Source organism: Syntrophomonas sp. UBA1041 (assembly GCF_002316705.1).
Taxonomy (GTDB): Bacteria; Bacillota; Syntrophomonadia; order Syntrophomonadales; family Syntrophomonadaceae; genus DTU019.
Map to the genome: position 1 here is coordinate 1 of NZ_DCEA01000107.1, position 57,671 is coordinate 57,671.

Below are 57,671 nucleotides of genomic sequence, written 5' to 3' on the forward strand. Positions count from 1 at the left end.
CATTATTTTACACCAAATGAGATTATACTAACGATTATTTACAATATATTCCTTTGCGTTATTTTATAACTCCAGCAGCTCGTTTGGCCGCGCCAAGCTGGTAAATCCGATGCCCAAAAGCTATTTTGAACCTATTCGGGTGGGAAAGGTGGGATCAGCCCTGTCCCTGTGGGAGCGGGAAGAAATGAAAAAGTGCTGCGGTAAAGATGCCGGATGATGAAGATAAAACCGCAAGTGGCAAAGGATAATATAAGATTATTCATAATACTAAGTCCCTGGATTAATGAAGGAGCGAATGAGATGCGCAATTGGGCCAGGCCGGTGGGGCTCGGGGTAAGCTGGTATGACCACGCCCGCACTAAGGCTTACGGGCCTCGTTTAATGTCGGGCGTCTTTTCCACCCCAACTCCAATCGTCACACAGCTTTGCTGCACTTGCTGACGTGCGACTGATAATATCATCCGTATTGCTTCGCCCGGTACCGATGGCAGTGTCGTATCCACCGGTAGTAATGGCTTTAGGCGATCAATTAGACACTTACAAATATTTAGCCAAACTGATAAGGCTTTCTGTTACCGACGTTATTTCTTGAAGCGATGCCGAGAGTTCTTGGGTGGAAGCTGCTTGAGCGGCAGTAGAGTCTAATTGTCAAGCAGACTCATGATAACATCCGACATGTTTATTGCCTCCAAGTTGTCAAAAATAATTTCTCTATCTAGGCCGCAGCAGCCCGGTTGTATTTTGACCTGCGCCGCAAGGGCGTGACACCCCGCAGCACCATAGATGTTTTGATTGCCTTGACCGCCATGGAGAATAAGCTATTGCTGCTGCATGATAACCGCGATTTTGATCTTATGGCAGCTTGTAATAAGGGGTTAAGTATTCTTGACAAGCCTTATGTCTAATGGCAACCCGGCAAGCCGGATGGGTCTTTGCGTGTTAGGGCTTCCATACTAGCCTCGAGATTAACGCCAATCTGATAATTCATTCATCAAATCATCCAGCAGACGATTAACTTTGTCACCCCGAGGATAACCATAGTGAGCCCGATTTTGGCTTTTACTGTAACAGATTATCACTAAATATAGCAGCATGTCATATGCTATCAGGAGGTGATAACTTTGAAAAAGGCCATAAGCTTTAATACCATAGTAATTACTGAGGAAATGAAATATGACGGCGTTACTATTTTAAACTACCGAATAGAGTATCCTCAATTCGAGTCAGCTAACTACAAAAAGACCATAAAAGCCATAAACCAGTTTTACAAAGATGAAGCCCTGGCGCTTCAAAAAAATTTCCGTACCAAGCTTTATCAAATGGCAGTTGATCAGTATCTGGATGATATTAAAAACGGATTTCCGATACATGTATTTGAAGCCTTGCAGACCTTTGAAGTAACTTATAACAGAGCCTGCATAATCAGTGCATATTTTGACAATTACCAGTATACCGGCGGAGCCCATGGCTTAACTGTCCGGACTTCTCAGACATGGAACCTGAAGACCGGGCGTAGGATTAAACTCAGAGCATTGTATAAGTGTTCCGGTGATTATAAAACATATATTAAAAAGAAAATTATTGAACAGATAAGGGAAAACCCTGATATTTATTTCGATAATTATGAGGAACTGGTAGAACAGACTTTTAATATAAACAGTTTTTACTGCACCTCGCAAGGAGTGGTAGTCTATTTCCAGCAATACGATATTGCCCCATATGCAAGCGGTATAAGAGAGTTTTTACTGCCATACAATAAATGCATAATCGATCCCGTCAGAAAATGTTAGTTTGTGAAGACTTATGAAAAAGCGCAATTAGGCCCAAAGGCACAAACCACCCCCATAAATCAAGAGGTCGCTCCGGCAAAACGCAGGAACGGCCTTTTTGAATATGAGGGGCGATGGAGCGCGGACTATACATCATATATCAGGTAATAGCATACGGGTAAGCATGGGGAAGTTGCTTTACTGTGCCATCACCAGAGCTGTAGAAAAGCTCTATTTAACTTCCCTGGCCTTGAGGCATCTTTGTTTCTTTGATAGCATTTAACTACGAACTGGCCTACACCGTTATTGAAGAAGATGAAGAAAACGTTGTCGTCATACTGGCGGGTACCCGCGAAAACTTTTATAAAGAGCTGAAACGATACATGAAGTAATGATGACCTCCCCTGAACCTTTGGCGCCATGGCTTGGTGATATATCTTTTTACCCCCAAAATCAGTCCCGGCATAAAACACATAAGTATTTGCGGCTCCTAATCTAAGCCACATGGCCAACAATATAAACTAAATAGTTCGGACTTTGGGAAGTTACTGGACTGTCCCCGGTCACGAGAAGAATATGAGGAGATGCTTATCAATGCTGGTTAAATATCAGGAGCCAGCAACAGAAGGATGCCCCCAAGTTATGGCTGAAAAGGAGGATGAGCCGCAATGAAGGTTGTTTATCATGAGGATTATAACCAGGTTTACGCGTCCGATCCCGCCGCCTCCCCGGGCAGGATCCAGGCGGTGGTGGACGCCCTGCAGGGGAGGGTCACCTGGGCCAAACCGGAACCGGCCACAGAACTGGATATCCTCCAGGTCCATACCCGGAAACATGTGGAATCGGTAGAGCGGGAAGGCGTTTACGACATCGCCGCTCTGGCAGCCGGCGGGGCCATCATGGCCGCCCGGATCGGTTTGACCGAACCTTGTTTCGCCCTGATCCGACCGCCCGGGCACCATGCCTCGGCTGACAGCTCCTGGGGGTTCTGCTATTTCAACAATATGGCCATCGCCATCGATAAATTGGTACGCCAGGGCCAAATAAAGAAGGCTTTCATCCTGGACTTCGACCTCCACTTTGGCGACGGCAACGTCGATATCCTGGGCAATCGGGCCTACGTCACCATCCGCAACCCTTCCCGGCAAAGCCGCAGCGACTACCTGAAAGAGGTGGAGAAAGCGCTGGCAGATACCGATGCCGACATGATCGCTGCTTCGGCCGGATTCGACAATGCCGAAAAAGACTGGGGCGGGCTCTTGAAGACCGAGGATTACACCACCATGGGCCGGCTGATGCGGGAAGCGGCCCGGCGCAACCGGGGCGGCTGTTTCGGCATCTTGGAAGGCGGCTACAACCACGCCGTCCTCGGCCAAAACGTGCTGGCCTTTATCGAAGGGCTGGGCGGCGAATAAGTTGGCTAGGGGATGTTTTCGAGGATGATTGATATTGGAACTTTACCCCATGCGTGGGAAACCGTTGATCGGCTAATCGCAGCACGGTATGAGCTGACCTTTCAGGTATTTGCAGCAACTGATGGGAAGGGCAAACCGGACACTTACAAATATTTAGCTAAACTAATAAGGTTTTCTGTTACCGATGTTATTTCCTGAAGCGATGCAGCAAGTTCTTGGGTGGAAGCTGCTTGAGAGGTAGTAGAGTCTAATGATTTTTGGATGGCTGCTACCACTAGATCCATTTTTTCTTCTACTTCTTTGAGGATCTTATCTACTCCAATAGTAACTTCTTTTGACACATCGGCCAATTTCCTGATTTCTTCAGCTACAACGTAAAAGCCTTTGCCGGCTGCTGCGGCGTGGGCTGCTTCAATCATTGCATTTATACCCAATAATTTGGTCTGCTGAGCAATATTTCTGACCTGTTGCATAGCCTCTTTGACTTCGCCTGTGGTTGCCACTACCGTTTGTGTCAGGCTGGATATATGATTTGATTGAACCGATATCTGCTCGGCCCCTATGGCAATCTCGTTTGAAGCCTGCCCCAACTGCTCCATTGAGGTTAGCAATTTTTCGGAAATATCCAGTACTCCAGCCTGATATTTTCTGCTCTTTGATAAGCCCAAAACCCCCACCGGGATGTCCCGATTATCTGAGTCATATATTGGCACCGCGATCACATTGGCTTCAACCCCATAGATTTCCGGAGGGAGGTATCTGTTAATTACTTTCTTGGTCTTAAGCGCCTCTCTTGCAGTGCCGCCTTGCTGTATGGGCTCTCCAACCGCAAAAAAGTCTCCCGGAGAATCCCTCCCTTTGACCAAACCCACAAATTGTTCTGTATCAGTAACCCACATACAGATACCTTCTGTGCAAAAGTGTTGTAAATATTTTAGATTGTCACACAGACTCATAATAACATCTGACATGTTCATTGCCTCCAAGTTGTTAATAATAATTCCTCCATCTGGCCGCAGCCAATAGATGTTTACCGGTCTACTGCGGGTGCATATAAGCCCGAAGCATTATACAATTTACGCAGTATGATTCCAATGTTTTCCATTGGTGATTCCCCTTTATTTCACATTACTTGCCGAGGCCGTTAATTAATAGGCTGCAAAATTAGCTTTCAGAAAACAGCTTTCGGCAAGCGTTTCTGGAAAGGCAACGCAGCCAGGGTCAATCCAGCTTTATCTTTTTTTAGATAATTGCCTTTTCGCATTGATATAAATGACATACTGCAGAAACAGGTTCACCAAAATGCAGGCCAACCAGTACATAGCCTGGTCGAATGAGTTAGCGCCCCGATAATTTAAACAAAACTCATAAACATAATAGGCAGTTACCCCTGCGAACACGAATATAGAAGAAATAAGAAATTCTGACGACATGATCACTTTTTTAAAGTTTTCTGGCATGGGTCTTCTCCCTGTCGTTGTCTTACGTCTCAAAGCCCAAATACAATTATTCTCATCGCTAACGTTTGTTTACCGGCCATGAAGTCTGATTTGTAATAAACGCAAAATCCGTGCCATACGCCTTTTTTGATCTAATGTTTTGAAGTTGATTTACGAAGTCCGTAAATCCGTCACTTTGTACAACCCATTTCCCTTTTAATTATATTAAGATTGAGTTATGGCCCATTCAGTCGGCATTTGCTAAAAAAGATGACCGTATTTGAGACATGCCCAAGCAAGCTGATGTGTATCGAATTCATACACCCGTGCTCCCCATGTATATTTGCCGTTTTTTTCCTTGTGAACGTATGGAATCATTTTTAATGATTTAACCGGTAAACAACCCGGGCTCATTGCTGAAAGGAGATGCCCACTATGCCACTGACCATTATCCACAACGACATCACCAAAATGCACGTCGATGTCATCGTCAACGCGGCCAATGTGAACCTGAAAAGGCGGCCGATACTGAAGCCTTGCTGGAGAAGTACCAAGAGCAAAGCCGGTTGAGCAGCTCATCTAGGTGGGCCAAGCCGGTTGATCCGGTGCCTAAACGCTATTCTGAACCAATTCGAGTGGAAAAGGTAGGCCGCAATCAACCCTGCCCCTGCCCCTGTGGCAGCGGGAAGAAATACAAAAAATGCTGCGGTAAGGATGTTTGATAGCGGTCATAAATCGCAGCGGGGAGCGTCAACGATAACAGAAACAAGGAACTGCGATTTACCGGTGTATGGTTTATAGGGAAAACCTCCGTTTGCAAAAATCTCACAGCTTCTCCGCCGCTCAAAACTATTATACAATCACGTACTAAATTCCCGTTGAAAGTTACATTATTATTTTAGGAAAATTTTAGAATTGTACTGTAAAATAAAGTTAATTATGTATTTAGGAAGGGAAATGCCTGATGAAAAAGATTAGCGTACTTGTAGTGCTGATTCTGGCTCTGGTTCTGGTGTTTAGCTGCAGCCTGACCGCGTTTGCCGCTGCCGAACCTTACATCTCTGCCCACCCTCAAAGCGGGGAATACACGCTGGGGCAGGAGATCCCGCCTTTGAGCGCAACGGTTGACCCCGCAGGGTACACCATTTTGTCTTGGAAATGGTACACCGGTAACGGCGGTTATTTAGGCCAGGTTAACTCGACGCCTACTTGCACTTACAATCCTTTTATAAACCCACAGCCAGGCACCTATACTTATTACGCCGAAGTGACATTGCGCCAAGAATCTCTACAATTGGTATTAAGGCCTGTTGTATTAAGGACCGACACGGCTACTATCAAGATCAAGCCCGCTGAGTCCGGTGAGCAGACCACACCCGCACCCAATGAGTTTAGGATCCAGAAGGTAGATGAGAATGACAATCCTCTGGCTGGAGCCAGCTTTCAGCTGATGGGGGAGCAGCATGCTTACACGTTCAGCAGCGGGTCCGACGGTCATGCCACCCTTACCGGTGTGGCTGACGGCGATTATGTCCTGAGCGAACAATCCGCCCCGGAGGGCTATATCAAATCCGACGACACCTATGAGGTTTCGGTGAAAAACGGCAGTATCTGGGTCTATATCGATGGAGCAGAGCGGCCTTACTCCCGGGTAGAGGAATTAGTTTTTGTAAACACCGAAAAAACTGATATACCTAAGCCCGACTCGGACCAAGAGATCAAGGTGCGGAAAGTGGACGGCAACAATCAGCCCTTGGCCGGGGCAGTGTTTGAACTAAGAGGGGCTGATCCCGGGGACGAGGATTATCAGGCCACCAGCCAGGCTGACGGCTATGCCACTTTCCCCGCGATAGCCAATGGTACCTATGAGTTGAGTGAAAAGGCCGCCCCATCCGGTTATAACGGCTCCAGCGAGACCCATACAATCATAGTCAGCGAGAGTGGGGTATTCCTGGCCGATAGCGCCGCCGCCCTGCCGCCCTATACCACCCTGATCTATGTCAACCGCCCAATACCTCAGCTCAACAAAGACGATCATTTTGCCTATATGCAGGGCTACCCCGACGGATCTTTCGGCCCGGCCCGCAATATGACCCGGGCGGAAGCGGTGGTGATGTTCTCCCGGCTGCTGTCTGAGTCCATAGACCTAAATACGGATTATCGGAACAACTACTATCCCGATATCGACCAGAGTGCCTGGTATGCCAACCAGGTCTGCTATATGCAACAACTCGGGGTTTTGGAGGATTACTCCAGAGATGTGCGCTTCCGCCCCAATGACCCGGTCACCCGGGCGGAGTTCGCCACTTTAGCCGCCCATTTTGACAACCTGACCCTGACTAACACCAACATCTTCTCCGACGTGTCCGACAACCACTGGGCGGTGAAATACATCAACTCCTCGGCGGCAAAAGGATGGATCGTAGGTTATCCCGACGGCACTTTCAAACCGGAAGCCTATATCACCCGGGCAGAGGTGGTCACTCTAGTAGACAAAATCTTAAACCGTAGCGCCGACCAGTCCTATATAACCTCCAACTGGGATTCCCTGCCCCGGCACTACAATGACCTTACCCAGAGCCACTGGGCTTTCTGGAACATCATGGAAGCCTCCATAGGCCACGACTTCATCCCCGTCAGCGATGAAGAGCAGTGGACGCAGGTGTATGAGTAAAGTGTAGAGGTCATTGCTGACCGTTCAGATATACTTTCGCCTATCTTTGGATTATATGAAGGAATTTGCAGAAATTTACTAGAAATTTATGACATGCAGTAATCCTACTGGAAGGGCGGGTATGACCATGCATGCTGATAAAGAGAAGATCGCAAATGCTATCAAAATCCTGAACAAAATGGCTAATGGGTTAAATCCGGTTTCAGGCGAGAAATTGGATGAGAATTGTTTTCTTCACGATCCCCGCATGATAAGATGCCTATTCTTCGTGCAGAATGTTCTAAATCAAGTTGTCAAAGGAGAGGCTGCCGGCAGAGGCAAAATGGAATTCAGCATAACAGCCGAAGAAAAAGATCGTATTGAGTTTCCGGATGGCTTGATCGGAGTAAACGCTTTTGCCAGATGCGTCAATAATGTCATCGACCTGAGCAGAAGCCGTAAGATAACCGGAATGGAAATCAACAAGCAATTAAAGCAGATGGGGATTCTGAGCGAGGAACTCCTCGAAGACGGCAAGAAACGAACCAAGATCAATGAGAATTCCCACCAATACGGAATCGAGACGATGAGAAAAAACTATAACGGCGTTGAATATGATATGGTCTGTTTCAATGATGCCGGGAAGCAGTTTTTGTTAGACCATCTTGAAGAAATAGCCGCAGCGAAAGCTAAAGAAACCTGATGAAATACAATATATGCAAAGTATTGAGGTTGGATTAACGAATTGCCGAAATGAATACGAAGAAATAATTAAACCCAATTGTAATCAAATTTGGCAATAGATGCCGGGCGGAATGAGTGTGAGCCTATCGCTCTCATAGATACCGAGATTGAACTGAATAGCGGCAAGATACTGGACATCGGCACCCAAGCTATTTAAGAGCCTGGGTGCCCTATTCTTACCCAAGAAGTACCATAGAATATGATATCTGCAAGTGTTATTTCCTTGAAATCGATACAATATTTTTCTTATCCATCGTGATGCCGGTAATTTAATGGTCCGTATTACGGATATATGCGGTATTTTTACCGGCACCCGTCTTAATTATATAACCCTCTTTCACCAATGCCGCCAAAGTTATCTCGACAGTCGAGGTGCTTATATCCGGGCATTTTTCCAGAATCATACGCTTCGACAGCTTTTGCAGGGTATTGTCAAATAGCTTACGGATCCTTTCCGGTTTGGAAAGATTGCGGTTTTGCATCAATTCTACCCTGGCCGAAAACTCTTTGTAGGCGCTCAAAATGACCTCCAGGTAATACCTGACAAACGGCAGGTAGGAGTTCTTTCCCTCGTGCCACTCAATTGAGCTGTCCTGCAATACCTCGTAGTAGGTTTCCTTGGTTTTTTCGATTATCATCTCGAGACTAATGTACTTGCCCACAATATATCCTGAACGGTAAAGGAGCAGAAGAGTCAACAGGCGGCTCATGCGTCCGTTGCCATCGTTAAAGGGATGAATGCAAAGAAAATCCAAGACGAACATGGGGATCAGCAGCAATGGATCGTATTTTTCAGCATTGACTGCATCTATAAAAGTATTGGTCAGGCGGTCAACAGCATCTGGAGTTTCAAATGCCGTCAGGGGTTTAAAGCGTATGTTGCGTTGGCCGAATGCATCTGTTTCAGTGATAAGATTATCCGAATTTTTGAATTTACCACCGATAGATGACGGACTGAACTGGTACAGGTCTCTATGCAACTGTAGTATTACATTGGTACGAGGCGCCATATAATCATAGCTTTCATGGATCAGTCTCAGTACCTCCCGATAACCAGCGATTTCACGCTCCGAGCGGTTGCGCGGCTCCGCCTTGAGCTTTACCAAAGCATCCAAGCGCTCATCTGAGGTATAGATTCCTTCGATTCTATTGGAGGACCCGGTGCTTTGGATTATAGCAATTTCAAGCATTGCTTCTAATACATCGGCCTTCGCTTCAATAAACAGTTCTTGTTTTCCTTTATATTCATGAATTGCTGAGATCAAATTCATTAATTCATGGTTCATTAATTCATTCGGAACGGATGTATAATCAAATTCCCTCACCGCGAACATCCTTTCTGCACAAGGAAAATGGTTATGCACAATATTAACCCCAAAATATGCAGAAGTCAATCGATACAGGGTAGAATAAAAGTTTTTCTTTCTGCACAATTATAGAATTCTAGAGTATAGATACCTTCGTTTTATGAAATGAGGGTATCAGCATTGGCCAGTGCAAGCGAAATTGATTTTATAAAAAACTATCTTCACAACTCTGGACATGAAAGTATTTTTTCTTGTGTAATCGGATCAATCAAGTACGCTCTGAAGAGAGACAAAAGACGATCGATTATGCAATTAAAGTGCTAGAAGAGAAAACCACTTTGGGAAAAGACGGCATATTTTTTTTCTCGGCTCTCGATGCTCTGGAGGGTCGTCTGGATAATGATGAGGAAAGAATCATTTGACGTTCGGCGCATCCGCATTATCCTTTTTGAGCGCCGCTCCCACGGCTTTTGGACAGGTATTTAATAAATTCCGCCGGACTATAAACGAGAATTTTACCACAGGCTGGAGGAGGAAAATGCTTTTTGTTGCCGGTTATTATTAGGGTTCCAGGCGCAGCCAGGGCCGCTTCCAGAAATGGTTCGTCGTCCGGGTCGGGGAGGTGTATCGTTAGAGGAAAGGCCGTAACCATTATTCCCGAATCTTTTATATCTTCTGGAAATTAAAATCAATTTCATTTTACTTGTAGGGCACGCAGAACCGTACCCTAGTGCCCCACAGGATCGTTTCAGCACTGGGCTTTCTCCCAGGCCGCAAAAACATAGGATATAATAACATATACAGCGGATAGAACGCAGCCGCGTTGCTCTGTAATTTAATGGCGGTTTGATAAATTTTGCCTGCTGGGGATTATACGGACTCAGTTGCGGGCATGAGGTGGTTATGTCATGGCCAAACCATTATACATCACGGAAAAACCTTCGGTGGCGGGCAGCTTTGCCAGCGTGTTGGGTATAGAAATAAACAAGTCTGACCGGGGCCGGGGCTATGCCGAAAATGGCCAGGCCATAATAAGCTGGTGCTATGGCCATCTGGTAACAATGGCTTACCCGGAGGAATACGATCCCGCCTATAAATCGTGGCGGGTAGAGCATTTGCCGATCATACCCCGGGAATTTAAATATAAGATCATTGATAATGTTGGAATCGAAAAACAGTTTGAGGTTATCAGACAACTGATGCACCGTCAGGATGTGAGCATGATCTACTCCTGTACCGACAGCGGACGCGAAGGTGAGTATATTTTTCGCCTGGTCTATCAGCTGAGCGGCGCCGATAAACCCGCCAAACGGGTGTGGATTTCCTCGCAGACCGAAGATGCGGTGAAAAAGGGCATTGAAGCCGCCAAGGACCTCAGCGAGTACGATTCCCTGTCCCAGGCGGCTTATTGCCGGGCCAAAGAGGACTGGTTGTTTGGCATGAATTTCAGCAGGATCTATACCTGCCAGTATGGCCAGCAATTGTCGGCCCGATTGAAAGAGAAGAAACGATCGGTCATCGCCATCGGGCGGGTTATGACCTGTGTTCTGGGATTAGTGGTCAACCGGGAACTGGAAATCAGAAACTTCGTGCCCAAAATCCATTATGGGGTGGCGGCCAATTTTTTGTCTCAGGACAGCGGTGTTGCCTACAAAGGTAAATGGCAACCCCAAACAGCCAAAGGGGCAAAGCCTGCCGATACACTTGAGGACGATGAAAAATACCTCGGTCAAGAGGAAGCTCAGAATATTATCGACAAGTTGCAGGGGCATGAAGCCACCGTGAACAAGGTGGAGATCAAAGTCAAGAAGGAGCCGCCGCCGCTGCTTTTCAATCTGGCCGAGCTGCAATCCGAAGCCAACAAAAAATACAAACTGCCGGTCGATAAGACCCTGGCCATCGCGCAGAGCCTGTATGAGAAAAAACTCATCTCTTATCCCAGAACCGACAGCCGGGTATTGTCCAGCGATATCGTTGCCGAACTGCCCCGGGTCCTAAATGGTTTGTATAAGAATGCCGCCTTCAAGGATGCGGTTATAAGAATCAAGGAGTTTGGGAAACTCACTATCGATAAATCCAGCAAGAGGTTTGTGGATGACAGCAAGGTGACTGACCATTACGCCATCATCCCCACCTATGTAAGCGCCGATCTGTCCAGGCTGGATCCTGACAGCCGCAATGTATATAACTTGATCGTGAAAAGGTTTCTGGCCATATTCTATCCGCCTGCGATATACAACACGGTGAAGATAGAAACCGAAATCAAAGGGGAGATCTTTGTCGCCAGCTCCAAAACCCTCAATGATGCCGGCTGGAAAGAGATCTACGAAATATCCCCGGCAAAAAATGAAGAGGATATCTCCACTTCCCCACTTCATTTGCTCAGCAAAAAAGAAAAGTGCGCCACCACCGCTTTGGATTTAGAGCAAAAAGAAACCAAACCACCTTCCCGGTTTTCCGACGCGGCATTGATTCTGACTATGGAAAAAGCGGGGAAGTATATAGAAAACGAGGAGCTCAGAGAGCAGATAAAGACCTGTGGCATTGGCACCTCTGCCACCCGTGCCGGCATCATCAAGAAGCTTCAGGATATCGGCTACATCAAAATCAATGCCAAGACCCGGATTGTTACGCCCGAGCCCAAAGGGGAGGTGATCGTTGAACTGATCCGCCGATCCGCCCAAGAGTTGTTGAACCCTGTCCTTACCGCCAGTTGGGAAAAGGGCTTATCCATGATACAGAATAAGGAGATCACCGCCGAGGTGTTTGAGGCCAAGTTGGAGAGCTATATAACCCGGACCATTGCCAAGGTCAAGAAAATTGGGATATAAAGGGCTTTTTCTGGTAATGCCAATTTCCTGGAGCATCCAGAATGATTGAAAAAACAAAAGAAATGCATTATATGAGTGAGGCATTTTGAAATCTAAAATCAAACATAATTTCTGATAAGCCAAAGGGGAAACTTTAACCAGAATATTATGCTTTGACCAGAGCTTCGATATAACCTTAACCCAATACCCAACGATAGAATAAAGCAATACTTATCGCCAATAAAGCGCTGAGTAAAGTGCCAATAAAATAGTATTCCGCAAAATCTTTGTTATTGAATTCATAGAATCTCATGGCCGTTTTGGTTCCGTATATTCCTATCAGGACCTCGTAGGCACCGGAAATAACAGCCAAAAAAGTCAGGCTTCTTTCAAGATTACCGATATAGCGTCCCGTTTTCTTGTAATTTTCTTTATTATTTATTGGATTTGAGAGCTCCGGAGCTGTCTCGGCGCCGTCGTCGTTATATTTGTTGATTGCGACTTCTTCATTGACAGGCCCTTTAATAGTTTCCAGAAACAATCTTATAAAGATGTTCGAGAAATCCGTGATTAATATGATGCCAATGATAACGAAAATGACGGTTTCAAAAAAATTGCTAAGCTCAAAAGATTGTAAGACTGTCAATATGGACGATTTACTCAGCCAGTTTATTATCAGGATGATAATCGATATATGAAGGGCCTGGTCCAGCATAAAAATCAAAGCCCTATTATTGATACCGATACATTCCCAGCAGGGTTTCTTCCAGTCAATAATTAGATGACTGACGGCCAGTAATGTGGCGATCAAAAACAACCATTTGATGTCTGAGTAATGAAGACCAAAAACTAAGATAACTATGACGCCCAGGTAAAGCAGGAAATGAATGGATGCGTGAAACAGCAGCGACTGTACCTCTTGCGATGTTTTGCCGCCGCCGTTTTTCTTCTGGGCCATATCTTCGTCTTGGAAGACGAAATCCCCGGCAAAATGAGCCAACAATAAAAGCAGGAATAACTCCAACATCCGGCGTACCTCTCCTGGCATATATAAGTTAACAGCTTAAATATAGGCATTATAAGATAAAAACTTATGCTTTTACTATAAGTTTGACGACCGCAAGGTTGACAGCTGTCTGAAAATATAAGCAATAGACTGATATTTAGCGGTTATTAGCGGAAGAATGATAACCGAACAGAGTGTTTAGGAGCTGTTTGACATTTCCTTCTGCTTCCCTGATTTCAGCTATCCTGCTTTTATACATCATTTGGCTTACGGCGGATTGTGAAATCCCTAATTGGGAAGCGATTTGCACTTGATTCATATTGGCCCTAATGCAGGCATGAATCAGTTTATTTTTATCGGACCACAAATTCCGAACCTGCGACAGCAATAACAGCGATGTATTCACAGCTAATCTGGAATTGTCCGCTGGCGGACTATGAAATATTATTACATGTCCTTTATATTTGTGAGCTTTGTCCATAGCCTCCCGGGCCTCGTAAAAGGCAGGCCCGTCCATACCGAGAGCCACATCGTTGATTTTAGTGCTGATGCTCCCATAACCGACTCCAAATCTTATTTGAACAGGCTCTATTGCTTCTACAATATCAGTAATAATATCAAATAGCAGATTGGTGGGCCTTAATAGACCCTGGAATTCGTCGCCTAGAGTAATCAAAAATTTCGATATGACGACTTGTGAGTATCGTTCATTAATATTGTGCAGCGTTGACTCCAGTTTGTCTTGAATAGCTTCGCGGTCGGTGATTGATTTTGACTTTACAAGGTCGCCAATGATAGCAAGATAAGTATTGTCAGGTTCCATTGTGATGTTTTCCCCCAGAATCCAAGCCTTACACAAAGGCTTAAAAGCCTATGCTATTTAAAACGCACTTTGTTACATATTATATCCATAAAGTGGAACCGTGGCGAGGACTGGGCCGCTGTTTCTGATTCATCGTAAATATCGGCCGGCAAAACAATCTCCTGCAACTGCAAACTGATTTCATATGGGTAACGGAAATGCGCTGCCCCCCAAAGCCCTCATTCAAATAAAATCGGCTGGCCGCCGGTTGGGTTTTCTGTGCCGCTTTTCTGCTGATGAGGGGACTCTTCCTGATCCGGCTTCAATCTGAACGGATAAAGAGGACACTTATTCATCGGGCATAACGCCACTTCTTTCTTGCTATGATTAGAACACTGCAGGCAATAAGCCCTGATCGCCTGTCCCATCGTCCGTTTGATCATTGTCTTCCTCCTATTGATACCAGATTATTTGATAAAAAATGGGGTGACAAATGGGCCTGACGCCCTTTTTGCCACCTTTTTCCGCTCCCGCAAACAGAGCCAACAGTCTGACGGTTCTCTGTTTGTCTGTCACCCCTCTGCCGCCAGGTTGGCTTTAAAGCTGATTTTACGCAGAGTTGCCAGGTCATCGAACTTGATCACGTAGGCAGCCTGGTCGCGGTCGATATCCAGCACTTCCCCGGGGCCCATGATGCTGTGGACGATACGGCTGCCGGGCCTGAAGGAGATCCCGTCCGGAGCCGGTTGCAGCATTTTCTCGCTGTTGCGGATGCTCCACTTGCTTTCAGATATAAGGCTGTCGTCCAATGGGTTGGTGTAAGTCAGGAAGGTCTGGTCCACATTGAAAATGAAGCGTGAAGGAAAGCGGTAGGAACCATCCAGATTCCGCCCCTCCGCATCGGTTAAAAACAAACCCTTTTCCGCCCGGGTGAAGGCCACGAAGGCCAGGCGCCGTTCCTCTTCCATGCCCTCCAGGGTCGCGGTCTTCTTGGAGGGAAACACGCCTTCCTCCAGGCCGCACAGGAAAACATAGGGGAACTCCAATCCCTTGGCGGCATGCACGGTCATCAGCTTGACCGCGTTCTTGCCGGAAGCTGCGTCACTGTTGCTCAAAAAGGCTACGTGGGCCAGGTAGTTTTCCAGGGTGCTTTCCTCACCGCAGGAAGTTTCGTATTCATAGACCGACTGCTTCAGCTCCGCCAAATTGTCCAGCCGCTCCTGACTGCCCTCCGTCCTGAGCATGGTCTCATAACCGCTCTGATCCAGGACGGCGCTCAAAAGCTCGGAGATGGGGACGCCATGATAGCCGGCGGCAAAACCCTCGATAAGGGCCAGGAACCGTTTGGCCCGGGTATGGTTGAAAATCTCATTATCCATGCTCCTGGCCAGAGCCTCATACAGAGAACAATGATTCTGCTCGGCGTAGTTACGCAAAAACTTAATACGCCGCTCGCCGATACTTCGTTTGGGCACGTTGACTATCCGCAGGAAAGAGAGATCGTCTTTATAAACGATCAGCCGCAGATAGGACAGGGCATCCTTGATCTCCATGCGCCCTAAAAACTGCACACCGCTGTATATGCGGTAGGGCAATTCTTCCTTGAGGAAGACTTCTTCCAAGGTGCGGGAGACATAGTGGGCGCGGTACAGGATGGCGATGTCGCTGAGTTCCACCCCCTGACCGGCCAGCTCTTTGATCTGCGCTGCCACCCACCACGCGCCTTCCCGGCCGGTGCGGGCATGGTGGTAAAGCACCGGGGCGCCGTCCGGCAGCATGGGATGCAAATCCTTTTTGATGCGGTTTTTATTGTTGTCTATCAGGGAATTGGCCACCGCCAGAATCTGCGGCGTAGAGCGGTAATTGCGCATCATCATGATGGTCCGCACCTCCGGGAACTCTTTATCGAAATCCAGCAAATAGCGCACCTTGGCGCCCCGCCAAGTGTATATGGTCTGATCCGGATCGCCTACGATAAAAAGGTTTTGGTGGTAGCCACACAAGACCTTCATGAGCCGGTACTGCAGCTCGTCGATATCCTGGTACTCATCGATCATGATGTATTCCAGGCGCTGTTGCCACTTTGACTTGATCTTCTCATCGACGCTGAAGATATACAGTACATACTTGATCAGGTCATTGTAGTCCAGGGCGAAGCATTTTTTCTCCTGGTACAGGTATCCATAAAAAATTATATCCTCCGCTTCCACCGCCTGCAGATACTTTTGGTGCAGCCGTTCCAGCGGAAGCGCGATCATGTCCTGGTAGTACTCGGGTTCTTTGAATATCTTGCGTATTTCGATCATATCGCGCGCTCTGGAGAAAGTCATGTGTCTTAGTGTCAGGCCGCGTTCTTCATAAATGATCTTCAGCATGGTGTCGATGTCGGAGTTGTCCAACACCAGAAAACTTTTGGGATACTGCACCGCGTTGATATCCTCCTGCAGAACGGATACGCAGAAGCCGTGGAAAGTGCTTATATAGCCGGTATCGTTGTCGCCGGTCAAGAGACGGATGCGCTGCTTCATCTCATGGGCGGACTTATTGGTAAATGTCACGCAGAGGATGTTGGAGGGCATAACGCCGATCTCATTGACCAGATAGGCGAAGCGGTACGACAAGGCCCTGGTTTTGCCGGAACCCGCACCCGCGATGACGCGGATGAAGCCTTCGGTTGAGGTCACCGCTTGCCGTTGCTCTTCGTTGAGTTCTTCTAATATATTACTCCAACTCAAGGATCAACACCTGCCTGGTAATAATCTGCGCTGAATAGAACGAGCGTTCGATAACTAGAGTATAGAAGTTTTGCCGACTCAAAGCAAGTGTCAAATGGAGAGTGAATAGGGGCAGGCGCGTGGGGAGGCATGCCCATTCCTCCCCCCATGCCTCCGCCTGACTCTTAATTACCTTATTGACATACCTAGAACAACTAGGTATGATCTGTTTATACATAGAACTGTTAGGTATAGAGGGGGGATTCAATGAATGTATCCAAAGATCTGATCGCCGCTTCGGCAACTCCTCTCATTTTGGCAATTCTCAAGGAAAATGACAGCTATGGCTACGCTATCATCAAGCGGGTCAAAGAGATGTCCGACAATGAATTGATATGGACGGAGGGGATGTTGTATCCGGTCCTGCACCGCTTGGAGGAGCAGCAGCTCATTGAATCCTACTGGCAGAAGTCAGAGACCGGGCGGCAGCGCAAGTACTACCGCATCAAAGAACGAGGGCTGGAGGAGTTGGAAGTGCAGAAGAGGCAGTGGGAAGTGGTGGTGGCGGCTTTGGCCAGGACCTGGAGCGACCGGGGCGATTCATAAGGGAGGGTTAAAATGTTTGACTTGGAGACACAGATAAATTCCTGGCGTGATCATTTGAGAGCCCGGGGCAACTTTACCGAAACTGACATCCGTGAGCTGGAAAGCCACCTGCGGGATGAGATCGATGATCTAACCTCAGCCGGATTGAGTCCCGATGAGGCATTTCTGATCAGTGTGAAGCGGTTGGGCAATGCCGATGCCATCTCCAATGAGTATGCCAAAGTAAACACCGAAAACCTGTGGAAGCATTACATGCTGGATCCGCTGGACCCGGCATCCCAGCGGCAAAACCGGCAGGATGTGGTTTTGGTGGTGCTGTTCGCGCTTCTATCCGGCACCTTGATTAAAATTCCCGAGCTGTTCGGGTTGAGTATCCAGAATCAAAGTGCCGAATTATTCTATTTGAAAAACATAAGCCTGTTTGTTTTGCCCTTTGGGGCTGCTTTTTTCTTGATCAAGCGTCAGCATGATGTCAAAACCTGGTCGATTATCATGGGGATATTCGCTCTGGCAGCAATCATCATCAATCTTTATCCGTCATTTGCGCCGCATCACACCGCTTATTTAAGCGTCCTGCATCTGCCCATGTTTTTATGGCTGCTCACCGCTGCCGCTTATATCGGTAGAGATTGGCAAGGCCGCCAGGGGAGAATGAACTTCATTCGCTTCAGCGGGGAGACCTTCATCTACGGTGTGCTGGTCATGGCGGGAGTGGTGGTCCTGGGCTTATTCACTATTGCTATATTTGAATCCATCGGCATCGACGCGGAGGATTTCATCGTACAATACCTCTTTATCTACGGGGGCTGTACTGCGGCCATGGTCAGCATTTACCTGGCCGACGCCAAGAAGAGTATCGTGGAGAACTTTGCACCTATTCTGGCCAAGATATTCAGCCCGCTGTTTCTAGTCACCATGGTCAGCTTCCTGGCAGTAATGGCCGCAACCGGTAAGAGCCCTTTCATGGAGAGGGAATTCCTGATCGCCTTCGATTTCATGCTGGCTATGATATTGGGGCTGGTCTTGTATGTGATCTCAGCCCGGGATATAAATCAGCCTGTCAACCTGTTCGACTACCTGAATATGGCTTTGATCATTACGGCACTGCTCATAGACGGAGTGGCTCTGTCGGCTATCCTGTTCCGGCTATCGGCATTCGGCATCACCCCCAACAAAGTCGCTGCGCTGGGCGAGAATTTGCTCTTGTTGGGTAATCTGGCCGGTCTGGCGTGGATGTATGGGGGGTATTTCCGAAAGAGATTGGATTTCGCCCGGCTGGAGAAATGGCAGACCGATTACCTGAACGTATACCTGGTCTGGACGGCCTTCGTGGCCTTCATATTCACGGTAATCTTTAAGTTCGTCTAGGAAATACTAAGGGCCGGGTCGAGACCACTGAAAAAGTAGTCTTTTAAACCGCCATTGCGTACTTTCTAGTCCAATCTGATCGGTTAATCAATAATCGGCGCTGCAGCAACTGTCCAAAATAAGTATTCAGGTCTTGTAACGCGGTGTAACGAGGTCACCCCTTCGCAGCATAAGTCACCGCTCCGAACCCTTCCGGGCATCGCGGTGCAGGAATTCAATGCCGTTCTGGATCATGTCTTCAGCCACCTCGGCCAGCTCCTGGGGGGATGCCTCCATGCCGCCGTCGAGCCAGGCCTGTATCAGCCCGATGCAGCCGGCTATGGTGTAGGAGGCGAAGTATCGATAGCGCTGGGCGTCGTTTTCCGGCCAAGTTTTCATCAGCGAGTACAGGCACCTCTCTTCCACCAGCTTCTTCAGCTTCTCCACAAAAGCCATATCGCCATAGGGCCCCAACAGCATTTTGCAGAAGGTGTGGTTGTCGGCGATATACTGCAGCATATCTTGGATATAAGGCTTGGGGGTATCGGTCATAGCCAGGGGAAAGCGCTGCGTTATTTCCTCCAGCTCCTCAAGCATCTCCGCTTCGATTTGTGACAGCATGTCATGAATATCCCGATAGTGCAGATAAAAAGTGCCCCGGTTGATATCCGCCAGGTTGACCAGCTCCTGTACGGTGATGTTGTTGCGTTTTTTTTCCAGCAACAGGGTGGCCAGGCTCTCCTTGAGGATTCTTTTGGTCTTGCGGATGCGCCGGTCAACTGGTTTTTTTTGACGGCTACTCATTAAATCTCTGCCTCCGTTTCAATTAATGAATACTCCGGCGGGATTTGTTCAGTAATGGACAAAAGCCCTTTTTATTGGTCATTGCACAATCTTGTAATAAAACTATAATATAATTTGAGACTATAATCAACAGATGTATTTTAATAACTAACTGTTCATTAAAATACTATATATCAATTATAACAGCGGGCGGTGATCAGATGTTGAGGAAAGGGGAGCGGCGACAGGATGATTCTCCCCGGGGCGGCGATTTCAGAGGGCATGCCATTGTGGATTTTATTTTGCACCGCAGTAAACTGATAGAAAAGATTTTTGCGGTGATTTTCATCATCAGCGCCATCTGCATACCTTTTGTGGGCGTCAATTATGATATGAGCAAATATCTGCCTCGGGATATGTCTTCCAAAGTGGGCATCGCCCTGATGGAAGAGGAATTTGGTTATCCGGGCACGGCCCGAGTCATGATCAGTGACGTCTCCATCTATGAAGCCAAGACCTATAAAGACCGCATCGCCGGCATCAGCGGAGTAGACAGCGTGATTTGGGCGGATTCGATGACTGACATCAACCAATCCAACCTGTTTATACCCTACGAAGAGATCGAGGATTATTATAAAGACGGTTATGCGGTGATGGATATAACCTTCACCGGCAATGACTCCGCCCGCAGCACCCGGGAGGCCATCAAGGCCATAGAAAACATGTTGGGGGATAAAGGATATTTCAGCGGGCCGGCGGTGCAGGACAAATTTTTAAACGATGTGCTGGCCAAAGAGATGGTGCTCATATTGATCTTCGGCATCCTGCTGATTTTAGCCATTCTCACCCTGGGCACCCATTCCTGGTTTGAACCCGTCGTTTTTTTGACCGTTATCCTCATATCCATCGTGATCAACCTGGGCAGCAACATCATACTGGGCGAAATCTCCTCCATAACCCTGAGTATAGCCGCGGTCCTGCAACTGGCCGTGGCCATGGATTACACCATCATCCTGCTGGATAATTTCACCAAGGAGAGGAAGCGCCAAATCCATGTGGAAGAGGCTTTAACCAATGCCATCAGGAAGAGCATCATTCCCATCGCCTCGGCAGGCATTGCAGCCATCGTGGGGTTTTCCGCCCTGGTCTTGATGCGCTACTCTATCGGCCAGGATATCGGACTGGTGCTGGCCAAAGGGATCGCCATCAGCCTGGTGACCGTTATGCTGCTCACCCCGGCCTTTGTATTGCGATGGTATAAACTTATTGAGAAAACCGAGCATAAGCCGCTGGTTCCCGCCTTCGACCGGGTGGCCGATAAGATCCACCAGTATCGCTTTGTCATCCTGATAGTATTGTTGCTCTTGGCAGTTCCATCCTATGTGGGTAAAAGCATGAACGATTTCAGTTTTGGCAACCAGGCCATGGGCCTGACCCCCGGAACACAGATTTATGCAGATGATCAGAAGATAAGTTCTGTATTCGGCCGCCATAATTTAGTCATGGCTCTGGTTCCCAACAGCTCCATGGTTACTGAAGCCAAGCTCTCCGAAGAGCTGGAGGCCCTGCCTTATGTGAAATACGTGACCTCCCTGGCCAACTCCCTGCCGGACGGGGTCACTCCGGATATTCTGCCCGACAGCGTAACCAGCCAGCTGCATTCTGAAGATTATGCCCGCATACTAATACCCATCAAAACCGGTGCAGAGAGTGAACTGGCCATCAACAGCGTCAAAGAGATTACCGAGCTAGTAAAACAATACTATCCAAACAACTCTCATGTAATTGGCGCTACTCCCTCGACAATGGATATTAAAGCGGTAATCGTGGAAGATTGGCATAGCATTGATAAGCTGTCCCTACTGGGAGTGGCCCTGGCCATCATGCTGACCTTCCGTTCCCTGGCCCTGCCCATCGTACTGATGATCCCCATCGAAATGGCAATTTTCATAAATATGACGGTTCCCTACTTGATGGGCGACCGCATCATGTTTATGGGCTACATGATCGTCAGCTGCCTGCAGTTAGGGGCTACGATCGATTATTCCATCGTGATGACCTATCATTACCTGGCGCAGCGTAAAGCCCATGGCAGAGTAGAGGCCTCCAAGCAGGCTTCCGCGGCCAGCATGCTTCCTATCCTGACCTCAGGGCTGATCTTGTCGGTGGCTGGTTACGGGATCACCTTTTTGTCCAGTGTATCGGCAATTGCCGACCTGGGCCACTTGGTAGGCAGAGGAGCTTTGCTGAGTATGTTCATGGTCATCGCCCTGTTGCCCAATCTGTTTGCCTGGACCGACCGGCTGATTATCTTTGGCGACAGCCAGGTGATGCCGATAAGTAAGTTGTTTAAACGAAAAAAATATAAGAAAACCGAATTTGAAGCAGGGGAGGAAGAAAATCATGAAAACGCATACTAGAATGAGGGTCTGCAAGGGATTAGCAAGAAAAATAAGCGCCGCAGCACTGGCGGCGGTATTGAGCATAACTTTCATACTGCCCGGCCCTGCTGTCTATGGGGCCGCCCCTACGGTCACTACCGATGAAACGATATATATCAACCTGGATTATTATGGCGGCATCGAGGCTGTGAGTGTGGTCAAGAGCTGCAGTCTTAATGGAATAAGCCAGTTCCAAGACTATGGGGTCTATGAAACGGTGACCAATATGTCTGGTTACGATGCTCCGGTGGTCAACGCCGACGGGGTGCATTGGGATCTGGGCCAAACCTCCAATCAACAGCGCTTTTATTACAGCTGTAAGGTAAAAAACGATGCCGTCACACTACCCTGGACTATGGATGTGGATTACAAACTGAACGGGGTGCCGTGTGAGGCCGGGAATTTAGCCGGCGCCGCCGGTCTGGTGGAGATCAATGTTCATGTCAAACCCAATGAGCAGGCCAGGGATTATTACAAAAACAATATGCTGCTGCAGGTGGCAGCCTATATAAACACCGAGGAAGCTTATAGTGTAGATGCTCCCGGCGCCCAGCTCCAGTCTCTGGGGACCTACAAGGTAGTGCTATTTGCCGCCCTGCCCGGGGAAGAGGAGACCTTCACCATCCGCATCGGCACTGACTGCTTTGAAACCCAGGGTATTACCATGATGATGATTCCGGGAACACTGAGGCAGATGGAAGATATCAAGGAGATCAAGGAAGCCAAGGATACCATCTACGATTCGGCCGATGCCATATACAAAAGCATGAATGAGCTGATGTATACTGTGGAGAGCATGAATGCCGGGCTCAATGATTTGAAACGCGGCGCCATTGAAGCGGAAGAGGCTCGCCAGACTTTGAGCGCCGGCAAAGACCAGATGTACGCCTACGGGGAAACAGCCTTGGAAGATATGGCCAATGCCAATATACAGCTCAAGAAGATGATCCCCTATTATAAAACCGGGCGTAAAATGACCCGGGATCTTGGCGACGACATCGGCGGTCTGGTGGATGCCATAAAGGAAATGGAGGGGCCCCTGGAGGATATGAACGGTTCACTGCGCAATGCGGTGGGTGATCTGGAAGACTTGCAAGGTATGATCTACCTGCTCAATACCCAGATCGAATCCGCTCTCAACGAATTGGGCCAGGTGGCGCAGGCGGGATTGGCCACGCCCTATGAAGCCATCCAGCTCAAGGGCCATGCAGAAATAGCCGCTACCATAGGTGAGTATTCCGGCCATATAGATTCGCTGTTGGGGGAGACTGCGGCTATGGCCGACACCAGCGCGGAAATCATGGACATCACCCAGGATCTGATCGATGAAACCGTGGATTTGGATGGTACCCTGGATGGATACCAGGACGATATCCTTGATCTGCTGGACAACTGTCAGATTCTCACCGAACTCATGAACAGCAGTATTGATAGTACATTTAACTTCTTGACTTATTCCAAAGGACTGTTACAGGTGAGCGGGGATCAAATGGACGGAGCGGCCGCCTCATCTTTGAAGGGACTGACCGATGTGCTGGACAAAAGCATATTGGGGCTATCCACCGTGACTTCCATGCGTGCTGCCAATGACACCATCAAAAAAACCATTGATAATGAATTCGATAAAATTGAAGAGGAAAATAATTTCTTAAATCTGGATGCTAAAGCCGAACTGATTTCATTTACTTCGGACAAAAATCCGCCCCCCACCAGTATTCAAATCGTACTGCGCACCGCAGAGATAAGTCTGGATGACGGGGGCGACAATAGTTGGGACCTGGAAATCCCCAAACAGGATATCGGGTTTATGGCCCGGCTCAAAAACCTGTTCAATAAAATTTTGCAGTTATGGCCCTCCAGAAATCATAATAATAGTTAAGCGGAAGCCGTAGAAATCTCCATGGTTCCGGCTAGACTTGCGGAGCAGCTTCTCCTTGCACCCAATCCAATACCGGTGTCAGGGAGCTGCCGCTGGGAAGAAATATAGCTTTAACACCCTGGCTGTACAGATATTCAAAATCCCCAGGGGGAAGCGCCCCTCCGCCAAAAATAAAGATTTTGGTATTCCCGGCGCCATTTTCTTTGAGCCCCTTGGCTATTGCCGCCAGGAAGTGGCGATGAGCGCCTGACGAGCAGCTTAACCCCAATAAATTTATGTTCTCCCGGATGGCCATATCCACGATTTCCGCCACGGTTTGCCGGCGGCAACGATACAATACTTCAAAGCCTGCTTCGCGCAGCAGCCTTACCAGCAGTTTGGCGCCCTGGGGATGCATATCGAGCCCTGGCTGGGTGATCATTAATTTCATACCTTTAGAGGACATGTTTTTCCTCCTCCCTAATATATTCCGGGATCCCGGTATTCGCCAAAGACCTCCCGGTAAACATCGCATATTTCCTGGATGCTGCTGTAGGCCTTGACCGCTTCAATACAGTAAGGCATCACGTTTTCTCCCCTTTTACAGGCCTGGGCGAGATCTTCCAGGCACTGGCGCACCTGCCTGTTGTCGCGTGTTCTGCGGACGCTGTTCAGGCGTTGGATCTGCTCGGCTTCCACACGGTCGTCTATTTCCAGGAAAGGGATATCGATCTTTTCTTGGGAATGATACTTGTTTACTCCAATCATGATTTTGTCCCCGGCGTCGATTTGGCGCTGGAATTTGTACGCGGCGTCCGAAATCTCCAACTGGGGAAATCCTTTCTCGATGGCTGCCACCATGCCGCCCATTTCATCAATTTTCTCAATATATTCCCAGGCCTGTTCTTCCATTTTATTGGTTAAAGCCTCTACGCAATAAGAACCGGCCAGGGGGTCGATGCTGTTTGCCACCCCGGTTTCTTCGGCGATGATCTGCTGAGTACGCAAAGCGATCTCCACGGCATGGTCCGAAGGCAGACAGAGCACCTCATCCAATGAATTGGTATGCAGAGACTGGGTTCCGCCCAATACCGCCGCCAGGGCTTCAATGGCAGTTCTGACCACGTTGTTGTAGGGCTGCTGGGCTGTCAAAGAACAGCCTGCCGTCTGGGTATGGAAACGCATCCACATGGAGCGCGGATCTTTAGCCTGGTAGCGGTCCCGCATGGCTTTGGCCCAAATCCGGCGCGCAGCCCTCAGCTTGGCGATCTCTTCAAAGAAGTCGATATGGGCGTTGAAGAAGAATGAAAGCCGCGGTGCAAATTCATCCACCGCCAGGCCTTTACGGGCTACGATATCCTCTACGTATTCCATGCCGTCACGCAGTGTAAAGGCCAGTTCCTGCGCCGCAGTCGAGCCGGCTTCCCTGATGTGGTAGCCGCTGATGCTGATGGTATTCCATTTGGGCACATACTTGGCGCCAAATTCGACCGTATCGCTGATCAGCCGTACGGAAGGCTCCGGCGGGCACATAAAAGTCTTTTGGGCAATAAATTCTTTCAGCATGTCATTTTGAATGGTTCCGCCGATTTCGCTCAAAGGTACGCCCTGGCGTTCGGCCGCCGCGCAGTACATGGCCCATAGAACGGTAGCCGGCGGATTGATGGTCATGGATGTGGTGACCTTGCCCATAGGGATGCCTTTAAACAAGGTCAACAAGTCATCCAGGGTATCGATGGCGACCCCGCATTTGCCGCATTCGCCGCGGGCTTTGGGCGAATCGGTGTCATAGCCCATCAAGGTGGGGAAATCAAAGGCGGTGCTTAACCCGGCGTTGCCGCTCTGCAGCAGCATGTGCCAGCGCCGGTTGGTATCCTCGGCACTGCCCATTCCTGAAAACATGCGGAATGTCCAGTATTTGCCCCGATATCCCGTAACCTGATTGCCGCGCAGGTAGGGGAACTGCCCGGGGTAGCCGATGTCACTGGCAAAGTCCATGTTTTGGATATCCTCTGGCGAATAAAGCCGTTCGATTTCCAGATCGGAAACGGTTGACCAGCGCTCTTTCTGATCAGCTTGTTTGGCTGTGCTGCGGCGCACCTCATCTTCCCACTTTTTTCTTAATTGGCCCGACTGCTCCCATGTAGTCACATCAAACATTTGATCACCTCCTGTTTTTATGAACGGAACAACCTTGTATCTAGGGGAGAAAGCCGATATTTTCATCAAAAACCGTCAGATTCTTCAGACCCTGGGGGGTGACCACCAGGGTGTTTTCGATGCCGACCGCGCCTTCAGGGAAAACGAATTTAGGCTCCAGGGCGAAAACCATGCCTTCTTCCAGGGGCACATCGTAGCCCCGGGCTATCACCGGAAGTTCATCCAGTTCGATGCCGATCCCGTGTGCGATAAACCCTATCGGACCGGGATAACCCTAATGATCGCTCCGTCCAGATCTTTCTCTTTCATCAACTCCTGCAGGCGTGCGGTTCGCTGTTCCAATTCCACCCCCGGAGTGCAGCGCGTTGGTTGATAGTTCATACATCTCCCTCCTTCATGTTTTAAACCCAATGTAGCACACAAGAAGAGGCTGGAAATCCAGCCCCGTTAACACTTATACTCTTTAATACTTTTTAGGGCGGGGTAATTTGCCTTCCCCTTAAGCAGACAGGTGTTTGCGGGGATGTTGGTTTTAACATGGTAGTTTAATGGGTGGGCAATGGCTGCCACATGGGTGGGCAAACACGTCACATCAGTGGAAATAGCGGGCATCGGTTAACATGACTGTGCCTGAACTATCTCGATTGACGTAAGGCTTGCCGGTACTGAAGCCCGGCGGTTCTGGCTAATCCAATATTTTGTTTAACGAGGTGTGTTCTAATGAAAATGAAGCCATGCCATAAATTGAGTACTGCTGTAATGTTGTTCGCGTTAGCTTAACGTCCGCAGGCTGAATCCAGGTGATCACAGCGCGCCGCTGCAGCCCTGCTGGGAGTTCTGGGAGTTGACAAAAGTGTGGTAGAAAATGTGAAACCAGACTAGACACTAACAGGCAAAAGAACCGACCCCATGCCTCCTGTGTCTTGCAGAACTATGCAGGAAAAAGTGAAGAGGTAAATGGATAATCATATTTAATTGGGGGGTGAATTCATTGTTATCAAGTTTTAAAAAGGGCCTGGTGCTGACCTTGGCAGCCTTATTTTTATTGCTCAGCCCCTGGAACACAGCAGCCATTGAAGCTGAATTGCCGGAAGGAACTGTGGAGATTGCGAAATTTAATTGCATAGACGGCCAATATGTATTCGAAAGGCCCGCAGGTAATCAAGGTATGGTTGTGATCGGTCCTGGCGCAGACGGAGATGGAGGTTCATTCACAGCTTCCGTTCCTATTGCTGCAGTAGTGGTTGCAGGAGGGGGTGGTTTCAGCTGCAAAACCTATTCGCCGCCGGTAACATCGGGTACGTTTGATAACAATGGTTTGCCTGAAGAAGGCTCCGCCCCGGATATCGAATATGTAATCTTTGCGAGACCGCTAAACGATCATGCTCCTCCGGTATGGCCGGCCGGGAGCAGCCTTACCGCCAGCGATACTGGCAGTACATGCACCACCCTTGAGTGGACAGAGGCAACCGATGACACCGGCGTTACCAAATACAGGATTTATAAGGATGATGTTCTCCTGACCACGGTGGCAGGAACGATTAATAGTTATGAAGTAACCGGGCTTTCTTCCTCGACCAGCTTGAATTTCAGGTTGAGGCCGGTGACGGCGGCGGAAATTGGACCAAAGGACCCGCCGTTACGGTAGAGCCGCCGCGACTTTCATTGTCACCACACTGGAGGACATCGTGGCTGCAGGCGACGGAATACTATCCTTGCGCGAGGCTATCCAGGATGCTTCGGCAGGTGACAGCATCCTATTTGATTCCAGCTTAAAAGACGGCGCCATTACGCTTTCATCCCAACTCGACATCGGCAAAGACCTGATCATTGACGGCGGAGAAAATGAAATCACCATCAGCGGCAATGACAGCTGCAGGGTGTATAATGTGTCTTCGGGAAACGTTGTCTTGAAAAACCTGAGCTTGTGTGACGGTAACGCTCCTGAAGGCTCCGGCATCGTAACCGCGGTATTCCCTAAAACCAAAGCCTCAAGCAGCGGCGGTGACTCTGATGGGGCCCCACCGGACCCTGACATTCCTGAGCAGGAAGAACCCGAGCCGGACGACATCCGCCTGACTGATATTGAGGGCCACTGGGCTGAAGCCAATATCAGGCACTTGATCGCAATGGGAGCCATAGACGGTTACCCCGACAACACCTTCCGGCCGGACAATCCCATTACCCGCGCCGAATTCACCGTAATAGCGGTTAAAGCCTTTGGCCTGCCGGCGGCGTCCGGCCAAGTATTTGCCGACACCGCTGACCATTGGGCCCGGGACTATATAGCCGCCGCCGCAGCGATCGGCATCGTATCAGGTTATAATGATCGGGAATTCGGCCCGGATGATCATATCACCCGTGAGCAGCTGGCGGCCATCCTGTGGAGATACGCCAAATTCAAGGGCTATGATGTCAGTGTCGGGGAGGATACCAATATCTTGAGCTACAGCGATGCTTTTGAGATCAGCGAATATGCCATACCCGCCATCCAATGGGCTTGCGGCGCAGGCCTGCTGGAAGGCCGCACCGAAAGCAGCATAGCTCCTGGCGAAAATGCCTCCAGAGCGGAAGTGGCAGTCGTGCTCAGCAGGTTCCTCGATAAAGCAGCGAAATAACTGGTAATTAGCATTTTGGCTGGGGATAGACATTTCCGGTAAGAAGAATGGGAGGGGGGATTGCCCCCCTCCTGGTTGTGAGGAGGTCAAAGGCGAGGAATATACCTTTGACATTTTATTTTCGCTCTTAAGCGGCAATGTCTTTCTTGACGGTCCTGGTCTGAGGCAGCAGATAGCTGTACCAGTAGATGCTGCCCACAAATATGCCCCCGCCCACAATGTTGCCCAGGGTCACGGGGATAAGATTCTTCATAAAGAAGGCCCCCCAGGTCATGACATCCGCCACTGAAACCTTAAAAGCAGCTACCGCAGCGGCGGCGTCAGCCGGTGTCATGGTGGCGGCAACCGCCGTCTGGGCGGCTACATCTACGATACCCGGTATATGGGAAACCAAAATGCCCATGGGAATAAAAAACATATTGGCCACGCTATGCTCGAAGCCGCTGGCCACGAAAGCCATGATGGGGAAGAAAATACCGAATACTTTGCCGACCACGTCTTTGCTGGCCAGAGCCAGCCAGACCGCCAGGCAAACCAGCCAGTTGCAGAGTATGGCCCGGCAGAAAGCAGACATCCAGGTCAGTTCCAATTTGCCCTTGGCCACCGCCAGAGCTTTGGCGCCCACTGCACCCTTGAACAATCCCAGTGCTGCTGTGCCATCAAAGAATCCGTAAAAACCGCCGGCCACAATATAAACCAAGAGCAGGGAGCCGGCAAAGTTAGCCAGCCAGATAATAACCCAGTTCTTCACCAGGTCACCCCAGCTGCAATCCCCGTTGAGCACGCCGATCACGAAGAACATGTTGTTGCCGGTAAAGAGTTCGGCTCCGCCGATAACCACCAGCATCAGGCCGGTGCTGAACACGGCGCCGAACATGAACTGTCCCAAGCCGTTACCAAGGTATTTGGGAATATCGTTGCCGATTACGGTAGCCAGGTTGGCGCCGAAGCCGATATAGGCCCCGGCCAGAATACCCAGTACAATCAGTTGTCCCATGGATAGGGTTTTCTTTTTGCCGCTGGCTCCGCAGGCCGCCACGGCTACTTCTCCGGGAGCTAAAAAGTTCATAAAAATCATCCTTTCCATATACGCATATTACCTGTATCCGCCAGCAGGTACAGGTGGTAGAACATAGGGTTGGGGGACGGGCGCTTTATTAAGGCGCCCTCCCCCTGGTTTGCGCTGCATTGCGGACCTAGCAATGCTTGAGAAGTCGGTTGATGTTCTAGTTTAGTTTAGCGGCATAATCATTCTGAAAGTGCTTTAGTGTGGTCAAGAACGGCGCCGGCGCCGCTTGTCCCAAACCACACAGGCAAGCCCTGGCCATCACTGTTCCAAGCCTTTCGGCATTGTCTAAATCAGACGCTATTCCCTGGCCCTTTTTCAAACGATGTACCGTTTCATGCAAACGCTTGGTACCCTCGCGGCAGGGAGCGCACTTCCCACAGGATTCATGTTCAAAGAAGCTGGTTATACGCTCAATAACATCGACAATATCACGGGTTTCATCCATCACCAAAACCGCCCCGGATCCCAGGGTGGCTCCTTTAGCGGCCATAGAGTCAAAATCAATGGAGGTGTCCAGTAAGGTTTCCGGAATAAAACCGCCTGATGTGCCGCCTACTTGAACCGCTTTAATTTTTTTGCTTCCCACCAGACCGCCGCCGAAATCATAAACTACCTGACGAAGGGTGGTATTGGTAGGCACCTCGACAAAAATCCGGTTGGCGACATCGCCGGTCAGGGTGAGAACTTTGGTGCCGGGATAACCGGCAGCTCCTATACTTTTGTACCAGTCGGATCCTTTTTCAACGATGACCGGAATGTTGGCCAAGGTCTCCACATTGTTAACGATGGTGGGTTTTCCCCACAGTCCGCTAACCGGGGGAAAAGGCGGTTTAAAGCGAGGCTCGCCCCGATGCCCTTCAATAGATTCGATCAGAGCGCTTTCCTCTCCGCATACATAAGCGCCGGCGCCCATGCGCACTTCGATGTCGAAGCCATCCAACACGCCTTTTTCTTTGGCCTGGGCAATCGCTTTTTTCAAGGTTTCAACTACATAAGGATACTCGCCCCGGCAGTAGATGTAACCTTTGCTGGAACCGATGGCATAACCGCAGATGGCCATGCCTTCCAGAACGGACTGGGGATCGTTTTCCATAATGATACGGTCCTTGTAGGTTCCGGGTTCGCCTTCATCCGCGTTGCATACCACATACTTTTGCTCGGAAGCGATCTGTGAAGAAAAACTCCACTTCATACCGCAGTTGAAACCGGCCCCGCCCCGGCCCCGCAGCCCCGATTGCTTAACCAGGTCGATAAGGTCTGACTGATTCATGCTCCGGGCTTTAGCCAGCGATTGATAGCCTCCGGCGTTAATATAATCATCGATGTTGAGCGGATCAATTTTACCAAAATTGCGCAGCACGACACGCATTTCCTCAGACATTGATTTCCCTCCTTTCACTACTTGTATTCGGCCAGCACACCGGGAATTTTCTCGGCGGTCAAATCCCCGTAAGGCTTGCTGTTAACGGTAATTACCGGAGTAGCCTGACACTGTCCGACGCACTCGGTAAACTCCAGGGTAAACTTTCCATCTGCCGTGGTTTCACCCATTTTAATGCCCAGTTCTTTTTCCAGAGCCGCCACAACCTGATCGGCTCCGGCGATATGGCAGGGGGCGCTTTCACAGATGCGGATCACGTTCTTGCCGCGTTTTCCCACCTTGAAGTAGGAATAGAATGTGGCCACCCCATAGGCCTGAGCCTTGGACATATTAAAGGCCTGCGCAGCAGCGGCGATAGCATCTTCCGGGATATAGCCGTACTTCTTCTGCATAGCGTGATAGGCTTCAATAATACCTCCGGGTAGATATTGATACGGACTGATAATCTCTTGATAAACTGTCAACATTTATTCACCTCCTGTATTTGCGTGAATCTCCATGAACAGTCAAATTCACCGCGCTTATGCCCCCCACCGCCTCCAATATGAAAATGGTTTCTGCTGCTAAAGCCGGATATGGTTTAGAATCTGCGCCTGGGCTTCTTCCAAACTGGCATCAACCAACACCTCTTGGAATTAGGTCGCTTTGCCAAAGGGACACTGGGGAAAATGACAGATATTACACTCTCCACACAGACCTCCATGGCCCATAGCCGCAATATCCATACGGGATATCAGGTCGCCGGCAAATATCCGCGGCAGCAGAAGATCCAATGTGGTCTTACGGCTGAACAGGGCGCCTCCCGGCACACCGCATATAGGCACATGTCCCTGGTAAGCCAGCATAAACTGGGAGCCAGGCAAAATCGGAGCGCCATAGAAGATAAGCTCCGCTTTGGTAGCCTTGATGGCCCGGGGCGTGGCATCGTCGGCATCCACCGACATACCCCCGGTAACCACAATCAGCTCGGCGCCTTCGGCAATAAAGTTCTGAATCTCCATAGTGATCAGCTCAGGTTCATCAGGAACAATAATCTGTCCCATCCAACGTCCTCCATAAGGTGCGATCTTATGACGAATGACCTGGGCAAACCCGTCTCTTATCCTGCCGCTGTTTACCTCGCTGCCCGTAGTAACCACTGCGGTCCATAACGGGAAAAACGGCTTTACGGTGAGAATAGGCGTCCGGCCTACGCAGAACTTTTCCGCCGCTTCGATGATGCTGCGTTCAACCGCCAGCGGAACCACCCTGGTGCCAGCTACGATCTGGCCTTTGGCCACCACCCGGTCATTGTGCAAGGTGGCAAAGATAATGTCGTTCAGGAGATTCATCCGGGTCAGTTGTTCGGCCTGAACTTTGAGCAGCCCGTCATAAGCAGCCCGAAGATTTACCTTGCCCTGATTGGGGGCCGTCCAGGTAAGACCGGGACCGGCTGCCATATGGGCCAGCCGCAATGCGGCCTCATCTTCATGCACCGAGGAGTCATCGGGCTCCCAGACGTAAATATGCTCTTTTCCCAGATCCTTCAATACCGTTATATCCTCGGGGCGGATAACATGACCCCGTTTGAAGGCTCTCCTTTTTACAGCACCCGGCACAATCATGGTAATATCATGGCCCAGTGATTGCCCGATTGCCTCCGTTAAAGCTATTCTAAGCATAGCAGCCTCCTGCCTAGGCCTTGGCGATTTTTACAGCGCACACCTTGTACTCACCGGTGCCGGCAATATCACATACAAAAGGACTGGTAAGTTCATTGGTGGGCGTATCACTATGATGGTGGGACATCCAGATGACCCCGGGCTGCACCCGCTCAGTTACCCAGACGGTGGTGGTCACTTCACCCCGGCGGGACGTAACCTTCATGCGGCTGCCGGTAACCACACCCAATTTTTGAGCTTCCTGCGGGTTGACCTCGGTCATCTCACGATCCCATACACTGGCCAGGCCTGCTGAATATTGGGTGGTCACATTATAGTGCTGCATGACCCGACCGGTGCACAACAAGATGGGATAATCCGCATCGGGTAATTCTCCCGGAGGAATATGCTCATTGGGCTGGAAGCCTCCCAGCCCGCGGGTAAATTTGCCGATATGCAGAATGGGCGTACCGGGATGATCATTGGAGGGGCAGGGCCAGTGCACGGATTCTTTTTCCATACGCTCAAAGCTGATGCCGGCCATGGATGGAGATAATGATGCCATTTCAGCCCAGATTTCACTGGGATGGTTATAGCTCATGGGGTAGCCCATGCGGGTGACCATCTGACAAATGGTTTCCCAGTTGGCCTGCCCGGGCAGAGGCTCAATAGCTTTACGAACCCGCTGAGGCCGGCGTTCGGTATTGGTAAAGGTACCGTCGCATTCGGCGAAACTGGCGGCCGGCAGCACCACATCCGCAAATTCGGCGGTTTCGGTCAGGAAAAGTTCCTGTACTACAAAAAAGTCCAGCCGTTCCAGGGCTTCTTTGATATGATTGGCATTGGGATCGGTCAGAACCGGATTTTCACCCAGAATATACATGGCCTTGACTTTTCCTTCATGGGCGGCTTCAAACATTTCCGGGATCTTCAAACCCACTTTATCAGGCAAGGAAACGCCCCAAGTCTTTTCATGTTTTTCCCGGGCGGCCTGGTCGGTAACACTCTGATAGCCGGAATAGACATTGGGCAGAGCGCCCATGTCACAGGCCCCTTGAACGTTGTTCTGTCCGCGGACCGGGTTGACGCCCACCCCCGGCCGGCCGATATGACCGGTCAGCATGGCCAGGTTGGCAATGCTCATAACGTTGCGGGTTCCGCAGATGTGTTCGGTGATGCCCAGTGAATAGAAGATCATGGCCTTGTCAGTGGTGGCATACAGGCGGGCCACCCGGTAGAGGTCTTCCACGGCGACCCCGGTTATCTCGGAGACGCGTTCCGGCGTGTATTCGGCGGCCAGCGCTTTCATGGCTTCGTAATTTTCAGTGCGTTCGGCAATGAACTTTTTGTCTTCCAGACCTTCTTTGATAATGATATGCATTAACCCATTGAGCAGCGGAATATCGGTGCCGTGCTTCTGCCGCAGCCAAATGTCCGCTTCAGCGGCCAGTTCGGTGCGACGGGGATCGCAAACCACCAGTTTGCAGCCTTTGCGCGCTGCCTGGCGCATTTTATAGCCGACCACCGGATAGGCTTCAGTAGGATTGATGCCAATCAGGAATAACAGTTCGGCTTCATCAGAAATTTCAGCAATGATATTGGTCATGGCGCCGCTGCCGAAAGAATTAGCCAGGCCGGCCACTGAAGGAGCATGGCAGGTGCGGGCGCAATGGTCGACATTGTTGGTACCCAAATGAGCCCGGGTGAACTTCTGTACCAGGAAGTTTTCCTCATTCGTGCAGCGGGCTGAGCTTAACGCCGCAAAGGAATCGGGACCATTCTTGGCTTTGTTTTCGTTGAACTTCTGGGCAATCAGCTCAAAAGCTTCGTCCCAGGAAGCCTCCTCGAATTTACCATTGCGCTTGATCAGCGGAGTTTTAAGGCGCTTTTCATTGTAAATGAAATCCCAGCCAAAACGTCCTTTTACACACAAGCTGCGACCATTTACCGGAGCATCTGGATTGGAGAGCACGCCGATCACTTTGCCCTGGTTTACTGCCAGGTCGAAATTGCAGCCGGTGCCGCAGAAGGGGCAGGTGGTTGTGACCCGTTCCAGATCCCAGCGGCGGGCCTTTCCGGCCATGGACTTTTCGGTCAGTGCCCCGGTGGGGCATACCGCCACGCACTGCCCGCAGAAAACGCAATCCGAATCAATGTAAGGAACATCCCCGGCGGTGGTGGCTTTACGGTGGAAGCCGCGATGCAGATAAGACAGGTTGTCCTTGCCGGTCATTTCTTCACAGGCTCTTACACAGGCGCCGCACAGAATACATTTGTTCAAATCCCGGATAATGAAGGGATTGCTTTCGTCTATGGCATAGCTGTGTTTCTCCCCTTGGAAAGCACTTTCTTTCACGCCGTACTGGTAGCAATAATCAGCCAGCTTACAAGCACCCAACTTGTCGCAGGTCATGCAATCCAGGGGATGATTGGCGATGAGCAGTTCCAGGATGGTTTTGCGCGCCTCGACGACGGCAGGCGAATCAGTGTGCACGATCATTCCGGGTGATACCGGTGTTACACATGAAGCGGGCAGCAGGCGGTTACCTTCTATTTCCACTACGCATAAGCGGCATGCTCCCAAAGGACTCAGATCCGGATCATAGCACAACCTGGGAATAGGAATGCCAGCATTTTCAGCAGCCTGGAGTATTGTGCTCCCCGCCGGGGCTTCAACCTCCTTCCCATTGATGATCAGTTTAATGAGTTCCACTACCATCACTCCTTTCAATAATTCCAGGGATAAGCAAATAAAAAACCTCCTATCTGAATAGAAGGAGGGCCTTCATTGCCATGGATAATCCTGTCAATGACTTGCATTCAAATGCACGCTCCTTCCCCTGTCCAGAAACGCCTCAAGGCGCCCATTGCACATCAACACCCAATGTTCTGCTCAGCAAAACCAGGGCAGCGCAAATAGATTTCTCGGCCAGTGACTCCTTTCCAAATAAGGGAGGCAAACCCGTTTCCAGATTTACCGTACTGGTATATAACCAAGTCGGCTAAATCCCCATGGCCGAAGCTTTAGGAGAAGTCGCTTTGGAGCTACGCTTTGAAAAATATCAAATTTTCAACATGAATATAATGGACACGCAAGTTCGCAGGGCAAAAGCACACATCGCTTGTACAATGAACTGAGAGAGGAGAAAAGCTTCGTGAAAGGCTTATCTGAAGCAAGATATACCTTTAACCAGGCTGGTTGCAGGCATTGGCGTGGGTCGTATGTCGGCAGCCAGAAGCAGTTAAGAAAGGCTTCCATGAATTCAATTCTCCAGTTGCGCTATTGTGTTTTGAAACACGATGAACCACCGGCTCATGGGCGATTGCTCACCCGCAACACTTGATGGTTGGCATAAACCCTGCCATTGAAAGCACTTTCTCACCTCCTTTTATGCTGCACTTGTGACGCCAATATTTTAAAAACAGTTCAGCCTATCAACAAAAGAATTTTGTTCTTATCCGACATTAAAAACTGTCTTCAAAATACACAGACGTATTCACTTATCTAGTTCGACAGTCTATAAGATATTCCTTCTTGTAATTCAATATATTCCTATAAATAATATATAAACCGCATGATTTCGAAATCATGATCAATCCCGTTTCCCTCAGCGTGAATCCGAGCTGACCATCATCTGGAAAACATCATAATATTGGGCTGCTATTCTCTGCGGATCATATTCCTGAGCCAGGGTGTTTTTGATACGGTGCAGTTCGCTTTGGGGCGGACGATTCTTGAGAAGATGAAGTATTCTTTCGGCCAAGACCTGGTGGTCCCGGGCAGGTTCATAATAATTCACCAGATTTCTGGTGATTTCCGGGATGCTGGTCTCGCGGGTGGTCAATACCGGCACTTCGCATAACGCCGCTTCAACCGGGGTCATGCCGAAACCTTCATGCAGTGAAGGTGAGATAAAAAGAGCGGCATTTCGGTATAGATAATTTCTGTGCTCATCTGATACATAACCGGTCATAATCAATTTTTTGATATTATTCCGCTGCGCATACTGTTCGGGGTCGATACTGAGCTTTCTTTTCGCCCCGGTAAGCACCAGGTGATGCTCCACCTTATCTTCGATCAGTTGAAAAGCTTTCAATAAGGTAATGAGGTTCTTTGGCTCGCGTATGGAATTGACGCTTAATATATAGGGCCTTTCCAGTGGGTAGTCCCTGATATTATCAGCGTCGCCCCACATGGGGTTATTGACTACAGTAATCTTGTCGGGCTGGGCATTAGGGTAGTATTTCAAAATATCCTGCCTGACGAACTGTGAAGGCGCCACAATATGAGCGGCCTGGCGGATCGCATTCTCATAGCGGTACTTTATATACCTTAAATAATTACGGTTAAATCCCTGCGGATAATTCCTGAAGAACAAATCGTGCACCGTTATGACCGTAGGTATTTTTTCACTGATATAATCATCGACCTCGTAGAAGGGATGATATAGCAGATCATAGCGGTCTTTATTTAGAAAATGAGGTAAGCGGCAGCGGTTGATGGAAAGCGACTGCAAAAAGAAATGATATTTGTTGACACTGCCGAATTGTCTCATGGAGGCTATAGGGATAACCTTAGCTTCCGGGAATAAATCCTGGCATTTTTGGCGGAAGGCAGTGGTGACAAACAGGTGGAAATCATTCAACTTACCGATAGCCTGCAGGCCTTTAAACAGATTTAAGGCAAACTGTCCGGTTCCGTCAGGCTGTTCGCCGCCCGCCAGGTAAGTGAGATTAACCGCGATCTTCATTCATCAGTTCTCCCAGGAATTCATAATAATCAGCGCTGATTTTGGTATAAGCGTAATTAGCCAAATACTCACATTTGATGGCTTCGAGTTTTGCCGGGGATGGTTCGGTATGCAAAACTTCCAGAATTTTTTCCGCCAAACGGTCGGCATCATCGGCGGGTTCGTAATAGTTTAACAGATTGCGGGTTACTTCCGGGGAGGCTCCGGTTATCGACGATATTACTGGTATACAGCGGATGGCGGCTTCGATGGCAGGCATCCCAAAACCTTCAAAAAGCGAAGGATTTACGAACAATGAAGCCTGGCATAACAGCCGGTGAAGCTCCTGATCTTCCAGAAACCCGGTGAATTCAACCCTTTCGCCCAAATGGTTCTTCTCCACGTAATTTCTCAGGAATTCCGTATCCCGATTCAAGCGACCGACCAAAAGAAGATTATGCTCGATCAGTCCCATGATTTTCTCAAATGCTTTGATTAAGGTAATGGTGTTTTTGTGGACATAAGCAATATTTATGGCGCATATATAAGGCCTTTTACGGTGGTATTTCCGCGTTGAGGGAATGAAATCGGTATCAATGGGATTATAAATCCTGGTTAGCTTGGATTTGTGTTGGGGATAGTAGTACTCAATCTCCCGGCGGTCATAATCTGAAATGGCAATAATCTTGCTTCTCAGCTTAAAATCGAAATAGTATTGCAATCCATATATGATCCGCTCCCTTAAAGAAGACTGATCGGCATTAATTATGTTCTGTATATCATGGGGAAGGACAACTGTAGGTATCTTAAACTGTTTCAGGCCGGTATTATAATGCGGGAAAAAAAGCACGCCGATGTGCTGCTCTTTTAGCAGCCGGCTTAGCCTGAAGGTGTTGCAAACGCAGTCAGACAGTGTTTTCTTCCCCCAAATATCCTTATAAGGGATGAAAGTAAAGGTAGCATCAGGGATACTGCTCTGTATGACCCCGGCTGAGTATTCGTAGGCAAAAATATGAATATTCCGGGATTTGCCCAGGGCTTGAAATCCTCTGAGTAGATTGAAAAACACCTGCTCTTTACCGCCGCTATGGGTGCGGTTCAAAAAAAATGCCGCTATTCCGATCTTCATGACGTACCTCATCATGAATTATATACTTTTTCGCGTTCATTATGCCACATAGGATGACAAATAGATACGCTTATAAAGCTGCGGAACAGGGGAAAGATGCTGACTGCATAAGCGCTAAGGCGCTGCCGGAGGATTAAATTGTCTATCATGAGTTCTTCAACATAAATCGCCGGCCGGATTTCATCATTCCAAGGCCTGATCTTTGCCTTTACCCCATTAAAGACGATGAAGACTTCCGAGAAAAATCCCTGGCCGTCAGGGATTTGAGGAGTAGATTATCGCCAAGGCGATTTATAAATAATTGAAGTTCGAATAATGATGAGATTGAGCAGTGATTATAAACGAGCGCAGTCTGGCTGCTGATAGGTCGGAAGAAAAGGGGGCAGCGTCGAGCAGTTCTTTATAAACGAGCGCGGTTTATTAATGTTGGGGGTGGTCTTCTATATCCCTTCTGTCGACGATACGAAACGGTTCTTCATACCAGCCGTTATCAATCATGATATTCATTCCATCCTCAGTATATGCGGCAATTTTAGTCATAGCCAGGGTATATATGGCGCTTAGATCCCGACGCGGGCTGGTGGTCAAGGAGGTCGCATAGTTTGTAATGCCAGCGGAAGAAATTAGAATAGTATGGAACATCATCAGTTTATCTGAAAACGGCGGAGTTGTGGAATCGTTTACCATACAGTCCCAATGCCCTGAAACAGGAACATCCTCCTGGAGCATGGTTGAACTAAATGTTGCGATCAGATCGTCGGCCAATTGAATTCCACGATCCAGGTATTTTTTAACCTGCTCCGATTCAGCCGTCTGTCTGAATCCCATCAGCAATCTTTTCCCAATATTATTGGTAACAATACCATAAAACAGACTCGATATCTCCTGGGATAACAGGCTTCTTTTATCACCCAAAACTCCGCTTAAAAAGTCTTGTTTCTTGACGTAATCAACCTCTTTGGAGATTGTGACGACGGGAGGCCTTATATACAGACCTTTGGACAGCAATATGTTTACTGTTGTGTTATACAGGTGGATGGATGAGTTTACGCAATGATCATAGAAATCTCGAATATCAGCTCTACCTGAGGTAACGAAGGACAACCCGTTGATAGCCAGTGCGATCTTATTGGAATTAATCAGATAATAGAGGTGATAGGGATCTGAGAAGAGTTTGGGGGCTTCCAGGTTAACGTCGCTGTTTCTAAAGCCATGGGGAATAGGCAAACCCTCTTTGTGCAAGATATCGGCAGCCCGGTTGACTCTAATGCTGCATATCTGAAGCGCATCTTCTATTACGGGCCTGATCTCCAAATCCTCCGTTGTTTCATAAAAGTATTTAAGGACACAAACAAATAGGGAGTACTGCATGTAAGAACTCCATAACGCACCAATTTCTGTAGCATTTAACGGTACGTTATCAATTTGCGCAATGGCCCTGTCCTCCATAAGGTTTGGATCATATTGGGTTCTCATTTAGTCCTCCATTTATGAATTGGTTTAGGCCTATTTTATCCATGATCGCTGCGGTTATTCAGGTCAGATGCAAGTGGAGACGGTTTTTGACCTGTCTGGAATTTAAGCCGGTCTCGCAACCGGCTTAAATTCCAGTTTATTTGATTTTGATCTGGCATTTCCTGCCTACGACAATCTTTTTAGACGGTATATCCATATGTTATGAACCTGACCTGTATTTGGTTAATAAGGTATCTTCAGGAAAAGAGGTTTTAACAGCCATTTTTACCAAGCCTCATAATGCCGCTCCAGGCTGGGTTTGGGCAGGCTCAATAACGGTCCTGAAATTGACAGGTATACAATGTTCATATTAAAATTGCTTTAACTTAAATCATAGGAGACATTATATCTATGTGGTCTATTCGTTTAAGATAAGCCAGCTCAAAATCTTGCAATAACCTCCACAATGGTGGGCTTTTTTGCTGTGCTTATTTTGAACGAATCAGGAAAGTGGATACAGTGCGTCCGGATGTTTGGGGTTGTGCCATCTTCCCCGGCATCTTGGTTAGACATTGGTATGCAGACTAAAGCTCGCATTGCGGTTTTAGGCTGCATTTTTTATTGTCCGCAGCAAGAAGCCTGCCCTCCCTGAGAACGCAAGCAGATTGGTTCCAGCTATCAGCAGGTTTTGTCAAAAAGACTGACCGATGTTAAAGGGGGCACATTTATGTATTATGTCTTTTCGTAGTCCTTCCTGTATAAATTGCAGGTTTTTCCCTGCGAACAAGTTATAAAACGTGCAATTTCACACAGGAGGAAGGAAAATGGAATTACTGATAAAAGCAACAGAGGTCTGTGTAGAATACAGCGGACGTGACATTCTGGATATCGATGAATTAGTACTGTACGATTATGACCGTATCGGTCTGGTGGGGGCAAATGGTGCGGGAAAAAGCGCCTTGCTCAAGGTTCTTTTGGGGGAATTAACCCCGCCGGGATGTAAGATCAAGCGGTTGGGACGATTTGCCTACATCCCACAGCTAGATGAGGCTATTTGGCAGGAGACCAGGGATTTCGCTCTTACGGGCAGACTGGGAGTTGAGCAATTAGAGCTACAGACCATGAGCGGCGGTGAAGAAACCAGGCTCAAAATAGCCCAGGCCCTATCGGAACCGGTGCATGGTCTTTTTGCCGATGAACCTACCTGTCACTTAGACCGCGAAGGAATTGATTTTTTAATCGGGCAATTGAAGTGTTTTTCCGGCGCATTACTTGTTGTAAGCCATGACCGCTATTTCCTCGATGAGGTGGTCGATAAAATATGGGAACTTCAAAACGGCACGATTACCGAGTATTGGGGCAACTATTCTGATTATCTTCGTCAGCAAGAGGAGGAACGCCGGAGTCAGGCTGCCAAATATGAACAGTATGTTGAGGAACGTGACCGGCTGACACGAGCTGCTGAGGGTAAGCGCAAGCAGGCCCGCAGGATAGATCAGAAGGCCAAGGGTGCTGCTAAGCCAAACAGTTCTGAAAGCGGTGGGCGTCTGGGGCATCAAAAGTCCATGGGAAGCAAGCAAAAAACCCTTCACAAGGCGGCCAAGTCTATGGAACAAAGGGCTGCCGCCCTTGAAGATGTGGAAGCTCCAGCAAGCATCGCCAGGATCCGTTTTCGGCAGACTGAGGCCTTGGCCCTCCATAACCCATATCCGATTAGAGGTACAGAAATAAGTAAGCTGTATGGAGATAAAGTATTGTTTGAAAACACATCTTTCCACATCCCCCTGGGAGCCAAAGTGGCACTGACCGGCGGTAATGGTACTGGAAAAACGACTTTGATGCAAATGATCTTAAACCAGGAAGAGGGGATCGAGGTTTCTCCCAAGGCTGTGATAGGTCATTTTGCCCAAAATGGTTATAAGTGCAACTGCAATCTAGAAGTGCTGGAATTCTTGCGGGAGGAGTGCGACTACAGCATCTCCGAAATCCGTTCCGTTTTGGCTTCAATGGGTTTCGGACCCAATGATGTCGGTAAAAAGTTACCTGTTTTGAGCGGTGGCGAAATCATTAAACTGCTATTGGCCAAAATGCTGTTGGGTCGCTACAATATCCTGCTAATGGATGAACCCGGTAACTTTTTAGACCTGCCCGGCCTGGAGGCTTTAGAAGCGCTGATGAAAGGCTATGCTGGAACGATCGTGTTTATCACCCACGACAAACGGCTGCTTGATAATGTGGCGGATGTGGTTTATGAAATAAAAGACAGAAGGTTGAATCGTATACGGCAAAGGTAAAGTATTTTTTATTTAATAAGAAACGGCAACGTGGCCGTCAGTCAGGTTATTGTGGCTTGGCTGACGGCTTCCTGTTTATCCTGCAGATACGCGCTATAATCCCGTCAATATTTGCATTCGGGGAGGATAATGGATATGGGGAATAGAACATTTTTTAAACCGCATTATAGACAATGACAGACAAAAACTGCGGGATGACAATAATATGAGTATTCGGGGGTATAGGAATGAATTACGAGGAGATCATGCAGGAGATAAAGTCGAATCTTAGCGGAGATGCGGAAATCGATATAATATATCTTCAGGAGCAATTGCGGAAATACAAAGAACATGAATTATCGGAGGAACTGGCCTGGGGCATCGGGCGGCTGATATTTGAGGCGCTCCCCGAAGACCAGAAGGCGGCCTTGAGCGACATGCTGGCAACCAACACCCAGGTCCTGGGGGTGGTGCTGGAAGAGGCCCAGAATGAAATCGCGCAGAACAACTACGAGGGTGGCCTGAGCCTTTTGGAGAGCCTGGTGGAGAAGATAGACGCCACCGCGCCCAAGTTCGAATCGGACGGCCAATATGAGTACCTGTGTTTCGACAATCGGCTGGAGGAGATCCTCTATGGCAAGCTCTACAATACCGAAAAAGAAGTCCGTCTTGTCCCCCAGGAATATGCCGACACCTACCTGGTCTACGGCAACCTGCTCCTGGAGATGGGACGACCCAAAGAAGCCCGCAAAGCCCTGTTGAAGTCGAACCGCTGGAATCCCATCAAGGTGGAGACTCTTGTCGAACTGGGAGAGATCTATAAACAGAACCAGCAGTTGAAAAGATACCTGGAAATAAACCTCAAAGCACTCAATCAGGCTTACACCGCCAGGAACCTGGCCCGCTGCTACCGCAACCTGGGCTATTATTACGTGGAGAAAGAGAATTATGAGCTGGCCACTGCCTTGTACGCATTTAGCGTCAGGTTTGACAAGGATAATCAGATCCCTGAGGCAGCCCTAAAATATATCCAGCATAAGATGGGGCGGAGGTTGGCCTTGCCCAGTTTTCAGAAATGCGCAGAGCTGTTCGCCAATCACGGTATACAATTCGGGGCTAACGATTTGGTCTTGAGTATCGCCATTTCCCTGGGTCATCAGGCCCGGGAAGCCCAGTCCTTTGATGAAGCCCGATATTATTACTCCCTGGCCTACGAACTGACTGAGAATCCTCAAGTCAAAGGATGGATCGACGCCCTGCCGGTCGGGGAGCCCAACTAAGGAAATTCATGGCTGTGATGAGTGAAGCCCTGGATTGTCAAGGCAGCAGGTTTGCGCTGACCGTCAAAAACCCCTGCTAAAATAAAATTAGCAGGGGTTTGGATCTGAATAGGCTGATAATGCGAGGTGAATGATTATCGCCCTTGTTCCAGGCGTTGAATACGTTCTTCCAGGCCGGGATGGCTGGCAAAAAGTTGCCGCAGCCCATGTTTCTTTTCTCCGCTGATTTTAAAAGTAGCAAAAGCCTCTTGTTGATTGTCTACCATGTCGACTGATCTCTGGAGGGACTGTAAAGCCTGAATCATCTTGTGTTTGCCGGCCAGCAATGCCCCTCCTTGATCAGCAGCAAACTCCCGGCGACGAGAAAACGCCATCACCGCGATACTGCCCAGGATGGAGAATAGAATTTGGAAGATGATAATGCTGAGAAAGTGGGCGATGCCTCTGGCTTCTTCTTTAACAAACATAGACACGGTATACGCGACGATGCGGGACAGGAAGACCACAAACGTGTTGATTACTCCCTGGATGAGAGTCATAGTGACCATGTCTCCGTTGGCGATATGAGCAACTTCATGGGCTAATACGCCTTCTAGCGAATCGGCGTTCATGCGATCGCACAAGCCCTGAGAGACTGCGACCAGCGAATTATTTTTGGAAGGCCCTGTTGCAAAAGCATTTACTTCACCAGACGGATAGATACCGACCTCAGGCATTTTTTGCAGGCCTGCTTTGCGGGCCAGACCATGAACCATATTAAGCAGTTGCTGTTCCCGAGCGCTATGGTATTTGTCCGGATCGATTACTTGAACATGCATCATCTGCTTGGCCATCCATTTGGATAAAAAGAGCGAGATGAATGCTCCGCTGAAGCCGATTACAGCCGCAAAGATCAACAAACTGTAATAATCAATCCCATTGGCGGTAACATAACGATTAACCCCTAAAACTGAGGTAACAATGACGATGGTAGTCAGTACCAAGAGGTTAACCAGAAGAAAGATCCCGATTCTTTTCATGTTTAGCCTCCTTTGTTTAGTATAGGTAACAGCTTAACATGATTTTTCTAACGCAAAAAGTGTTTTTGCAATTTTTATTTTATATGTTTGGCCGTGCTGGTTATGGGACAAGAGTATTGCGCAAAGCCATAGAAGTAGCCAAAGAATAGATCCGATATGATCATCTCTCCTGAACGGCTCCCGCCATCATCCTAAGCTGAAGGGATGTGCCGATTATCTCTCTTGTGAAGCGGTGTTCGCTGCCTTGAAGGCAAAATTGCCAGCATTGCCTCTCAGGGCAGCCATATCGTTTTCAATTATGGGTCCTTACGTCATACCGATCCACCGGAAATCAGTTATAATGGAAAATAGCAGCAGATTAGGTCGCAGAAATAATACCTACTGACCTTTAAATCATCGATAGGCTTTTCATATGGGATTACACATTAAAGTGGGGAATCATCTGTGTTTCAGATCACAAAGCACCAGCTTTCTTTTGTGCGCAGGGAGAGCAGGCCGGCGGATAATATCAAGATAGCCCTGGTTCAAGAGCTATATCCTAAACGGATCATCGGCAGAACAGCGGGGCAGGGGATATATGCGGGCCGGTTTGATCACAGCCAGGAACCGGAGGAAATGCGCAGCGATGTGCGCTCCCTTCTGGAACGGATCCCGGATACGGCGGATATGGGACTGATTTCTGAACATCCTGGGAATAAAGTGTCTTTGGATATCTTTCAGGAGCAGGCCGACAGCCGTCAGCAAATCATCATTACGCGTCTGGGCCATTATTTACATGCCGGGAGTGGTGCCGCCACCAATTCAGCGGCGGTATTTACTCCGGGAAATGACCCGGTCATCATTGATCAGATTTCTTTCTCGGAGGAAGACCTCAAATTTTACGCTGAAGGAAAGCTCCAGCGGGGTAAAGAAGTCCATATATTTTTCACCCCGATAGGAAATATCGGCATTATTAGCTGTCATGATTATACCAACGCTGATATTTTATATGAAATTGCCCGACATGATCTGGAAATTCTGGTCGTATCCTGCTTTAACCCGGCAACCCGCCTGTTTATCCAGTACGCCCTGGCTGATATTCATCGCTTATCCTGTTTTGTGATTATATCGAATATTGCCAATTATGGAGGCAGCGGAGTTTTTGCCCCATTTCGCTATAACGGCCCCAAAAAGGCCTCCCTGTCCCTAGGCGGGGCGGTTGCCTATACGCAAGGGGAAAGCAGCGCTTTTCTGGAGGTTGACCTTCCTCTTGCCGAGCTGCGAATGCTCCGCCAGAAAGAACGTCAGGGCCGCAATCCGGCGGACAACAGATGCCCCTGGACCCCGATACAGCCCAGTGAAGAATACTCGATGGACGGACATCCCCACTATAAGCAGGAATTGGGTAAACCCGACTACCTGGTTAACGTTGATCTTGCGGAATCGGGTTATGTTCCCAACCATGATCAAGATGCCTTAAACATAGGTGTTGCCCAATTGAAATGCATGAGCGAGGATGATTATCTCAATCATTTCTATTGTATTTCCTGCTCGCCGAATGCCCCCCGCTTCATAAAAGAAATTCAGGGATACTTGGAGTTCCTGGCCGGAAAATTGGAATTATCCGGGCAAAAACTTGATTTTTTGATCTTTCCCGAAGTATTCCTTCCCCTGACCATGGAGGCCGATATAAGGGAATTCTCCCGGAGATTCAATACCATTGTTATTGGCGGGGTTGAATACGACCCCCAGCCTGTAACCCTGGAATCCCCGGAAATGGCCCAGGGTTCAAACCGCTGTTTTATTTATGTGCCCGTCAAGACCGGAGAAGTAAAGCGTTTCCAATACAATAAAATGACCCGATCGCAGTATGATGCCCGTCTTCCTGAAACAGTAAACGGCAAGCCCGCCAATTTTATCATGGATAAAGGCAGCCAGCTCATGCGTTTCTCATATGGCATGCATTGGTCTTTTGGACTGTTGATTTGTTATGATTACAGTCATTTCGATATCGTCTATAAGATTAACCGGGGCGATTCTTGCCATATGCCCCTGGATATGCTCTTCATCGTGGCCAACAACCCTGACAGCCAGCTTTATGAGCGCTGTTGCATAGCCGACAGCCATCGCTACTATCAGTATATTGTCATGTCCAACGTGGCCCAATTCGGTGGCAGCGGCGTATTCGGCCCCATAAGGACCCCGGGCTTCAGACAGACATTGCTGGGCGCCGGCGTGGGAGCGGAAGGAATATCCATAGCTACAGTGAATCTGGCCAATCTGCAGGCCGCCAGAAAAGCTGCCAAAATCGTCCCGGAGAGCAGCTTTCAGCGCAAGCCCGGCATTTTTCAGATGACAAACCCAAGCTGGCAGGAGTGATAGAAGCGGCGCTTTCCGGCCCGTGCAGGCAAAAGCCGCTGTATCCGATGCAAAATCAAACCCGGTTTAAGGTCTTTCGGGCACAGGGTTATCCTGCATCTGAGTACCGGTTTGATGTACAGCTTTGCCGGGACTGCGCAATAGTGAGGTTGCTACCGCGCCCAGGCATATAAAGAAGGACAGCCAGAAGGTCCGGCGCAGTCCGTCCAGGAAACTGCTGATAACTATCCCTTCAGAGCCGACCTGGGTATGGGTCAGCAATGCCTGCATGGCTTCAGACGACATGCTGGAACTTATCAAGGCCAGGCCTATGGCCATGCTGATCAATGAGCCGGCGTTGTTCAACATGGTTCTGGTGGCGGCGGCGATGCCGCGCCGTTGAGGAGGAACTGCCTGCATGATGGCATTACTGTTGGGAGAGAAAAACAATCCCGAACCCAGGCCGGTGAGAACCATACACAATATTATCACTCCCATGCGAGAATCAAACTCCAGTTGTGTTAAACCCAATACGCCCGCGGCGGCGACAGTCAGACCCAGTGTGCTCAGCCCCGGGGAACCGTATTTATCCGAAAGACGTCCGCTGATGGGGGCGCTGATCATCATGGCCAGAGCAAACGGCACCAGCATAAAAGCCGTCTGCAGCGGCGGTATGCTCCAGATGACCTGAAAAAAGAATACCATCAGAAACGGAACCGCGCCCCGGGCGATGCCGTTTAAAAGGTTGCAGGCATAGGCGGCGGCCAAGTGGCGTTGTTTAAACAGAACCGGATCCAGCATGGGCTGCTCAACCCGGTTTTCTACATAGATGAAGGCGCCCATCATGAGAATGCCCCCAATTATCCCGCCTATTATTAAAGGTGAAAGCCAGCCGACCCCATCGCCAAAAGAAAGGGCCACCAGGATCATGCTCAGGCTGACGGTGAACAGCATGGTTCCGGACCAGTCAAAACGCTGCCCTTCAGGGAGTTTCACTATTTCTTTGAGCTGCGCCCACGCCCAGATGGTACCGATAATACCCAGCGGAAAATTGAAGAAAAATATCCAGCGCCAATTCCAGGAGGCCAGTAAACCGCCCACTATTGGGCCGATCGCGCTCCCGACCGAAAATACCATGAGTATGATCCCCAGAGCGAAACCCAGTTGTGAAGGCGGAAAAGCGTCGGCAACGATGGCGGTACTGGTTGCCAGCATTAGTGCGCCGCCTATAGACTGTATGAAGCGTGCTGCCACCAGCTGTCCGCCGCTGCTGACTATCCCGCACAACAGAGAAGAACAGGCAAATACCGCAAAACCGATCACATACAGTTTTTTGCGCCCAATCATATCCGCTACCCTTCCTATAGACGGCACCAGGATGGTCATGGACAGCATGTAGATCATCATGGTCCACATTATAGTGGCCAAAGAAGAATGCAGGTCTCTGGATATCACCGGTAGGGCGACCATCAGGGTATTGGCGTTGAGGCTGGATAATAAAGTGCCCAGGGTTGTGCAGGACAGAGCCAGCCATTTGTAGTTATCCTTATTGGGACTCATGGTGATATCTCCTTAATTATTTTTTGCGAACAGAATCATGCAGCCAATCATAAAGGCCTTCCAGACAGGAGTGCAGCTGAGCGGTATCGACATTGCCCTGACTTCCCAGGGCGGCTTTCAGCTTGGCGATGCGGTAATTTAAAACCTCGTCTACCAGGGCTTTGCCCTGCGGGGTGAGCTTTAAATAGACCACCCGCCGGTCGGTTTCATCCCGGTAACGATTGACCAGGCCGTTTTCCACCAACCCGTCTACCAGCCCTGTAATGGTGGCCGGGGCCAGGTACATCTGGCGATGCAGATCGCCGATGGTCATGGGTTTTTCCAGGCTCAAGCGCCTGAGTACCCAAAAACGGGGCATTGACAGGCCTTTGTCAGCCAGGTAGCATTTGGTGATCTGGTTGAGTATCTGGTTGAGAGACCAGAAGAGGTGCTCCAGGTCGTTGATGACATGATTGTTGTCTGACATTTATTTTGCCTCCCGAATATTTAGGAAACCAAACTAAAATATATACTCCTAAATATATACTTATTGATAAAAAATGTCAAGAATCGACATAATGTCATGGTGATGTTTACAGGGCGGACTACTATGCTGCCCGGTTGTGTTGTCGCAGCGGCAGGAAGTGGGTAAACGCTAAGGGGCAGATAACCCGCAACAGCTATCTGCCCCTAAATCGCTATTATATAGTTTGGCCTCTAAAAATGAGATGGGTTTCTAAATAGAACTTAGTCAGAGCCTGATTTCATTGACCCTGAGCCAATGCGCTGATGTCAGGAGATGTTACCCTTACAGCATCAAAGTCAGGTGCAGCGGAGGCGTCATTGATTCTGGTTGATGTCACCCTCATTTCATATGTGCAGCAGCCAGGACAGGCCCGGTCACAGTAAGTCACTGTAAACGGAGTCTCTTCTCTCCAATCCGCAATGATTTTCCCTGCAACCGGAATGAACTCAACCAACCTCTGGAATGTCCATGTTCTTAATATATCTTCGACTCCATTGCATTTTCTTACTAATGTAAAGGTCAGTATCAATTCAAAGCTTCTTTGCGGTTCCGGAGTCTCCAGTGCGACATCGAAGAATACCAGACTGGAAAACTCAATTTTAACAGTCGGCCTGCATAGGCAGGTGGTATCCACTGTAACCCTGTCTAAGACTACAGTTACAGGTTCTGTTTGGTTGGGATCAAATATGGCCGCCTGAGGACTTGTTCCACATTCCAATATTATCCCTTGAGGTTTAGGATGTTTGGCGAAAATGCATGAATCTGAATCCGCCTTGCCCGGAACGCAATGGGGAATATATTTCCAGTGAGCTGGATAGACCATTAATACGCTTCCTCCTTTCATGAAACACATTCTATCTTTTAACAAATACAAATATGGTTTAATCCATGCTATGCGCTGCTTTAGCAGGTTGTTACATTTAATTACCAAAATAGGGAAAGTGTAGAATAAAGATGGCAGGGTGTAAAATACCTCCTGGTGAGGCCCGTCAATTTATACGCCTTCTGCAAGGGAAATAGCTAACATTTCCGGGCAAATGATTCAATATTGACCATATTTATTATAAGATAGAAAAAGAAGGAAAATCAGGCCCGTCTTTTACATCACTGTTTGCAGGTTTACCTTCCATTAAAAAACATCAAGGAGGAAAGGTTATGAAGAGAACCCTGTTATTGTTGTCCGGACTTTTGATTTTGATGGTTTGGCTTCTGCCCGCTGGCGGCCTGTCATCGCAGGCTCAGGCAGCAGATGACCCCAATGTGACTATTATTCTGCAGGTAGGTCAGCCGAATTCATCGGTAAATGGGGTTGACCAGGAAATAGACCCTGGCATGGGTACTGCACCGGTAATCGTGAACGGCCGCACATTTGTCCCGATACGCTCCATTATCGAGTCCATGGGTGGTACAATAAGCTGGAACGGCCAGGAGCAAAAAGTGTCAATTTCGCTTAATAACAATATAATTGAACTCACTATCGGCAGTCTGCAGGCCTCAGTCAACGGAGACACTAAAACCCTGGAAGCGGCTCCGTTTATTTCGTCAACAGGCCGGACCATGCTGCCCTTGCGGTTTATCACCGAAAATCTGGGTTCTGAAGTTGCCTGGGACGGCCCTACGCAAACCATAACTATTGAATACGGCCCCGACAACATAACTCCTCCTCCTGCGGCAGTGGAAACCGCCGACTTCTCCGGCACCTGGGACATGGTCGTCAATGATGAAGATATGGGAGACATGAAGCTGGTCTTAACCCAAGACGGTACCGCTGTCAGCGGTTATTTCGGATATGACAGCGAATCCGGGAAGGCTTTTGCCGGTACTGTTGCCGGCAATACCTTGAGCGGGAAATTTTCCACCACCAACCCGGTATCGGAATGGGAATTTACTGTGACCATGGCTGCTGACGGGAATAGCTTCACCGGCATGGAATATTACAGCAGTCCTGCTTGGGCGGTTTCCGGGGTAAGAAACTAAGAGCGGAACCGGTATTCGCCGAGGCAGATAAACTGCTCACACCTTTAAAGCAGCCTGAAATGAGTTGTAAAGTGATACGGGGCAGATAACATGATTCGGGTATTCGTATACGGCACCTTGATGAGAGGCGGACATTATCACCAACAATTTCTCACAGGGCACAAGTTCCTGGGCAATGGCGTTATTTCGGGTTACGCCCTTTACGGCCTGGGGAGCTATCCCGGTGTAGTTCCCGAAAAGGGGGAGCAGGTCCGGGGAGAGGTATACGGCATAGACTGGAAGACCTTACATAAGATCGATATCCTGGAGGACAATGGATCACTTTATAACCGCAAGCGGGTCAGGGTAGTGATGGCAGACGGCAGGACCACCCGGGCTTATGTCTACGTCTGGAACGGTCCGGTCAGGCTGGAAGACAGGGTGGCTTATGAGGACCAGCCCTGGAGTGGATAACGCAGAGCGCAAAACAGAACAAGCATGGCTAAAGCCAGCAGATCCCCTGGAGGAGCTGCTGGCTTTTCATGATTGTCGGGTTGCTTACGCTTAAACTAAATCTGTTTGGTCAACAGGTTGTAGAGCACCTGTGCCGTCTGGGCCCGGGGGTGGTTGCGTCCGGCTTGAGCTGCTGGCTGCTGCCAGTTATGACTCCGGCTTCAACCAGGGCCATGCCAAATAAATAATACACTTTGTGACAAAATATGGTGTCATTTCAGGGTTTCCGCTGGTAAGCATCAATACGGATAACTGAAAATAAGTAATAATAAATGCCAAAAAACCAGTCATATTGAGTAAACTAGATATAACCCGGCATAATGCTGTCATTCTAAGGCATATTCATGGATAGTGCGATGATTAGTCTGGGCAGATGGAAAATAAGAAGTAAAGGCTTTTAGGATATAAGGAGTTTTGCATGGAAGCAACCCAAACCGATAGCTCAAGTTTGATGCCAACCGGGGACCGCCTTATCATAGTCGGTTCGGGCAATGTTGCCTTTAACCTTTATAAATTCGCGTTGATCCTGGGATACAACATAACCATGATAGACGATAATCCCGAGATGCTGAACAGAGAAAGGTTTCCGGAGGCCGGTAATCTGCTCGTCGGGGACATCGTGCAGCTGCTCAAGCAATACCCCATCACTCCTGCTACCAGCATCGTACTGTTAAGCCACCACCATGAATTCGATAAAGACGCCCTGGTGGCGGTTATCGATTCCCCGGCCCGTTATATCGGAATCATGGGCAATAAACGGAAGGTCACCGCATATTTCAGCGCTCTGGAGACACTGGGGACCGACAGGCGGTTGGTCGAGCGGGTGCACATACCCATCGGCCTCGATCTGGGAGGGCAGCTGGCGGCAGAAATAGCCCTGGCGGCAATGGCCGAGATTCAGGCCGTAAAATATAAACGTACCGGGGGATTTGTCGCCGTCAAGCAAGCCAGTTCGGAGAACGAAAAACGCGATAAGTTGTTTTAATGTTTTTGAATAATATTGAGCAGTTGATGAGCCAATTACAATGCAAGCGCCAGCTCGGCGCAGCAGTATGTGATTCAAGCAATTTTCTGAAGCTGCCGGTTATCGTGCCGGCCCTCTGACCGGAATCTTTTTCACAGTATTTGATTGCTTTGCACCTCAGGCTTCTTCAATAGCCGTTCTTTCCCGGACATCGTTTTTCAGCAATTTGTAGAACACGGTAGCCACAGGTACGCCCAGGAGGATGCCCAGCGGACCCGCCAGGCCTCCTCCCACGATGGCTGCCAGGAGGACCCAGATGCCCGGGAGCCCCAGGCTGTCGCCCACCACCCGGGGATAGATGAGATTGTTTTCCAACTGCTGCAGGATGATTAGAAACACCAGAAACCACAAGGCCTGTGGCGGTGAAACCATGAGCAAGACCAGAAAAGCTATAAAACCGCCGACATAGGTGCCGACAATGGGCACCAGGGCGGTGATGCCGATAAGGGTGCCGATCATTAAGGGATACTCGAATCCGAAAATGACCATGCCGATAAAGGTAAGCACCCCCAGAATAACCGCTTCTGCCAGCTGACCGTAGACATATTTGTCAAAGCTGTCCACGGTGACCCGATAGAGGTACAGTGCCTTGCCGTATATTGCGGGGGGCAGATAAGCCTGGGCTACAGCCCTGCAATTGACCAGGATTTTCTCCCGGCCGCTCAGAAGGTAAATGGAGAAGATCACCGCCAGGAGCAGGTTGGCAAGAAAACCGAATACTCCGGCGGTGACGCCGATGATCCCTGCCAACAGGCCGCCCAGATTGCTGGTGAACTGGTTCAAGAAGGCATACAGGCGATCCACCAGTTCGGACAGGTCGATATGGGCGATCTGCAGCAGTTTGGCGGCCTGGTTGAGTAAGCTCTGCGTATTTTCCAGATAGGATTCGATGTTGGCGGCGAACAGGCGAACGCTCTCGATCAATTGGGGGATAATGAAGAGCATCAGAATAATTATAACGAGCAAAGCCAGAAAATAGGTTTTGAGCACCGCCAATCCCCGGGTCAAGCCGGGGCTGCTGTTTTTCAGGAACATCTTCCGCATAAGCATCTCTATATACTGGCATGGTTTGTGAAGTGCAAAGGCGATGGCTATGCCGATGAACAGAGATTTAAACAAAGCCGCAAACCGTCCCAGAGCCTTGATTATGGGGCCGAAATTGATTACCACCAGTATCAGGACGGCAGCGTAGGTTATTAACAGTATCAGGTCTTTTCTGGTCTTTATGTTGATCGGAACCCACTCCTTTTTGTGTTGCTGGGCATATGTATACATTCCTTATTTTCCCACAAAAACTTGTTCTTTAACACAACAATCAGGACGGCTCCGGCGAAGTTGCTGCATCGCTGCCGTACCTCAAAGGCCTTAAGATTCTATTGCCGATTTTTTAATTCAATACTCTGCATTCAGCCGTCCAGGTTTATGACTATATAAATGATTATTATCAACCAATAAAAAACCGTTTTCTAGGCTTACTGCCGGAAAACGGTTTTCGTATGTATTGAGGATTTGCTGGGTTCCCTTTGTTAAGTAAGAGTTAGGCTAACCCCGGTTGTTTTTGTCCTCTTGCACTGGCGCCTGGCCCATATGGCGCCGCAGACACGTCATCAGCTTAAGCATAGAACAGACATCTGATTTGAATTTGTGGTGTCAAATCGTTTTGGTGTTTATCGCCCGGCACTGCTTTAAGCTGTGGCGCCGGGCAGGAGATTATCCGGGTCAACCTCGGTATTATCTGGCAAAAACATGCCGCCCGATGGTCTTGATAAGAGGCCGGGACCAAACCCATTTACTGGTAGCCGTGGCCGGATTCCAATAATAAATTGCTCCTCCGGTGGGGTCCCATCCGCGCAGGGCAGCTTCAGCAGCCTGGTAAGAAATGGCGTCGGGTTTCAGGTAAAACTGGCCATCGCTCACTGCGGTGAATGCGCCCGGTTGGAAAATGACCTCACTCAGCGACTGCCCAAACTTCTTGGAGTCCAAACGGTTTAAAGCCACTGCAGCCACCGCAACCTTGCCTTCATAGGACTCACCCCGGGCCTCTCCATAGATGAGGCGGGCAAGATTTTCAATGTCGCGGCCGGAAAACGATAAGAATCTGGAGGGGGCGGGGGTTGATACCGCTTGAGTGGGGCTGGCTAAGGTGCTTACAGGTTTGCTGACCTCTCTAATGATGGCATTGGCGGTCGCTTTTCCAACCACTCCATCAGCCTCAAGGCCGCTTTGGGCCTGAAATCGTTTTACTGCAGCCAAAGTCTGGAGCCCGAATATACCGTCAATACTGCCCGGGCTAAAACCCAGATAGGACAAATCCCGTTGTAGCTGCTGCACATCATAACCTTGCGAGTACGGCACCAGGACCCTGTCCCCCAAATAAGCTGCCTGGGCGCCTTGCGGCGGAATAACCGCTGAAAGCAGAGAAAATGTCAAGATCATGATGATGCTTTTCGTGCGCTTTCGAATAAGATCTACCTCCTCTGATTGCGTAAAAAATCTAAGTTTTCATCTCAAAATCACACATTAGCTATTGTTTTTACAATTATAAAAACCTATGCATCATACTGCAAAGCTTGTAAACCTGCTAAATTTCGGACATCTTGGATTATGACCCAATAACCTTGAGGACTCACAGGGATGTCCATAATTACTACGCATCCCTCACCCATGGTAAGTTGTAGCAAAGCGGGGGTGATTTTTTGTAACAGGATGTCGGTTGTGTAATTGCATGATTATGGCAAGCAGGTATTGTGATTAATCAGTATTATAGAATTGGTTGTCTATAATAATAGTAAATATGTGTATCGAGGCGCTTGATATGTTGTTATATAATTAATGCAAAAAAATATGTTTATATTGCTTTGTATTTTGATGGCTAAGGAGGAAAAGATCAATTGATACCGCATAGCAGCAGCATTGAAGAAGTTCTGCGGCAGACGGAGGTTGGACAGGAGCAGGGCTTGAGCACCACGGAGGCTTCACGCCGCCTGGAGGAGTACGGCCCCAACCAGCTCAAGGCCAAACCAAAGCGAAGCCTTTTGCAGCGCTTCTTAGACCAGTTCAAAGATGTTATGATCATCATTTTGATCATCGCTGCGGCGGTATCATTTGTGGTGTCCATATATGAAGGTGAAGGGTTTTTTGAACCGGTTCTGATCTTGCTTATCGTAGTGCTCAATGCCATTATGGGAGTGGTGCAGGAGAGCAAGGCCGAGCAGGCCCTGGAGGCTTTGCAAAAGCTTTCCGCCCCTCATGCCCGGGTGATCCGCGCCGGCAAAGAGACTATCATTGAAGCCTCCCAATTAGTACCCGGCGATATCATTAAATTGGAAGCCGGCGACTATATCCCGGCCGATGCCAGGATCATTGAAAGCGCCAGCCTTAAATCCGAGGAGGCGGCTTTAACCGGGGAATCGGTGCCCGCTGAGAAGGATGCTCGGGCGGAAGTGGCTGCCAACGCCCCGCTGGGGGATAGATTTAATATGCTTTACGCGGGGTGCAGCATTACCTACGGAACCGGAAAGGCCGTGGTCACCGCCACCGGCATGCAAACTGAAATGGGCAAGATCGCCGACCTCCTGGAGTCCGAGGCCGACGGGGAGACCCCTTTGCAGCATAAACTGCATCTTCTGGGCAGATACCTGGGATTTCTGGCCCTGGCGGTGTGCGCCATCATATTCGCGATCGGCCTGTGGGACGGAATGCCTATCATGGAGATATTCATGATCGCAGTAGCCCTGGCCGTTTCAGCCATCCCTGAAGGACTCCCGGCCATTGTGACCATTGTCCTGGCTATCGGAGTGCAGCGCATGGCCAAACGCAACGCCATTATCAGAAGGTTGTCAGCCGTGGAAACCCTGGGCAGCGCCTCAGTGATCTGCTCGGACAAAACCGGCACCCTGACCCAGAATCAGATGACCCTGGTCAAAGCCTTTGCTGCGGAGAATTCTATAATAGAAGATATCAGCGCAAACAACTCCGCTCCCGTTAAGAAACTGCTGCGGTACGCGGCCCTGTGTTCCGACGGGGTGGTCGAATTTGAGGACGGGGAGGAAAAGCATATTGGCGACCCCACCGAGACCTCTATTATCATGGCCGCCTATAAAAACGGCATGCCCAAAGAGGAATTGAACCGTCTCTACCCCCGCCTGGCAGTTCTGCCCTTCGACTCTGACCGCAAGTTGATGAGCACGGTCAATGTCATTGATGGGCAGAATGTAGTAATCGTCAAAGGCGCCTTCGACGTGCTGGCGGGGCGGTGTATCTCCGGACAGGTGGAAGCCGGCCGGAGCTATACCGAGGAACTCAGCCGCCAGGCTCTGCGGGTCTTGGCAGTAGCCTGCAAAATAATTAAAACCGTACCGGATACTCCCACCACAGAAGAACTGGAAAATGATCTTCATTTCATGGGCCTGGTGGGTATGATCGACCCGCCCCGGCCTGAAGCCCGGGATGCGGTAGCGGTATGCCGGAGTGCTGGAATCAAGCCGGTCATGATCACCGGCGACCATGTGGTCACCGCTTCGGCTATCGCCAGGGAGCTGGGCATTTTGAAGCCGGGGGATGACGCCGTCACCGGTTGTGATCTGACTGCGATGTCAGAAGATGAACTCAATCAAAGGGTTTCTCATATATCGGTCTATGCCAGGGTTGCGCCCGAGGATAAGATCCGCATCGTCCGGGCCTGGCAGAGGCAGGGAAAAGTGGTTTCCATGACCGGGGACGGGGTCAATGACGCCCCGGCTTTGAAAGCTGCCGATATCGGCTGCGCTATGGGCATCACCGGCACCGACGTGGCCAAGGGCGCCTCTGACATGGTGTTAACCGACGATAACTTCGCCACTATTGTGGATGCGGTGCGCGAGGGCCGCTGCATATATGACAATATCAGAAAAACCGTGGGCTTCTTGTTGGGAACCAATATCGGTGAAGTTCTAACCGTATTCATCGCTATGCTGCTGTGGCAGGCTTCGCCGCTCCTGGCGGTGCACCTCTTGTGGATCAACCTGGTCACCGACAGCTTGCCGGCTGTAGCCTTGGGCATGGAGGCGGTTGAAAACGATGTCATGCAGCGCAGGCCCAAACCCAAAAATGAGAGCATATTTGCCCAGGGGATGGGAGTGCGGGTCATCCTGCAGGGGGTGATGTTTGCGGTTTTGACCCTGATCGGGTTTAATGCCGGCTGGAACAGCCAGGGGGAGATAGAAGCCGGCCGCACCATGGCATTTCTGGTCTTAGCCCTGGCCCAGGTCTTTCATGCGTTCAACATGCGCTCCAACCACTCGCTGTTTTCGATCGGGTTTTTCTCCAACAAATATCTCAATGGCGCCG

Annotated in this window: 48 protein-coding genes, 2 pseudogenes and 1 riboswitch (1 of these 51 running past the window's edge); of the genes and pseudogenes, 24 read left to right on the forward strand and 26 right to left on the reverse strand. The window is 49.2% G+C overall.

What is annotated here, in order from left to right; genetic code table 11:
• Positions 1–734 precede the first annotated feature (734 nt).
• The 4 genes and pseudogenes from B2633_RS15600 to B2633_RS15615 all read left to right on the forward strand — a co-directional run bounded on the left by B2633_RS15600 (position 735) and on the right by B2633_RS15615 (position 3,184).
• The gene (locus B2633_RS15600; protein ID WP_483171619.1) at positions 735–905 is read left to right on the forward strand and encodes a hypothetical protein; all 171 of its coding nucleotides are present in this window, start codon (positions 735–737) and stop codon (positions 903–905) included.
• 216 nt (positions 906–1,121) lie between these two features.
• On the forward strand, positions 1,122–1,790 hold the full coding sequence (locus B2633_RS15605; protein WP_483171620.1) for a DUF3298 and DUF4163 domain-containing protein: 669 nt from the start codon (positions 1,122–1,124) through the stop codon (positions 1,788–1,790).
• A gap of 260 nt (positions 1,791–2,050) precedes the next feature.
• A pseudogene (locus tag B2633_RS15610) lies at positions 2,051–2,161 on the forward strand (type II toxin-antitoxin system RelE/ParE family toxin); the annotation flags it as partial.
• A gap of 276 nt (positions 2,162–2,437) precedes the next feature.
• The gene (locus B2633_RS15615; protein WP_483171621.1) at positions 2,438–3,184 is read left to right on the forward strand and encodes a histone deacetylase family protein; all 747 of its coding nucleotides are present in this window, start codon (positions 2,438–2,440) and stop codon (positions 3,182–3,184) included.
• 143 nt (positions 3,185–3,327) lie between these two features.
• On the opposite strand, the gene B2633_RS15620 is transcribed toward B2633_RS15615, so the two are convergent.
• Both B2633_RS15620 and B2633_RS15625 read right to left on the reverse strand, forming a co-directional pair.
• Positions 3,328–4,083 carry a methyl-accepting chemotaxis protein gene (locus B2633_RS15620; protein WP_483171622.1) on the reverse strand — a complete coding sequence of 252 codons (756 nt, stop codon included), beginning with the start codon at positions 4,081–4,083 and terminating at the stop codon, positions 3,328–3,330.
• A gap of 333 nt (positions 4,084–4,416) precedes the next feature.
• On the reverse strand, positions 4,417–4,644 hold the full coding sequence (locus B2633_RS15625; RefSeq protein ID WP_483171623.1) for a hypothetical protein: 228 nt from the start codon (positions 4,642–4,644) through the stop codon (positions 4,417–4,419).
• Between the two features lie 414 nt (positions 4,645–5,058).
• Here B2633_RS15625 and B2633_RS15630 point away from each other — a divergent pair, with 414 nt between their 5' ends.
• The 4 genes and pseudogenes from B2633_RS15630 to B2633_RS15645 all read left to right on the forward strand — a co-directional run bounded on the left by B2633_RS15630 (position 5,059) and on the right by B2633_RS15645 (position 7,979).
• Positions 5,059–5,193 (forward strand): hypothetical protein, encoded by a 135-nt coding sequence (locus B2633_RS15630; RefSeq protein WP_483171624.1) that lies wholly within the window; start codon positions 5,059–5,061, stop codon positions 5,191–5,193.
• A 56-nt stretch (positions 5,194–5,249) separates the two neighbouring features.
• Positions 5,250–5,345, forward strand: a pseudogene (locus tag B2633_RS15635) (SEC-C metal-binding domain-containing protein); the annotation flags it as partial.
• Between the two features lie 242 nt (positions 5,346–5,587).
• A complete protein-coding gene (locus tag B2633_RS15640) occupies positions 5,588–7,297 on the forward strand; it encodes a SpaA isopeptide-forming pilin-related protein (RefSeq protein ID WP_483171625.1) in 1,710 nt (569 codons plus the stop codon).
• 88 nt (positions 7,298–7,385) lie between these two features.
• Entirely contained in the window at positions 7,386–7,979 is a 594-nt protein-coding gene (locus B2633_RS15645) for a hypothetical protein (RefSeq protein ID WP_483171626.1), read from the forward strand.
• Positions 7,980–8,289: 310 nt separating this feature from the next.
• Here the strand turns inward: B2633_RS15645 and B2633_RS15650 are convergent, their stop codons facing one another.
• Positions 8,290–9,306: a Fic family protein gene (locus B2633_RS15650; protein ID WP_483171627.1), complete on the reverse strand. Its 1,017-nt coding sequence runs from the start codon at positions 9,304–9,306 to the stop codon at positions 8,290–8,292.
• 272 nt (positions 9,307–9,578) lie between these two features.
• Between B2633_RS15650 and B2633_RS15655 the strand changes: the two genes are divergently transcribed.
• Both B2633_RS15655 and B2633_RS15660 read left to right on the forward strand, forming a co-directional pair.
• Entirely contained in the window at positions 9,579–9,749 is a 171-nt protein-coding gene (locus B2633_RS15655; protein ID WP_483171628.1) for a hypothetical protein, read from the forward strand.
• 486 nt (positions 9,750–10,235) lie between these two features.
• Positions 10,236–12,158, forward strand: a complete 1,923-nt coding sequence (locus B2633_RS15660) for a DNA topoisomerase 3 (protein ID WP_483171629.1) — start codon at positions 10,236–10,238, stop codon at positions 12,156–12,158.
• A 175-nt stretch (positions 12,159–12,333) separates the two neighbouring features.
• Here the strand turns inward: B2633_RS15660 and B2633_RS15665 are convergent, their stop codons facing one another.
• The 4 genes from B2633_RS15665 to B2633_RS15680 form a co-directional block, all read right to left on the reverse strand.
• Positions 12,334–13,185 carry a DUF3307 domain-containing protein gene (locus B2633_RS15665; protein ID WP_483171630.1) on the reverse strand — a complete coding sequence of 284 codons (852 nt, stop codon included), beginning with the start codon at positions 13,183–13,185 and terminating at the stop codon, positions 12,334–12,336.
• 115 nt (positions 13,186–13,300) lie between these two features.
• Complete coding sequence (locus B2633_RS15670; RefSeq protein WP_483171631.1) at positions 13,301–13,966, reverse strand: SatD family protein; 666 nt, start codon at positions 13,964–13,966, stop codon at positions 13,301–13,303.
• 218 nt (positions 13,967–14,184) lie between these two features.
• Complete coding sequence (locus B2633_RS15675; protein WP_483171632.1) at positions 14,185–14,388, reverse strand: hypothetical protein; 204 nt, start codon at positions 14,386–14,388, stop codon at positions 14,185–14,187.
• Between the two features lie 129 nt (positions 14,389–14,517).
• Entirely contained in the window at positions 14,518–16,680 is a 2,163-nt protein-coding gene (locus B2633_RS15680; RefSeq protein ID WP_483171633.1) for an ATP-dependent helicase, read from the reverse strand.
• A 246-nt stretch (positions 16,681–16,926) separates the two neighbouring features.
• On the opposite strand from B2633_RS15680, the gene B2633_RS15685 reads away from it, so the two are divergent.
• Complete coding sequence (locus tag B2633_RS15685; protein ID WP_483171634.1) at positions 16,927–17,265, forward strand: PadR family transcriptional regulator; 339 nt, start codon at positions 16,927–16,929, stop codon at positions 17,263–17,265.
• 12 nt (positions 17,266–17,277) lie between these two features.
• Positions 17,278–18,633 (forward strand): permease prefix domain 1-containing protein, encoded by a 1,356-nt coding sequence (locus B2633_RS15690; RefSeq protein ID WP_483171635.1) that lies wholly within the window; start codon positions 17,278–17,280, stop codon positions 18,631–18,633.
• A gap of 174 nt (positions 18,634–18,807) precedes the next feature.
• Here the strand turns inward: B2633_RS15690 and B2633_RS15695 are convergent, their stop codons facing one another.
• A complete protein-coding gene (locus B2633_RS15695) occupies positions 18,808–19,416 on the reverse strand; it encodes a TetR/AcrR family transcriptional regulator (RefSeq protein ID WP_483171636.1) in 609 nt (202 codons plus the stop codon).
• Between the two features lie 200 nt (positions 19,417–19,616).
• Here B2633_RS15695 and B2633_RS15700 point away from each other — a divergent pair, with 200 nt between their 5' ends.
• Positions 19,617–21,815: an efflux RND transporter permease subunit gene (locus B2633_RS15700; RefSeq protein ID WP_483171637.1), complete on the forward strand. Its 2,199-nt coding sequence runs from the start codon at positions 19,617–19,619 to the stop codon at positions 21,813–21,815.
• Complete coding sequence (locus B2633_RS15705; RefSeq protein WP_483171638.1) at positions 21,799–23,715, forward strand: hypothetical protein; 1,917 nt, start codon at positions 21,799–21,801, stop codon at positions 23,713–23,715. Before B2633_RS15700 ends, B2633_RS15705 begins: the two co-directional genes overlap by 17 nt.
• Positions 23,716–23,746: 31 nt before the next feature.
• On the opposite strand, the gene B2633_RS15710 is transcribed toward B2633_RS15705, so the two are convergent.
• From B2633_RS15710 to B2633_RS15725, 4 genes are read right to left on the reverse strand one after another with little or no spacing between them, the layout of a single operon-like run.
• Positions 23,747–24,160, reverse strand: a complete 414-nt coding sequence (locus B2633_RS15710; protein ID WP_483171639.1) for a cobalamin-dependent protein — start codon at positions 24,158–24,160, stop codon at positions 23,747–23,749.
• A gap of 14 nt (positions 24,161–24,174) precedes the next feature.
• Positions 24,175–25,854 (reverse strand): methylmalonyl-CoA mutase family protein, encoded by a 1,680-nt coding sequence (locus B2633_RS15715; RefSeq protein ID WP_483171640.1) that lies wholly within the window; start codon positions 25,852–25,854, stop codon positions 24,175–24,177.
• A gap of 40 nt (positions 25,855–25,894) precedes the next feature.
• Complete coding sequence (locus B2633_RS15720; protein WP_483171738.1) at positions 25,895–26,113, reverse strand: M24 family metallopeptidase; 219 nt, start codon at positions 26,111–26,113, stop codon at positions 25,895–25,897.
• The gene (locus B2633_RS15725; RefSeq protein WP_483171641.1) at positions 26,110–26,235 is read right to left on the reverse strand and encodes a hypothetical protein; all 126 of its coding nucleotides are present in this window, start codon (positions 26,233–26,235) and stop codon (positions 26,110–26,112) included. The genes B2633_RS15720 and B2633_RS15725 overlap by 4 nt, the downstream gene beginning before the upstream one ends.
• A 610-nt stretch (positions 26,236–26,845) precedes the next feature.
• Here B2633_RS15725 and B2633_RS15730 point away from each other — a divergent pair.
• Positions 26,846–27,502, forward strand: a complete 657-nt coding sequence (locus B2633_RS15730; RefSeq protein WP_483171642.1) for a fibronectin type III domain-containing protein — start codon at positions 26,846–26,848, stop codon at positions 27,500–27,502.
• Entirely contained in the window at positions 27,474–28,472 is a 999-nt protein-coding gene (locus B2633_RS15735) for an S-layer homology domain-containing protein (RefSeq protein WP_483171643.1), read from the forward strand. Before B2633_RS15730 ends, B2633_RS15735 begins: the two co-directional genes overlap by 29 nt.
• Before the next feature lie 127 nt (positions 28,473–28,599).
• Here B2633_RS15735 and B2633_RS15740 read toward each other — a convergent pair whose 3' ends face one another.
• The 5 genes from B2633_RS15740 to fdhF form a co-directional block, all read right to left on the reverse strand.
• Positions 28,600–29,559 carry a formate/nitrite transporter family protein gene (locus B2633_RS15740; protein WP_483171644.1) on the reverse strand — a complete coding sequence of 320 codons (960 nt, stop codon included), beginning with the start codon at positions 29,557–29,559 and terminating at the stop codon, positions 28,600–28,602.
• 139 nt (positions 29,560–29,698) lie between these two features.
• Positions 29,699–30,922, reverse strand: coding sequence for a complex I 51 kDa subunit family protein (locus B2633_RS15745; protein WP_483171645.1), 1,224 nt, complete (start codon positions 30,920–30,922; stop codon positions 29,699–29,701).
• Positions 30,923–30,939: 17 nt separating this feature from the next.
• Positions 30,940–31,389, reverse strand: a complete 450-nt coding sequence (gene nuoE, locus B2633_RS15750) for an NADH-quinone oxidoreductase subunit NuoE (protein WP_483171646.1) — start codon at positions 31,387–31,389, stop codon at positions 30,940–30,942.
• A 168-nt stretch (positions 31,390–31,557) separates the two neighbouring features.
• Positions 31,558–32,583 carry a molybdopterin-binding protein gene (locus B2633_RS15755; protein ID WP_483171647.1) on the reverse strand — a complete coding sequence of 342 codons (1,026 nt, stop codon included), beginning with the start codon at positions 32,581–32,583 and terminating at the stop codon, positions 31,558–31,560.
• A gap of 13 nt (positions 32,584–32,596) precedes the next feature.
• The gene (fdhF, locus tag B2633_RS15760) at positions 32,597–35,275 is read right to left on the reverse strand and encodes a formate dehydrogenase subunit alpha (RefSeq protein ID WP_483171648.1); all 2,679 of its coding nucleotides are present in this window, start codon (positions 35,273–35,275) and stop codon (positions 32,597–32,599) included.
• Positions 35,276–35,482: 207 nt separating this feature from the next.
• Positions 35,483–35,619: riboswitch (molybdenum cofactor riboswitch) on the reverse strand.
• On the opposite strand from fdhF, the gene B2633_RS15765 reads away from it, so the two are divergent.
• On the forward strand, positions 35,575–35,700 hold the full coding sequence (locus tag B2633_RS15765; RefSeq protein WP_483171649.1) for a hypothetical protein: 126 nt from the start codon (positions 35,575–35,577) through the stop codon (positions 35,698–35,700). (Overlaps the previous riboswitch by 45 nt.)
• Positions 35,701–36,170: 470 nt before the next feature.
• Here B2633_RS15765 and B2633_RS15770 read toward each other — a convergent pair whose 3' ends face one another.
• The 3 genes from B2633_RS15770 to B2633_RS15780 all read right to left on the reverse strand — a co-directional run bounded on the left by B2633_RS15770 (position 36,171) and on the right by B2633_RS15780 (position 39,897).
• The gene (locus tag B2633_RS15770; protein WP_483171650.1) at positions 36,171–37,313 is read right to left on the reverse strand and encodes a glycosyltransferase family 4 protein; all 1,143 of its coding nucleotides are present in this window, start codon (positions 37,311–37,313) and stop codon (positions 36,171–36,173) included.
• Entirely contained in the window at positions 37,297–38,421 is a 1,125-nt protein-coding gene (locus B2633_RS15775; RefSeq protein ID WP_483171651.1) for a glycosyltransferase family 4 protein, read from the reverse strand. The genes B2633_RS15770 and B2633_RS15775 overlap by 17 nt, the downstream gene beginning before the upstream one ends.
• 420 nt (positions 38,422–38,841) lie before the next feature.
• On the reverse strand, positions 38,842–39,897 hold the full coding sequence (locus B2633_RS15780) for a DUF3231 family protein (protein WP_483171652.1): 1,056 nt from the start codon (positions 39,895–39,897) through the stop codon (positions 38,842–38,844).
• A gap of 803 nt (positions 39,898–40,700) precedes the next feature.
• Here B2633_RS15780 and B2633_RS15785 point away from each other — a divergent pair.
• Positions 40,701–42,170: an Msr family ABC-F type ribosomal protection protein gene (locus B2633_RS15785; RefSeq protein ID WP_483171653.1), complete on the forward strand. Its 1,470-nt coding sequence runs from the start codon at positions 40,701–40,703 to the stop codon at positions 42,168–42,170.
• 227 nt (positions 42,171–42,397) lie between these two features.
• Positions 42,398–43,429, forward strand: coding sequence for a tetratricopeptide repeat protein (locus B2633_RS15790; protein WP_483171654.1), 1,032 nt, complete (start codon positions 42,398–42,400; stop codon positions 43,427–43,429).
• Between the two features lie 134 nt (positions 43,430–43,563).
• Here B2633_RS15790 and htpX read toward each other — a convergent pair whose 3' ends face one another.
• The gene (htpX, locus tag B2633_RS15795; protein WP_483171655.1) at positions 43,564–44,448 is read right to left on the reverse strand and encodes a protease HtpX; all 885 of its coding nucleotides are present in this window, start codon (positions 44,446–44,448) and stop codon (positions 43,564–43,566) included.
• A 444-nt stretch (positions 44,449–44,892) separates the two neighbouring features.
• Between htpX and B2633_RS15800 the strand changes: the two genes are divergently transcribed.
• Positions 44,893–46,806 carry a hypothetical protein gene (locus B2633_RS15800; RefSeq protein WP_483171656.1) on the forward strand — a complete coding sequence of 638 codons (1,914 nt, stop codon included), beginning with the start codon at positions 44,893–44,895 and terminating at the stop codon, positions 46,804–46,806.
• A 66-nt stretch (positions 46,807–46,872) separates the two neighbouring features.
• On the opposite strand, the gene B2633_RS15805 is transcribed toward B2633_RS15800, so the two are convergent.
• The 3 genes from B2633_RS15805 to B2633_RS15815 form a co-directional block, all read right to left on the reverse strand.
• Positions 46,873–48,345 carry an MFS transporter gene (locus tag B2633_RS15805; protein ID WP_483171657.1) on the reverse strand — a complete coding sequence of 491 codons (1,473 nt, stop codon included), beginning with the start codon at positions 48,343–48,345 and terminating at the stop codon, positions 46,873–46,875.
• 16 nt (positions 48,346–48,361) lie between these two features.
• Entirely contained in the window at positions 48,362–48,811 is a 450-nt protein-coding gene (locus tag B2633_RS15810; RefSeq protein WP_483171658.1) for a MarR family winged helix-turn-helix transcriptional regulator, read from the reverse strand.
• 277 nt (positions 48,812–49,088) lie between these two features.
• Positions 49,089–49,673, reverse strand: coding sequence for a DUF4489 domain-containing protein (locus B2633_RS15815; RefSeq protein WP_481039760.1), 585 nt, complete (start codon positions 49,671–49,673; stop codon positions 49,089–49,091).
• 332 nt (positions 49,674–50,005) lie between these two features.
• Between B2633_RS15815 and B2633_RS15820 the strand changes: the two genes are divergently transcribed.
• The 3 genes from B2633_RS15820 (at position 50,006) to B2633_RS15830 (ending at position 52,304) form a co-directional block, all read left to right on the forward strand.
• Positions 50,006–50,827 carry a stalk domain-containing protein gene (locus tag B2633_RS15820; RefSeq protein WP_483171659.1) on the forward strand — a complete coding sequence of 274 codons (822 nt, stop codon included), beginning with the start codon at positions 50,006–50,008 and terminating at the stop codon, positions 50,825–50,827.
• 90 nt (positions 50,828–50,917) lie between these two features.
• Positions 50,918–51,280, forward strand: a complete 363-nt coding sequence (locus tag B2633_RS15825; protein WP_483171660.1) for a gamma-glutamylcyclotransferase family protein — start codon at positions 50,918–50,920, stop codon at positions 51,278–51,280.
• Between the two features lie 457 nt (positions 51,281–51,737).
• On the forward strand, positions 51,738–52,304 hold the full coding sequence (locus B2633_RS15830; RefSeq protein ID WP_483171661.1) for an XdhC family protein: 567 nt from the start codon (positions 51,738–51,740) through the stop codon (positions 52,302–52,304).
• 156 nt (positions 52,305–52,460) lie between these two features.
• Here B2633_RS15830 and B2633_RS15835 read toward each other — a convergent pair whose 3' ends face one another.
• Both B2633_RS15835 and sleB read right to left on the reverse strand, forming a co-directional pair.
• A complete protein-coding gene (locus B2633_RS15835) occupies positions 52,461–53,618 on the reverse strand; it encodes an AI-2E family transporter (protein ID WP_483171662.1) in 1,158 nt (385 codons plus the stop codon).
• A gap of 456 nt (positions 53,619–54,074) precedes the next feature.
• Positions 54,075–54,779, reverse strand: a complete 705-nt coding sequence (sleB, locus tag B2633_RS15840; protein ID WP_483171663.1) for a spore cortex-lytic enzyme — start codon at positions 54,777–54,779, stop codon at positions 54,075–54,077.
• A 455-nt stretch (positions 54,780–55,234) separates the two neighbouring features.
• On the opposite strand from sleB, the gene B2633_RS15845 reads away from it, so the two are divergent.
• On the forward strand, positions 55,235–57,671 hold the 5' portion of the coding sequence (locus B2633_RS15845; RefSeq protein ID WP_483171664.1) for a calcium-translocating P-type ATPase, PMCA-type. The gene runs 185 nt beyond the window's last position; the window shows 2,437 of its 2,622 coding nt (coding positions 1–2,437); it begins with the start codon at positions 55,235–55,237; its stop codon lies beyond the right edge, outside the window.

What these genes read in the sequence shown, in the direction of transcription:
- B2633_RS15835 (WP_483171662.1), bottom strand. Translation starts at nt 53,618, where the DNA reads ATGTATACATATGCCCAGCAACACAAAAAGGAGTGGGTTCCGATCAAC.
- B2633_RS15775 (WP_483171651.1), bottom strand. Translation starts at nt 38,421, where the DNA reads ATGAAGATCGGAATAGCGGCATTTTTTTTGAACCGCACCCATAGCGGC.
- B2633_RS15665 (WP_483171630.1), bottom strand. Translation starts at nt 13,185, where the DNA reads ATGCCAGGAGAGGTACGCCGGATGTTGGAGTTATTCCTGCTTTTATTG.
- B2633_RS15755 (WP_483171647.1), bottom strand. Translation starts at nt 32,583, where the DNA reads ATGCTTAGAATAGCTTTAACGGAGGCAATCGGGCAATCACTGGGCCAT.
- sleB (WP_483171663.1), bottom strand. Translation starts at nt 54,779, where the DNA reads ATGATCTTGACATTTTCTCTGCTTTCAGCGGTTATTCCGCCGCAAGGC.
- B2633_RS15670 (WP_483171631.1), bottom strand. Translation starts at nt 13,966, where the DNA reads ATGGAACCTGACAATACTTATCTTGCTATCATTGGCGACCTTGTAAAG.
- B2633_RS15675 (WP_483171632.1), bottom strand. Translation starts at nt 14,388, where the DNA reads ATGATCAAACGGACGATGGGACAGGCGATCAGGGCTTATTGCCTGCAG.
- B2633_RS15725 (WP_483171641.1), bottom strand. Translation starts at nt 26,235, where the DNA reads ATGAACTATCAACCAACGCGCTGCACTCCGGGGGTGGAATTGGAACAG.
- B2633_RS15615 (WP_483171621.1), top strand. Translation starts at nt 2,438, where the DNA reads ATGAAGGTTGTTTATCATGAGGATTATAACCAGGTTTACGCGTCCGAT.
- B2633_RS15710 (WP_483171639.1), bottom strand. Translation starts at nt 24,160, where the DNA reads ATGTCCTCTAAAGGTATGAAATTAATGATCACCCAGCCAGGGCTCGAT.
- nuoE (WP_483171646.1), bottom strand. Translation starts at nt 31,389, where the DNA reads ATGTTGACAGTTTATCAAGAGATTATCAGTCCGTATCAATATCTACCC.
- B2633_RS15645 (WP_483171626.1), top strand. Translation starts at nt 7,386, where the DNA reads ATGACATGCAGTAATCCTACTGGAAGGGCGGGTATGACCATGCATGCT.
- B2633_RS15660 (WP_483171629.1), top strand. Translation starts at nt 10,236, where the DNA reads ATGGCCAAACCATTATACATCACGGAAAAACCTTCGGTGGCGGGCAGC.
- B2633_RS15685 (WP_483171634.1), top strand. Translation starts at nt 16,927, where the DNA reads ATGAATGTATCCAAAGATCTGATCGCCGCTTCGGCAACTCCTCTCATT.
- htpX (WP_483171655.1), bottom strand. Translation starts at nt 44,448, where the DNA reads ATGAAAAGAATCGGGATCTTTCTTCTGGTTAACCTCTTGGTACTGACT.
- B2633_RS15630 (WP_483171624.1), top strand. Translation starts at nt 5,059, where the DNA reads ATGCCACTGACCATTATCCACAACGACATCACCAAAATGCACGTCGAT.
- B2633_RS15705 (WP_483171638.1), top strand. Translation starts at nt 21,799, where the DNA reads ATGAAAACGCATACTAGAATGAGGGTCTGCAAGGGATTAGCAAGAAAA.
- B2633_RS15695 (WP_483171636.1), bottom strand. Translation starts at nt 19,416, where the DNA reads ATGAGTAGCCGTCAAAAAAAACCAGTTGACCGGCGCATCCGCAAGACC.
- B2633_RS15700 (WP_483171637.1), top strand. Translation starts at nt 19,617, where the DNA reads ATGTTGAGGAAAGGGGAGCGGCGACAGGATGATTCTCCCCGGGGCGGC.
- B2633_RS15815 (WP_481039760.1), bottom strand. Translation starts at nt 49,673, where the DNA reads ATGGTCTATCCAGCTCACTGGAAATATATTCCCCATTGCGTTCCGGGC.
- B2633_RS15810 (WP_483171658.1), bottom strand. Translation starts at nt 48,811, where the DNA reads ATGTCAGACAACAATCATGTCATCAACGACCTGGAGCACCTCTTCTGG.
- B2633_RS15765 (WP_483171649.1), top strand. Translation starts at nt 35,575, where the DNA reads ATGGCCGAAGCTTTAGGAGAAGTCGCTTTGGAGCTACGCTTTGAAAAA.
- B2633_RS15715 (WP_483171640.1), bottom strand. Translation starts at nt 25,854, where the DNA reads ATGTTTGATGTGACTACATGGGAGCAGTCGGGCCAATTAAGAAAAAAG.
- B2633_RS15780 (WP_483171652.1), bottom strand. Translation starts at nt 39,897, where the DNA reads ATGAGAACCCAATATGATCCAAACCTTATGGAGGACAGGGCCATTGCG.
- B2633_RS15740 (WP_483171644.1), bottom strand. Translation starts at nt 29,559, where the DNA reads ATGGAAAGGATGATTTTTATGAACTTTTTAGCTCCCGGAGAAGTAGCC.
- B2633_RS15805 (WP_483171657.1), bottom strand. Translation starts at nt 48,345, where the DNA reads ATGAGTCCCAATAAGGATAACTACAAATGGCTGGCTCTGTCCTGCACA.
- B2633_RS15820 (WP_483171659.1), top strand. Translation starts at nt 50,006, where the DNA reads ATGAAGAGAACCCTGTTATTGTTGTCCGGACTTTTGATTTTGATGGTT.
- B2633_RS15770 (WP_483171650.1), bottom strand. Translation starts at nt 37,313, where the DNA reads ATGAAGATCGCGGTTAATCTCACTTACCTGGCGGGCGGCGAACAGCCT.
- B2633_RS15745 (WP_483171645.1), bottom strand. Translation starts at nt 30,922, where the DNA reads ATGTCTGAGGAAATGCGTGTCGTGCTGCGCAATTTTGGTAAAATTGAT.
- B2633_RS15620 (WP_483171622.1), bottom strand. Translation starts at nt 4,083, where the DNA reads ATGTGGGTTACTGATACAGAACAATTTGTGGGTTTGGTCAAAGGGAGG.
- B2633_RS15790 (WP_483171654.1), top strand. Translation starts at nt 42,398, where the DNA reads ATGAATTACGAGGAGATCATGCAGGAGATAAAGTCGAATCTTAGCGGA.
- B2633_RS15830 (WP_483171661.1), top strand. Translation starts at nt 51,738, where the DNA reads ATGGAAGCAACCCAAACCGATAGCTCAAGTTTGATGCCAACCGGGGAC.
- B2633_RS15690 (WP_483171635.1), top strand. Translation starts at nt 17,278, where the DNA reads ATGTTTGACTTGGAGACACAGATAAATTCCTGGCGTGATCATTTGAGA.
- B2633_RS15650 (WP_483171627.1), bottom strand. Translation starts at nt 9,306, where the DNA reads ATGAACCATGAATTAATGAATTTGATCTCAGCAATTCATGAATATAAA.
- B2633_RS15625 (WP_483171623.1), bottom strand. Translation starts at nt 4,644, where the DNA reads ATGCCAGAAAACTTTAAAAAAGTGATCATGTCGTCAGAATTTCTTATT.
- B2633_RS15825 (WP_483171660.1), top strand. Translation starts at nt 50,918, where the DNA reads ATGATTCGGGTATTCGTATACGGCACCTTGATGAGAGGCGGACATTAT.
- B2633_RS15640 (WP_483171625.1), top strand. Translation starts at nt 5,588, where the DNA reads ATGAAAAAGATTAGCGTACTTGTAGTGCTGATTCTGGCTCTGGTTCTG.
- B2633_RS15785 (WP_483171653.1), top strand. Translation starts at nt 40,701, where the DNA reads ATGGAATTACTGATAAAAGCAACAGAGGTCTGTGTAGAATACAGCGGA.